General features: G+C 67.2%; 57 protein-coding genes and 1 pseudogene (1 of these 58 running past the window's edge). 25 read left to right on the top strand and 33 right to left on the bottom strand.

Going from position 1 to position 54,935, the window contains the following annotated elements; all coding sequences use genetic code 11:
* The 3 genes in view from RTW82_RS25140 to pdeM are tightly spaced (each overlapping or abutting the next) and all read left to right on the top strand, a layout consistent with a single transcriptional unit that may run on beyond the window.
* Positions 1-8: the end of an ATP-dependent DNA ligase gene (locus tag RTW82_RS25140; protein WP_316926808.1), read on the top strand. It extends 1,657 nt beyond the left edge of the window; only the last 8 of its 1,665 coding nucleotides appear in the window; the start codon falls outside the window, past its left edge; its stop codon occupies positions 6-8.
* Entirely contained in the window at positions 5-2,500 is a 2,496-nt protein-coding gene (locus RTW82_RS25135) for a ligase-associated DNA damage response DEXH box helicase (protein WP_316926807.1), read from the top strand. The genes RTW82_RS25140 and RTW82_RS25135 overlap by 4 nt, the downstream gene beginning before the upstream one ends.
* Positions 2,497-3,159 carry a ligase-associated DNA damage response endonuclease PdeM gene (gene pdeM, locus RTW82_RS25130; RefSeq protein WP_316926806.1) on the top strand — a complete coding sequence of 221 codons (663 nt, stop codon included), beginning with the start codon at positions 2,497-2,499 and terminating at the stop codon, positions 3,157-3,159. The genes RTW82_RS25135 and pdeM overlap by 4 nt, the downstream gene beginning before the upstream one ends.
* A gap of 184 nt (positions 3,160-3,343) precedes the next feature.
* Here the strand turns inward: pdeM and RTW82_RS25125 are convergent, their stop codons facing one another.
* The 18 genes from RTW82_RS25125 to RTW82_RS25040 all read right to left on the bottom strand — a co-directional run bounded on the left by RTW82_RS25125 (position 3,344) and on the right by RTW82_RS25040 (position 20,312).
* Positions 3,344-4,552 (bottom strand): hypothetical protein, encoded by a 1,209-nt coding sequence (locus RTW82_RS25125; protein WP_316926805.1) that lies wholly within the window; start codon positions 4,550-4,552, stop codon positions 3,344-3,346.
* A 147-nt stretch (positions 4,553-4,699) separates the two neighbouring features.
* Positions 4,700-5,659 carry a PDR/VanB family oxidoreductase gene (locus tag RTW82_RS25120; protein ID WP_316926804.1) on the bottom strand — a complete coding sequence of 320 codons (960 nt, stop codon included), beginning with the start codon at positions 5,657-5,659 and terminating at the stop codon, positions 4,700-4,702.
* A gap of 50 nt (positions 5,660-5,709) precedes the next feature.
* Positions 5,710-6,729 carry an aromatic ring-hydroxylating dioxygenase subunit alpha gene (locus RTW82_RS25115; RefSeq protein ID WP_316926803.1) on the bottom strand — a complete coding sequence of 340 codons (1,020 nt, stop codon included), beginning with the start codon at positions 6,727-6,729 and terminating at the stop codon, positions 5,710-5,712.
* 23 nt (positions 6,730-6,752) lie between these two features.
* On the bottom strand, positions 6,753-6,971 hold the full coding sequence (locus RTW82_RS25110; RefSeq protein WP_184491500.1) for a recombinase-like helix-turn-helix domain-containing protein: 219 nt from the start codon (positions 6,969-6,971) through the stop codon (positions 6,753-6,755).
* A 75-nt stretch (positions 6,972-7,046) separates the two neighbouring features.
* Positions 7,047-8,018: a VOC family protein gene (locus RTW82_RS25105; protein WP_316926802.1), complete on the bottom strand. Its 972-nt coding sequence runs from the start codon at positions 8,016-8,018 to the stop codon at positions 7,047-7,049.
* 13 nt (positions 8,019-8,031) lie between these two features.
* A complete protein-coding gene (locus RTW82_RS25100) occupies positions 8,032-9,516 on the bottom strand; it encodes an aldehyde dehydrogenase (RefSeq protein WP_316926801.1) in 1,485 nt (494 codons plus the stop codon).
* A gap of 10 nt (positions 9,517-9,526) precedes the next feature.
* Positions 9,527-10,330 (bottom strand): aspartate dehydrogenase, encoded by an 804-nt coding sequence (locus RTW82_RS25095; RefSeq protein WP_316926800.1) that lies wholly within the window; start codon positions 10,328-10,330, stop codon positions 9,527-9,529.
* 10 nt (positions 10,331-10,340) lie between these two features.
* Positions 10,341-12,023, bottom strand: coding sequence for a thiamine pyrophosphate-binding protein (locus tag RTW82_RS25090; protein WP_316926799.1), 1,683 nt, complete (start codon positions 12,021-12,023; stop codon positions 10,341-10,343).
* On the bottom strand, positions 12,016-12,813 hold the full coding sequence (locus tag RTW82_RS25085; RefSeq protein ID WP_316926798.1) for an SDR family oxidoreductase: 798 nt from the start codon (positions 12,811-12,813) through the stop codon (positions 12,016-12,018). The genes RTW82_RS25090 and RTW82_RS25085 overlap by 8 nt, the downstream gene beginning before the upstream one ends.
* On the bottom strand, positions 12,800-13,633 hold the full coding sequence (locus RTW82_RS25080; protein WP_316926797.1) for an IclR family transcriptional regulator: 834 nt from the start codon (positions 13,631-13,633) through the stop codon (positions 12,800-12,802). Before RTW82_RS25080 ends, RTW82_RS25085 begins: the two co-directional genes overlap by 14 nt.
* A complete protein-coding gene (locus tag RTW82_RS25075) occupies positions 13,620-14,495 on the bottom strand; it encodes an alpha/beta hydrolase (protein ID WP_316926796.1) in 876 nt (291 codons plus the stop codon). The genes RTW82_RS25080 and RTW82_RS25075 overlap by 14 nt, the downstream gene beginning before the upstream one ends.
* A gap of 7 nt (positions 14,496-14,502) precedes the next feature.
* Positions 14,503-15,033 carry a cupin domain-containing protein gene (locus RTW82_RS25070; RefSeq protein ID WP_069565700.1) on the bottom strand — a complete coding sequence of 177 codons (531 nt, stop codon included), beginning with the start codon at positions 15,031-15,033 and terminating at the stop codon, positions 14,503-14,505.
* A 13-nt stretch (positions 15,034-15,046) separates the two neighbouring features.
* Positions 15,047-15,808 (bottom strand): SDR family oxidoreductase, encoded by a 762-nt coding sequence (locus RTW82_RS25065; RefSeq protein WP_316926795.1) that lies wholly within the window; start codon positions 15,806-15,808, stop codon positions 15,047-15,049.
* A 5-nt stretch (positions 15,809-15,813) separates the two neighbouring features.
* A complete protein-coding gene (locus RTW82_RS25060; RefSeq protein WP_316926794.1) occupies positions 15,814-16,590 on the bottom strand; it encodes an ABC transporter permease in 777 nt (258 codons plus the stop codon).
* Between the two features lie 9 nt (positions 16,591-16,599).
* Positions 16,600-17,595: an ABC transporter substrate-binding protein gene (locus RTW82_RS25055; protein WP_316926793.1), complete on the bottom strand. Its 996-nt coding sequence runs from the start codon at positions 17,593-17,595 to the stop codon at positions 16,600-16,602.
* Between the two features lie 31 nt (positions 17,596-17,626).
* The gene (locus RTW82_RS25050) at positions 17,627-18,478 is read right to left on the bottom strand and encodes an ABC transporter ATP-binding protein (RefSeq protein WP_316926792.1); all 852 of its coding nucleotides are present in this window, start codon (positions 18,476-18,478) and stop codon (positions 17,627-17,629) included.
* 551 nt (positions 18,479-19,029) lie between these two features.
* Positions 19,030-19,710 carry an NUDIX hydrolase gene (locus RTW82_RS25045; RefSeq protein WP_316926791.1) on the bottom strand — a complete coding sequence of 227 codons (681 nt, stop codon included), beginning with the start codon at positions 19,708-19,710 and terminating at the stop codon, positions 19,030-19,032.
* The gene (locus tag RTW82_RS25040; protein WP_316926790.1) at positions 19,707-20,312 is read right to left on the bottom strand and encodes an adenylyltransferase/cytidyltransferase family protein; all 606 of its coding nucleotides are present in this window, start codon (positions 20,310-20,312) and stop codon (positions 19,707-19,709) included. The genes RTW82_RS25045 and RTW82_RS25040 overlap by 4 nt, the downstream gene beginning before the upstream one ends.
* A gap of 47 nt (positions 20,313-20,359) precedes the next feature.
* Between RTW82_RS25040 and RTW82_RS25035 the strand changes: the two genes are divergently transcribed.
* From RTW82_RS25035 to nadE, 3 genes are read left to right on the top strand one after another with little or no spacing between them, the layout of a single operon-like run.
* Entirely contained in the window at positions 20,360-21,049 is a 690-nt protein-coding gene (locus RTW82_RS25035; protein WP_410478847.1) for a nicotinamidase, read from the top strand.
* A gap of 2 nt (positions 21,050-21,051) precedes the next feature.
* Positions 21,052-22,257, top strand: coding sequence for a nicotinate phosphoribosyltransferase (pncB, locus tag RTW82_RS25030; protein ID WP_043242809.1), 1,206 nt, complete (start codon positions 21,052-21,054; stop codon positions 22,255-22,257).
* Positions 22,258-22,272: 15 nt separating this feature from the next.
* On the top strand, positions 22,273-23,100 hold the full coding sequence (gene nadE / locus RTW82_RS25025) for an ammonia-dependent NAD(+) synthetase (RefSeq protein WP_316926788.1): 828 nt from the start codon (positions 22,273-22,275) through the stop codon (positions 23,098-23,100).
* Between the two features lie 4 nt (positions 23,101-23,104).
* Here the strand turns inward: nadE and RTW82_RS25020 are convergent, their stop codons facing one another.
* The 3 genes from RTW82_RS25020 to dcd form a co-directional block, all read right to left on the bottom strand.
* Complete coding sequence (locus RTW82_RS25020) at positions 23,105-23,308, bottom strand: hypothetical protein (protein ID WP_213630748.1); 204 nt, start codon at positions 23,306-23,308, stop codon at positions 23,105-23,107.
* A gap of 124 nt (positions 23,309-23,432) precedes the next feature.
* Entirely contained in the window at positions 23,433-23,981 is a 549-nt protein-coding gene (locus RTW82_RS25015; RefSeq protein WP_316926787.1) for a hypothetical protein, read from the bottom strand.
* Between the two features lie 76 nt (positions 23,982-24,057).
* Positions 24,058-24,624, bottom strand: a complete 567-nt coding sequence (dcd, locus tag RTW82_RS25010; RefSeq protein WP_016491514.1) for a dCTP deaminase — start codon at positions 24,622-24,624, stop codon at positions 24,058-24,060.
* 174 nt (positions 24,625-24,798) lie between these two features.
* Here dcd and RTW82_RS25005 point away from each other — a divergent pair, with 174 nt between their 5' ends.
* Positions 24,799-25,548 (top strand): hypothetical protein, encoded by a 750-nt coding sequence (locus RTW82_RS25005; protein WP_316926786.1) that lies wholly within the window; start codon positions 24,799-24,801, stop codon positions 25,546-25,548.
* 20 nt (positions 25,549-25,568) lie between these two features.
* Here the strand turns inward: RTW82_RS25005 and apbC are convergent, their stop codons facing one another.
* Positions 25,569-26,660 carry an iron-sulfur cluster carrier protein ApbC gene (gene apbC / locus RTW82_RS25000; RefSeq protein WP_316926785.1) on the bottom strand — a complete coding sequence of 364 codons (1,092 nt, stop codon included), beginning with the start codon at positions 26,658-26,660 and terminating at the stop codon, positions 25,569-25,571.
* A gap of 132 nt (positions 26,661-26,792) precedes the next feature.
* On the opposite strand from apbC, the gene metG reads away from it, so the two are divergent.
* The 9 genes from metG (at position 26,793) to RTW82_RS24955 (ending at position 34,850) form a co-directional block, all read left to right on the top strand.
* Positions 26,793-28,829, top strand: coding sequence for a methionine--tRNA ligase (gene metG / locus RTW82_RS24995; RefSeq protein ID WP_316926784.1), 2,037 nt, complete (start codon positions 26,793-26,795; stop codon positions 28,827-28,829).
* Between the two features lie 101 nt (positions 28,830-28,930).
* Positions 28,931-29,734, top strand: a complete 804-nt coding sequence (locus tag RTW82_RS24990; protein WP_410478850.1) for a DUF4349 domain-containing protein — start codon at positions 28,931-28,933, stop codon at positions 29,732-29,734.
* A gap of 101 nt (positions 29,735-29,835) precedes the next feature.
* On the top strand, positions 29,836-30,387 hold the full coding sequence (locus tag RTW82_RS24985) for an Rnf-Nqr domain containing protein (RefSeq protein WP_043242816.1): 552 nt from the start codon (positions 29,836-29,838) through the stop codon (positions 30,385-30,387).
* Positions 30,384-31,769 carry an electron transport complex subunit RsxB gene (gene rsxB, locus RTW82_RS24980; protein WP_316926782.1) on the top strand — a complete coding sequence of 462 codons (1,386 nt, stop codon included), beginning with the start codon at positions 30,384-30,386 and terminating at the stop codon, positions 31,767-31,769. Before RTW82_RS24985 ends, rsxB begins: the two co-directional genes overlap by 4 nt.
* The gene (locus tag RTW82_RS24975; protein WP_316926781.1) at positions 31,766-32,767 is read left to right on the top strand and encodes an RnfABCDGE type electron transport complex subunit D; all 1,002 of its coding nucleotides are present in this window, start codon (positions 31,766-31,768) and stop codon (positions 32,765-32,767) included. Before rsxB ends, RTW82_RS24975 begins: the two co-directional genes overlap by 4 nt.
* Positions 32,764-33,366, top strand: a complete 603-nt coding sequence (locus RTW82_RS24970; RefSeq protein WP_316926780.1) for an RnfABCDGE type electron transport complex subunit G — start codon at positions 32,764-32,766, stop codon at positions 33,364-33,366. Before RTW82_RS24975 ends, RTW82_RS24970 begins: the two co-directional genes overlap by 4 nt.
* Entirely contained in the window at positions 33,363-33,908 is a 546-nt protein-coding gene (locus tag RTW82_RS24965) for an Rnf-Nqr domain containing protein (protein ID WP_316926779.1), read from the top strand. The genes RTW82_RS24970 and RTW82_RS24965 overlap by 4 nt, the downstream gene beginning before the upstream one ends.
* A gap of 16 nt (positions 33,909-33,924) precedes the next feature.
* The gene (gene nth, locus RTW82_RS24960) at positions 33,925-34,563 is read left to right on the top strand and encodes an endonuclease III (protein WP_043242820.1); all 639 of its coding nucleotides are present in this window, start codon (positions 33,925-33,927) and stop codon (positions 34,561-34,563) included.
* A gap of 107 nt (positions 34,564-34,670) precedes the next feature.
* Entirely contained in the window at positions 34,671-34,850 is a 180-nt protein-coding gene (locus RTW82_RS24955) for a PA3496 family putative envelope integrity protein (protein ID WP_021219177.1), read from the top strand.
* 188 nt (positions 34,851-35,038) lie between these two features.
* Here the strand turns inward: RTW82_RS24955 and gloA are convergent, their stop codons facing one another.
* From gloA to RTW82_RS24940, 3 genes are all read right to left on the bottom strand, one after another.
* Positions 35,039-35,431 (bottom strand): lactoylglutathione lyase, encoded by a 393-nt coding sequence (gloA, locus tag RTW82_RS24950; RefSeq protein WP_316926778.1) that lies wholly within the window; start codon positions 35,429-35,431, stop codon positions 35,039-35,041.
* 122 nt (positions 35,432-35,553) lie between these two features.
* Positions 35,554-36,771: an argininosuccinate synthase gene (locus RTW82_RS24945; RefSeq protein WP_263401131.1), complete on the bottom strand. Its 1,218-nt coding sequence runs from the start codon at positions 36,769-36,771 to the stop codon at positions 35,554-35,556.
* 127 nt (positions 36,772-36,898) lie between these two features.
* On the bottom strand, positions 36,899-37,840 hold the full coding sequence (locus RTW82_RS24940; RefSeq protein WP_410478846.1) for a flagellar protein MotY: 942 nt from the start codon (positions 37,838-37,840) through the stop codon (positions 36,899-36,901).
* A gap of 227 nt (positions 37,841-38,067) precedes the next feature.
* Between RTW82_RS24940 and pyrC the strand changes: the two genes are divergently transcribed.
* The 4 genes from pyrC to bfr all read left to right on the top strand — a co-directional run bounded on the left by pyrC (position 38,068) and on the right by bfr (position 40,945).
* On the top strand, positions 38,068-39,114 hold the full coding sequence (gene pyrC / locus RTW82_RS24935) for a dihydroorotase (protein ID WP_316926777.1): 1,047 nt from the start codon (positions 38,068-38,070) through the stop codon (positions 39,112-39,114).
* A complete protein-coding gene (gene rnt, locus RTW82_RS24930; protein ID WP_021222780.1) occupies positions 39,111-39,785 on the top strand; it encodes a ribonuclease T in 675 nt (224 codons plus the stop codon). The genes pyrC and rnt overlap by 4 nt, the downstream gene beginning before the upstream one ends.
* A gap of 272 nt (positions 39,786-40,057) precedes the next feature.
* On the top strand, positions 40,058-40,276 hold the full coding sequence (locus tag RTW82_RS24925; RefSeq protein ID WP_021222781.1) for a bacterioferritin-associated ferredoxin: 219 nt from the start codon (positions 40,058-40,060) through the stop codon (positions 40,274-40,276).
* 198 nt (positions 40,277-40,474) lie between these two features.
* A complete protein-coding gene (bfr, locus tag RTW82_RS24920) occupies positions 40,475-40,945 on the top strand; it encodes a bacterioferritin (protein WP_021222782.1) in 471 nt (156 codons plus the stop codon).
* Positions 40,946-41,006: 61 nt separating this feature from the next.
* Here the strand turns inward: bfr and grxD are convergent, their stop codons facing one another.
* The 3 genes from grxD to RTW82_RS24905 form a co-directional block, all read right to left on the bottom strand.
* Positions 41,007-41,339 (bottom strand): Grx4 family monothiol glutaredoxin, encoded by a 333-nt coding sequence (gene grxD / locus RTW82_RS24915; RefSeq protein ID WP_031289067.1) that lies wholly within the window; start codon positions 41,337-41,339, stop codon positions 41,007-41,009.
* A gap of 96 nt (positions 41,340-41,435) precedes the next feature.
* Positions 41,436-43,544: a molybdopterin oxidoreductase family protein gene (locus RTW82_RS24910; protein WP_316926776.1), complete on the bottom strand. Its 2,109-nt coding sequence runs from the start codon at positions 43,542-43,544 to the stop codon at positions 41,436-41,438.
* 137 nt (positions 43,545-43,681) lie between these two features.
* Positions 43,682-44,119, bottom strand: a complete 438-nt coding sequence (locus RTW82_RS24905) for a hypothetical protein (protein WP_043242824.1) — start codon at positions 44,117-44,119, stop codon at positions 43,682-43,684.
* A 473-nt stretch (positions 44,120-44,592) separates the two neighbouring features.
* On the opposite strand from RTW82_RS24905, the gene argF reads away from it, so the two are divergent.
* Both argF and RTW82_RS24895 read left to right on the top strand, forming a co-directional pair.
* A complete protein-coding gene (argF, locus tag RTW82_RS24900) occupies positions 44,593-45,510 on the top strand; it encodes an ornithine carbamoyltransferase (RefSeq protein WP_316926775.1) in 918 nt (305 codons plus the stop codon).
* Entirely contained in the window at positions 45,507-46,616 is a 1,110-nt protein-coding gene (locus tag RTW82_RS24895; protein WP_316926774.1) for an ABC transporter ATP-binding protein, read from the top strand. The genes argF and RTW82_RS24895 overlap by 4 nt, the downstream gene beginning before the upstream one ends.
* Here the strand turns inward: RTW82_RS24895 and RTW82_RS24890 are convergent.
* The 4 genes from RTW82_RS24890 to ybaK form a co-directional block, all read right to left on the bottom strand.
* Positions 46,598-47,668, bottom strand: a complete 1,071-nt coding sequence (locus RTW82_RS24890) for a sensor domain-containing diguanylate cyclase (RefSeq protein WP_265167854.1) — start codon at positions 47,666-47,668, stop codon at positions 46,598-46,600. The two genes, RTW82_RS24895 and RTW82_RS24890, sit on opposite strands and share 19 nt — an antisense overlap.
* Before the next feature lie 64 nt (positions 47,669-47,732).
* On the bottom strand, positions 47,733-48,524 hold the full coding sequence (locus RTW82_RS24885; RefSeq protein WP_316926773.1) for a substrate-binding periplasmic protein: 792 nt from the start codon (positions 48,522-48,524) through the stop codon (positions 47,733-47,735).
* A gap of 39 nt (positions 48,525-48,563) precedes the next feature.
* The gene (gene glpK / locus RTW82_RS24880) at positions 48,564-50,060 is read right to left on the bottom strand and encodes a glycerol kinase GlpK (protein ID WP_021222790.1); all 1,497 of its coding nucleotides are present in this window, start codon (positions 50,058-50,060) and stop codon (positions 48,564-48,566) included.
* Between the two features lie 29 nt (positions 50,061-50,089).
* Entirely contained in the window at positions 50,090-50,560 is a 471-nt protein-coding gene (ybaK, locus tag RTW82_RS24875; RefSeq protein WP_021222791.1) for a Cys-tRNA(Pro) deacylase, read from the bottom strand.
* A gap of 106 nt (positions 50,561-50,666) precedes the next feature.
* Between ybaK and RTW82_RS24870 the strand changes: the two genes are divergently transcribed.
* Both RTW82_RS24870 and glpD read left to right on the top strand, forming a co-directional pair.
* Entirely contained in the window at positions 50,667-51,425 is a 759-nt protein-coding gene (locus tag RTW82_RS24870; RefSeq protein WP_021222792.1) for a DeoR/GlpR family DNA-binding transcription regulator, read from the top strand.
* A gap of 138 nt (positions 51,426-51,563) precedes the next feature.
* On the top strand, positions 51,564-53,090 hold the full coding sequence (gene glpD / locus RTW82_RS24865; protein WP_316926772.1) for a glycerol-3-phosphate dehydrogenase: 1,527 nt from the start codon (positions 51,564-51,566) through the stop codon (positions 53,088-53,090).
* A gap of 183 nt (positions 53,091-53,273) precedes the next feature.
* Here the strand turns inward: glpD and RTW82_RS24860 are convergent, their stop codons facing one another.
* Positions 53,274-54,266: an alpha/beta hydrolase gene (locus tag RTW82_RS24860; RefSeq protein ID WP_316926771.1), complete on the bottom strand. Its 993-nt coding sequence runs from the start codon at positions 54,264-54,266 to the stop codon at positions 53,274-53,276.
* A 374-nt stretch (positions 54,267-54,640) separates the two neighbouring features.
* On the opposite strand from RTW82_RS24860, the pseudogene RTW82_RS24855 reads away from it, so the two are divergent.
* Positions 54,641-54,935 (top strand): annotated as a pseudogene (locus RTW82_RS24855) (hypothetical protein); the annotation flags it as partial.

Genomic DNA, 54,935 nt, shown 5'->3' with positions numbered 1-54,935 from the left:
AGGCTTGAGCCGCGCCCCCCGCCCCTCCTCGCGCTGGTTCGGCGACCGTGGCTGGCGCCCCTTCGCCTTCCAGAAAAGCCTCTGGCGCGCCGTCGCCCAGGGCCGCTCCGGCCTGCTCCACGCCACCACCGGCGCCGGCAAGACCTACGCCGCCTGGTTCGCCGCCCTCGATTTGCTGACCGGCGCCACGCCCACCCGCAAGGAGCGTGGCAAGGGCCAGGTGCTGCCGCTTTCGGTGCTGTGGATAACCCCCATGCGCGCCCTGGCCGCCGACACCGCCCGCGCCCTGCAGGCGCCCATCGACGCGCTCGGCCTGCCCTGGAGCCTGGGCCTGCGCACGGGCGATACCGGCAGCGCCGAGCGCGCCCGGCAATCGCGCAACCTGCCCAGCGTGCTGGTCACCACGCCGGAAAGCCTGACCCTGCTGCTGACCCGCGCCGACGCCGCCCAGGCCTTTGCCGGGCTGCGCATGGTGGTGGTCGACGAATGGCACGAGCTGCTCGGCAACAAGCGCGGTGTGCAGCTGCAACTGGCCCTGGCACGGCTGCGCCTGTGGAACCCCTCGCTCGCCACCTGGGGCCTGTCCGCCACCCTGGGCAACCTGGAGCACGCGCTGCAGGTGCTGGTGCCCAGTGGCGACGGCCTGCTGCTGCAGGGCGAGCAGCGCAAGCGCCTGGAGGTGGACACCCTGCTGCCGGCCAGCGTCGAGCGTTTCCCCTGGGCCGGGCACATGGGCTTGCGCATGCTGCCGCAGGTGGTGGCGGAGCTGGAAGGCAGCGCCAGCAGCCTGGTGTTCACCAACACCCGCGCGCAGTCGGAAACCTGGTACCAGGCCCTGCTCGCCGCACGGCCGGACTGGGCCGGGCTGATCGCCCTGCACCATGGCTCGCTGTCCCGCGAGGTGCGCGAATGGGTGGAGAACGGCCTCAAGCAGGGCCGCCTCAAGGCCGTGGTGTGCACCTCCAGCCTCGACCTGGGGGTGGACTTCCTCCCCGTGGAGCGGGTGCTGCAGGTGGGCACCGCCAAGGGCGTGGCGCGGCTGATGCAACGGGCCGGCCGCTCCGGCCACGCGCCGGGCCGCGCCTCGCGGGTGACCCTGGTGCCCACCCACAGCCTGGAACTGGTGGAGGCGGTGGCCGCGCGCCAGGCCATCGCCGAGCGCCGCATCGAAGCGCGCCTGAGCCCGGAGAAGCCGCTGGACGTGCTGGTCCAGCACCTGGTGAGCATGGCCCTGGGCGGCGGCTTCCAGGCCGAGGCGATGCTCGCCGAGGTGCGCAGCTGCTGGGCCTACCGCGCCCTGGGGGATGACGAATGGGCCTGGGCCCTGGCCTTCATCCGCCACGGCGGCCATTCCCTCACCGCCTACCCCGAGTACCGCCGCGCCGAGCCCGACGACAGCGGCCGCTGGCAGGTGCCCAGCGCGCAGCTGGCACGGCGGCACCGGCAGGGCATCGGCACCATCGTCAGCGACGCCAGCCTGCAGGTGCGCTTCTGGGGCAAGGGCGGCGCCGCCGGCTCCCTGGGCAGCATCGAGGAAGGCTTCATCTCGCGCCTGCGCCCGGGCGATGCCTTCCTCTTCGCCGGCCGCCCACTGGAGCTGGTGCGGGTCGAAGACATGACCGCCTACGTGCGCCGCAGCGCCGCGCGCAAGGCCGCCATCCCGCGCTGGAGCGGCGGGCGCATGCCCCTCTCCAGCGAACTGGCCGATGCCCTGGTGCACCAGTTGGGCGAGGCCGCGCGGGGCCGCTACGACAGCCCCGAGCTGAAACTGGTGCGCCCGCTGCTGGAACTGCAGCAGGCCTGGTCGGCGCTGCCCGACGAGCACAACCTGCTGGCCGAGCGCCTGAAGAGCCGCGAGGGCTGGCACCTGTTCCTCTACCCCTTCGCCGGCCGCCAGGTGCACCTGGGCCTCGCCAGCCTGTTGGCCTGGCGCCTGGCCCGGCAAAGCCCCGTGAGCTTCTCCATCGCCGTCAACGACTACGGCCTGGAGCTGCTGGCAGCCACCGAGGTGGATTGGGCCGCATGCCTGGGCCCCGGGCTGTTCAGCGAACACGAACTGCTCGACGACCTGCTGCACAGCCTCAATGCCAGCGAGCTGTCGCGCCGGCGCTTCCGCGAGATCGCCCGCATCGCCGGGCTGGTGTTCGTCGGCCGCCCCGGCGCCAGCAAGAGCACCCGCCAGTTGCAGGCCTCCAGCGGGCTGTTCTTCGACGTGTTTCGCCAGTACGACCCGGACAACCTGCTGCTGCACCAGGCCCGCGAAGAGGTGCTGCGCCAGGAGCTGGACCTGCCGCGCCTGGAAGATTGCCTGCGACGCATCCGCGAGCGCGAGCTGCGCCTGGTGGAAGTGCCGCGCCCCACGCCCCTGGCCTTCCCGCTGCTGGTGGAGCGCTTCCGCGAAGGGCTGAGCAGCGAGAAGCTGGCCGACCGTATCGCCCGCATGGTGGAGCAACTGGAGCGCGCCGCCGACAAGCCGCCGCGCCGGAGCCGGGCGCGATGAACGCCGCGCTGGAGGTGGAACTGGCCGGCACCTGTGTTCTGCTGCTGGCCGATCGCGCGCTGTACTGGCCCGAGGAAGGCTGCCTGCTGGTGGCCGATATCCACTTCGGCAAGGCCGCCAGCTTCCGCCGCCTCGGCCAGCCGGTGCCCAGCGGCACCACGGCGGCCAACCTGCAGCGCTTGGACCGGTTACTGCATGAGCACGGCTGCCGCCGCCTGGTCTTCCTCGGCGACTTCCTGCATGCCCGCCAGGGCGCCGAGGCGCCGCTCTGGCCGGTGCTCACCGCCTGGCGCACCGGGCATCCGCACCTGGCCATCGACCTGGTGCGCGGCAACCACGACCGCCACGCCGGCGACCCGCCTGCGGCCCTTGGCTTCAGCCTGCACCACGAGCCGCTGGCCCTGGGGCCCTTCGCCTTGCAGCACGAGCCCGAGCCGCACCCGACGCTGCACGTGCTGGCCGGCCACCTGCACCCGACCGTCCGCCTGCGCGGCCCCGGCCGCCAGAGCCTGCGCCTGCCCTGCTTCCGCCTCGGCGAACGGCTGAGCCTGCTGCCGGCCTTCGGCGAGTTCACCGGTGGCATGGACCAGGCCATGGATAACGCGACGCGGGTCTTCGTCTGCGGCGACGGCGGCGTCTGGCCCGCCTTCCCCGGCTGACGCCGCCTGGCTTGATGGCCTATGGATGGCCGCAGGATGTCGTCTTTTTTGCTGTTTTTCTGAACTTACGCGCCAGGGAGCACTCAGAACCTATGCATTGTTCATTGCTCCCTGGCGCCCACGTTGGCGCCTATTTTTTTGCCCAAAATTCGCCCACCGGCTGTCGTAGCCCTGGTGGCAACCGTCAGAAGTAGTAACCCAGGTTCAGGTTGGTACGGAAAATCCACTGGTTGCTACGGGAGGACGTGGCGCTGGTGAATCCGCTGCCGCTTTCCGCCCCGCCGAAGGGGTTGGCGTTGCGACCCCAGGTGCAGTCCAGCCACGCCACGATCGGCGCGGCGATGAACTGCACCCCGGCGGTGACCATCTGCGAGTCATCCCACTCGTGCCTGTCCTTGAGCATCCGGCTGTAGTCGTTGTAGAACCGCAGCTTCTTCAGCATCCCCATACCTGGTGTCGGCACCTCATAAGCGACGTTGAGGGCCAGCACCGACGCCCGCGCGGCGATGAGGTAGGCCGGCGTCAGGCCGTTGCCCCCCATCAGGATGACGTCGTCGCTGACCCCGGCCGGGTTCTGTGCATCGAATGCGTAGCGAATCCCTTGGGTGGTGATGGTCCAGGGCCCGGTGTTGAACACCGCATGCAGGCCGGCGGCCCAGTAGTCGCCGTCGTCGCCAGTGGTGCCGTTGTGCAGGCGCGCCGTGGCGAGCGAGCCTCCCAGCTCGGCCTTCCAACCCTCGCCTGCGGCGTGGTGAGCCACACGCAGGTTCACCTGGTCGCGCTTTTCGTTGTCCTGGCGCGAGTGGATGGCCGGAATGGCGTTGTCGTTCAGGTCGGCGTAGCGCCCCACTTCCGACGAGTAACGGAGGTCGCTGGGCAGCATGCGCGGGAAGTAGCCCGCCTGGATGTGCCAGCCGTCATCCTGGTAGACGTACTTGGCCCCCGCCCCGGCGCTCACGCCATAACCGAGGAAGAAGGGGATGTGGAAGCTCCAGCCAAACTGCGGGTAGGGCGCCAGGCCGAAGGGCTTGAGCGGCGCGCCCAGTTCCAGGCTGGAGGTATCGCTGAACCTGTAGCCGACGAAGCCGCGATCGATGGATCGCTTGCCATCATCCTGGAACCAGTAGCCCAGGTCGGAAAAGAAATCCCCGTGGGTGGCCTGTACATCGACGCGGAAGGTGTCGAACAGGAAGCGACCCTTGTTCTCGGAGGTCTTCCAGTGTTCATCGCGGTAGTTCACCCGCAGCGCCCCGCCGATATCCAGCGTGCTCAACCCATCGTCGCTGCGCAGGCTGACATGGGGGAAAGGCTTGGACGGTTCGGCCAGTGGCATGGCAGCGGCCGGGACCGCCAGGACGATATTCAGGGACAGGGGGAGCAGATACTTGTTCATTCCGACCTCATCTACGAATGCGCCAAGACGCGCTTCAAGCAAGCCGAAACCACCACCTGGGCGACCCGGCGACATGACCGTCGCCGAGCCGGAAACCCAGGTGCTTCGCTTATTGCCGTTTTTTGTTGTTGTGCGGCCTTTCCAGGCCTACAGGTCCAGCACCAGGCGCGCGCTGCGGGCGCCGGATACACACACCATCATGGTCCGGTTGGCGGCCTTCTCCGCCTGGGTCAACACCGCATCGCGATGGTCCGGCTCGCCTTCCAGCACCGCCGTCTCGCAGGTACCGCAAACACCCTCGCGGCAGCTGCAGTCCACCTCGACCCCCGACTCCAGCAGCGCCTCCAGCAGGGACTTGCCGCTCGGCACCTCGATGACCCTGGCCGAGCGCGCCAGTTGCACCTCATAGCCGCCTCGCGGAGCCTCAAGCGCCTGGGGCACGGCGGCAAAACGTTCGACATGGACGGCGTCGTGACCCAGGCTTTCGCAGAGGCTCTCGAACGCCTCGATCATCGGCGCCGGGCCACAGCAGTAGAAGTGCGCGCTGGATGGACGTTCGCCAAGGAAGGCCCGCAGGTCGACGGGGCCGCCCTGCTCGTCGTCGAAGTGCAGCGTCACCGGCACCTCGGTGACCGCTGCCAGCTCGGCGACGAAGGCCGCCTCCTTGCGCGAGCGGGCGCAGTAGAGCAGCTCCACCGAGCGCCCGAGGGCGCGCAGGCGGTTGAACATGCAGTAGATGGGGGTGACGCCGATGCCGCCCGCAACCAGCACCGAGTGCCCGGCACCTTCGTACAGCTGGAAGTGATTGCGGGGCGGCGAAATGGTCAGCGGCATGCCCACCCGCAGCTGCTGGTGCACATAGGCCGAGCCGCCCCGGCTGTTGCGGTCGTGAAGGACACCGACCACATAGCGGCTGCAGTCCTCCGGCGAGTTGAGGAGCGAGTAGCTGCGCACCAGGCCGTTGCCCAGGTGCAGGTCGATGTGCGCCCCCGGGGTGAAGGGGCTGAACACCTGGCCGCCCTGGGGCCGCAGCTCCATGCTGACGATGCCGTCCGCCTCGTAGCGAAGCGTATGGACGAAGGCCATCACCTTGCTGTGCTGTGTCATGGGCTACCTCCTCGAGGCGGGGTCGCAGCGGTACGGATCGAGGTCCGGGGTCATAGTTGTCGGGCCTCGATCAGCTCCACCTGGGTCCTGGCCAGGCTCTTTAGGTGGCGGCGCAGGCGTGCCAGGCCCAGGTCATGCTGGTAGAGGTTCTCCCGCTGGTTGGCGTCGGCCTCCATGAATTCGAGCATTTCCCGGTCCTGCTCCAGCACTGCCCAGTGGCGAGCCTCCAGGCGGTTCTTGTAGAGGAAGCGCCAGGTGTCGCGCTGCCAGCCGGTGAGCGCCCGGCAGCGCCAATGGAACACGGCGGCGAGGTCGTGCGCGATGGGCGTGTAGCTGCCGACGATATGGAAGTTGCCGCCCGGGCCGCCGGTCTTGGGATAGGGAATTTCCAGCCGCATCCAGTGCACACCGGAGTCGGCCCACTCGGTCCAGTCGAAGTTCACCCCGCGCTGGCCCTCCTTCTCGAAGATGAAGCCGGTGTCGGTATCGCGGGTGACGAACTTCGCCTGGCCTGCGCCTTCGGACATCGAGTGGGACTGCTTGTGCAGGTAGGTGCCGTGCATGGGGTCCATGACGTTGTCCAGCACGTAGCGGTAGTCGCCGCGCCATTCGGTGTAGCAAAGGAAGTGAGAGAAGCCCGGGTCGGTCAGTTGTTCCGGCAACACCAGCGGCGGTGCCTGCTCGACGTTCTGCGCCGAGTTGTAGAGCCAGACCGCACCCGCCGCCTCGGTGACATGGAACCAGCGGGTCGCCTGGCTGCCCTCCAGCTTGCAGCCGGGGCTGCCAGGCACGCGGGTGGCGACGCCATCACAGCGCACCTCCACGCCGTGGTAAGGGCACTGCAGGCGGTCGCCCAGGTTGACCCCGCGCGACAGTGGCGCCCCGCGGTGCGGGCAGTGGTCTTCCAGGGCGTGCAGGGTGCCGTCGGTGTCGCGCCAGAGCGCCAGCTTGTGGCCCAGGCGACGCAGGGAGACAGGCCTGTCAGCGATGAAGCCGACCGGGCAAATGGGAAACCAGAGGTTCTTCAGGCCATTGGCCAGGAGGTTTTCAACAGGGTCCACGGTACTCATATCGTTTTCCTCTTGGAGGGAACTCACTCACCCAGACGGGCCATCAGGGCGGCATAGGTCGCTTCGGTCCAGGGGACGCCGCCCGGGCAGGTGGGGCCGGCCTGGTTGAGGTAGCCCAGCAGGCCAGGCAGGTCGTGCAGGCCGGCGGCGTAGGCACGCTCGATGGAATCACCGAGCAGGTCTTCGAAGGTGTTCGGCTCGCGGGTACGGGCCTGGTGCGGTTCGAGGTAGCGGTCTTGCATGTCATGGGCCTCCATGGATGACCCGTTCACGAACGGCTGGGTGAACGGGGAAGTCGTGGGTTGGATGGCACTCACTCAGGTTCCGGTGCCCGGTTTCTCGGTAAGGAAGCGGCCTTGCGGCGCCTCGGCGCTCTTCTGCCGCCGCGTGTGGCCGTCGAGGCCACCGGCGATGGCCCACTCGGCGAATACGCTGGGGCCGGGCTCGAAGGTCCGCGCCTGCCACTCGCCGGTGAGCTGGTCCTCGTCGGCGTAGTACTCCACCAGGGCGCCCGCCGGGTTGCGGAAGTACCAGAAGTAGGCGGAGGACACGGGATGTCGCCCCGGGCCGATCTCGGTGTCCCACCCACAGCGGGCGATGTGCATGCCGCCACCGAAGACCTCGTGGATGTCGCGCACGATGAAGGCCACATGGTTCAGGCCGGCGCGAGCCTGGGGCAGTTGCAGAAGGAAGAGGTCGTGGTGGCCGCCCTCTTCTGCGCAGCGCATGAAAGCGCCACGGTCGGGATAGCGGTCGGAGCAGACGAAGCCGAAGCGCTCGCTGTAGAAACGCTCGCAGGCATTCACGTCCCTGACGAAGAACACCACGTGGCCGACCTCGATGGGCTGGGCCCGCTCGTAGATCGGGCTGGCCTGGTTGATCCGGCCCTTGAACTGCCAGGTGTTGGACTGGCCGCACTGGACCTGGATAGCGCGCTTGCGGGTGACCTGGAAGCGAATCGCCAGGCCGTTGGGGTCGGTGCAGCCGATGCGCCCCTCGCCTTCGGTGAAGCCGGGATCACCCGCGATGCGCTCGGCGTAGCGCTTGAGGTCGGCTGCACTCGCCACGCCCCAGACCACCTCGCGCAAAGTGGAGCCAACCTCGATGGCAGGTGGCAGGCCGGGCTTGTCCAGATGGACCAGGATCACCCGGCAGCCGTTGAGGGTCTCGAAGACGACCTGGTCCTGGCTCGCCAACACCTCCTCGAGCCCCCAGTCGGCGAAGAAGCGCCGGCTGCTGGCCAGGTCTTCCACGCCGTAGGTGATTTCGTCGATGCCCAATACGCTCATGGCGCTCTCCTCGTCAGTGGCTGCCGGCCCAGGCCAGCGGCTGTTCGTTCAGGCCCCAGTAGAGGCTCTTCTGCTCCATGTACTGGAGGATTCCCAGGCGGCCCTTCTCACGGCCCAGGCCACTGTCGCGCCAGCCGCCGAAAGGCGTGGAGATGGAGAACTGCTTGTAGGTGTTGATCCACACGGTGCCGGCCTGCACCGCCCGCCCGAGCCTCCAGGCACGCTGGAAATCGCGTGTCCAGATGCCGGCGGCCAGGGCGTAGCAGCTGTCGTTGGCGTCCTCGATCAACGCGTCCTCGCTGTCGAAGGGCATGGCCACCAGCACCGGGCCGAAGACCTCCTCCTGGCAAAGGCGCGCGGCGTTGCCCAGGCCCTCGATCAGGGTCGGGGGGTAGAAATAGCCGCGCTCGAAGGCCGCGCCCTGGAGGCGCGCGCCACCGGTGCGCAGGCGACCGCCCTCCTCCAGCCCCAGTTGCACGTATCGCTCGACCGACTCGCGATGCTGCGCGGTGATCAGCGGGCCCATCTGGGTTCGCTCGTCCGCCGGGTCGCCCACCCGCAGGGCCGCGGCACCGGCCACCAGGCGCTCCATGAAGGGCGCGTACAGCTCACGGGCGACGAACAGCCGCGAGCCGGCGATGCAGGACTCGCCGCTGGAGCTGAAGATGCCGTAGAGCACCCCGGCCACGGCGTGGTCCAGATCGGCATCGGCCAGGACCAGGGTGGGCGACTTGCCGCCCAGCTCCATGGACACCGGCATCATCTTGTCGGCAGCGATGCGGGCGATGTGCTTGCCGGTGCGGGTGCCGCCGGTGAAGGACACGCGCTTGACCAGCGGATGCCGGGTCAGCGCGTCGCCGATCACCGAGCCCTTGCCCGGCAGTACGCTGACCAGGCCGGGCGGCAGGCCGGCATCGATGCAGATGCGATTCAGCGCCAGGGCCGCCAGCGGTGTGACCTCCGCCGGCTTGAGTACCACCGCATTGCCGGCGGCCAGCGCCGGCGCCAGCTTCTGCGCCTCGGAGGCGATGGGCGAGTTCCAGGGGGTGATGGCGGCCACCACGCCCATGGGTTCGTAGACGCTCAGGGTGACGAAGTCGCCCCGGGAGGGGGTGATGGTTTCCTCCAGGGTTTCGCAAGCAGCGGCGAAGAACTGGAAGGTAGCCGCCGCGCTGGCCACCAGGTTGCGCGTCTCCCGAATCGGCTTGCCGTTGTCCAGGCGCTGGAGCTGGGCCAGGGCCTCGCTGCGCTCGCGGATCAGCGCCGCGATGCGGTAGAGCACCGCCGCGCGCTCATGGGGCTTGCGCTGGGCCCAGCCGCTTTCGCGAAAGGCCCGGTCGGCGCCGACGATGGCCGCCTCCACATCCTCCAGGCTGGCGGCATGGAGCTGGGCGATGGCTTCGCCGGTGGCCGGGTAGAGGCTGTGGTAGAGGTCGCCACCGCCCTGACGCCACTGGCCGGCAATGCAGATGGGTTGGATCGGGTCGAGGTCAATCACGGTCGTCGTCCTAGATCGAAATCACATGGGCGTGGTTGCCCAGCGCGCGTACCACGCTGAACACGGTGAGCGCCGAAGTCTTGGGGTTGGCCGCCAGGGGCTTGCCGCGCAGGGTCAGCTCGAAGCCGCCGAACGCACCGCTGGCCTCTACGTGGTGCACGTTCTCGCTGCCGGCGGGATCGGCGATCAGGCGAACCTGGGTACGGTCCAGGCCAAGACCGGCCAGAGACAGGGTGGCGGCGACGTTGGCGTTCTTCGGGTACAGCCGCGCCGCCTCGCGGGCGCTGCCCTCGAAGATCACCCGTGCTGCCTCCAGGCGCTCCAGGTCGCAGACCGCCTCGCCCGCCGTACCGAGCCAGGCGCGAGCCGGCTTGCGCCCGGTGTAGCGCACCGACTCCAGGCCGCCGAGCTTGGCGGCCGACAAGGCGTCGATGCCGCCGATGGCGCCCGGTAGCAGTTCGATTCGGGTGCGCCCGGCTTCGGCGGCAGCTTCCAGGCGCTCCACCAAACCCGGCTCGGACAGCGCCCCCACCGACACCACCAGGCAGGGAATGCCCCGGGCCAGTGCCGGCAGCACGTGCTCTTCGATGGCCCGGTGCCCCGCGCACTCCACCAGCAGGTCGGGGCGAGCGCCGGCATTCAGTTCGGTGAGCACCCGGGGCGGTTTGCGCAGGCCCGCCAGGCGCTGGCGAACCAGCCCCTGGGACGCCTGCGGGACTATCACCGCATCGACGCACAGCTGCGGGTCGCTCTCCAGCAGTTCCAGGACACCGACGCCGATGGCGCCGCAACCGATCATGGCGATATGCAACATGGCTCCTGCCTCAGACGACGGCCTTGATGGCCTTGGTTTGGTTGACCGGCGGGCCGGCGAAGAGGGTCTTGAAGCGCCCCACCGCGAGCATGTCCACCTCGAGCAGGAAGGGGCCGGGCTCGGCCAGGGCGCCACCCAGCACGCGGCTGAAGTCCTTCAGGTCGCTGACCCTGGCGTGGCGCAGGCCGAGGGCAGCCGACAGCTGGGCGTAGTCCGGCGTGTGCAGGTCGACGTAGCAGCGACGGCCACCGTAGGCGGCATCCTGGATATTGCGGATCACCCCGTAGCCCTGGTCGTTCATCAGCACGACGACCATGTCGGCACGCTCCTGCACGGCGGTGGCCAGCTCACCCAGGTTGAGGATGAAACCGCCGTCGCCGGCCAGCACGAAGGTCTTGCGCCCCGGTGCCGTCGCCGCCGCGCCCACGGCGGCGCCGATGCCCATGGCCAGGCCCTGGCCGATGCCACCGCCGAGGGCATGGACGCCAGCGCGCGGGCTGAAGATCTTCAGGTGGCGGTTGCCCCAGGTGCTGTTGGACACGGTGACGTCGCGAACCCAGTTGAAATCGCGCCCCACCAGCGCTTGCAGTTGCTCCACCAGGGCGGCATAGGGGCCGAGGCCGTCCACCAGTTGGGCGCGGGCCTGGTTGCGCGCGGCCGCCAGGTCGGCGGCGAAGCTCGGGTCCACCGTCAGGCGCCCGTCCAGTCGGTCGGCCAGGCCCTTGAGGACCGGCTCGGCGTCGCCACAGACGAAGAAGTCGCTGGGGTAGCCGCGGCCTTCCGCCGTGGCATCGGCGTCGGCGCGGTAGAGCGGGCGGGGCAGCCCGAGTTCGTACTTGAGGGTTTCGTTGCCACGCAGGCGCGAACCGACCACCAACATGGCATCGCAGCCTTGGTAGAACTGCTCAACGGGTGGGTTCAGGTTGAAGGCACCGAGGGATCGCTCGTCATCCTCTGCGACGATGCCGCGCCCCTGGGTGCTGGTGACCACGCCCACGCCCAGGTCCAGCAGGCGCCTGACCTGCGCACCGGCATGGCGGGCGCCGCCCCCGAGCCAGAGCATCGGGCGCCTGGCCCTGGCAAAGCGCTTGGCCAGCTCGTCCAGCGCCTGCTCGGTTGGCTCGACCACCGGCACCGACAGCGGCGAGAGGCCCGCCGGCATGTCGATCAATGCCGACTGAATGTCGATGGGGATTTCTACGCTCACCGGGCCAGCGGGCGCGGCCAGGGCGGTTTGCACGGCCTGCTTGAGGGTGCTGAGGGCGGTGTCGACGCTGCGCACGCGGAAGGCTGCCTTGGAGATGGCCTTGAGCATGGTCAGTTGATCCGGCGCCTCGTGGATGTAGGCCAGGCCATGGTCCAGGTAGGGGGTTTCGATCTGCCCGGTGAGGTGCAGCAGCGGCGTGCCCGCGGTCAGCGCCTCCACCAGGGCACCGGCGGCGTTGCCGGCGGCCGTGCCGGTGCTGGTCAGGCACACGCCCAGCCCGCCGGTGGTGCGGGCATAGGCGTCGGCCATGTTGGCGGCACCCGCCTCGCCCCGGGCCATAACGAAGCGGATGTTCCCGCGCTGGGCGAAGGCATCGAGGATCGGCATGTTGTGGATGGAGATCACCCCGAAGGCGGCCTTGACCTCGCACTGTTCAAGGAACGCGGCGATGGCCGCACCGACGGTGACTTGGGTTTCGTTACGCATGACGGGACAAACCTCCGGAAACATCGATGTGACTGCCCGTCGTGTAGGCCGACAGGGGCGATGCGAGGAAAACGATGGCGCGGGCCGCCTCGACCGGCTGGCCCAGGCGCCCGAGGGGAATCTGCTTGCGTTGCGCCAGCTCGCCGCTCCAGCGGGCCCAGTCCTGGTCGCGGTCCTCACGGGCTTCGAAGCGGCGGCGCCACTGGCCGGACTCCACCAGGCCGATGAGGATGCCGTTGACCCGGATGCCCTGGGGGGCGAACTCGAAGGCCAGGGAACGCACCAGGTTCTTCACCCCGGCACGGGCGGCACTGGTGGCCACCATGTGCGGTTCCGGCTGGCTGGCCAGCAGCGAGTTGACGCAGACGATGGCGGCATCCGGCTGCCCCAGGAGCTGGGGCAGGAAGGCGCGCACCGGGTGGATGATGGAGAAGAACTTGAGGTGCAGTTCTTCGGTCCAGGCGGCGTCGGTGGTGTCGGCGAAGGTGGAGACGCGGCCCTGACCGGCGTTGTTCACAAGGATGCTGGCAGCGCCCAGCGCTCGCTGGCTGGCCTCGGCGAAGACAGCCACCTGGGTGGCGTCGAGCACATCGCAGGGCCACACGAACAACCGCGCCTCGGGGAAGCGCTGGCGCAGGTCGCTTTCGGCGTTCTGCAGGCGCTCACGGTTACGGCCACAAAAGGCCACGGCGGCGCCGGCTTCCAGCAGCAACTCGACGGTGGCCAGGCCGATACCGGACGAGCCGCCGGTGACGACCGCCACGGCGCTGGAAAGGTCAAACCGGCTCATGCTGCTTGCTCCAATGGTGGGAAGCCACCTTGTCGCGGCCGTCCGGGGTGTAGTCGAGCAGGCGGGAGAGTTCGTCTGCGTGATGGCGCACGCTGCTCACCAGGCCATCGAGAAGGTCAGGCTCGATGCGCCCCGAGGGGATGGTCGCGCCAACGGCGGCCACCACCCGGCCGCTGTGGTCACGCACCGGTGCAGCCACGGTAGAGATGGTCGCCTCGAAGAAACCCTCGCCTTGGACGAAGCCACGCAGGCGGTCGGCCTGCACCAGGTCGAACAGCTCCAGCACGGTTGCCGGGGTGTTCGGCGAGAAACGCTCCAGCCGCTCTTCCGGGTACAACTCGCGCAACTCGGTGAAGGGCAGGTCCTGCAGCAGGATGCGGCCGAGCACCGTGGCGTGGGCCGGCAGGCGGGTGCCGACACTGACCGTGCTGGAGAGCGGGGTGGAGGGCGAAACCTTGGCCACGTAGACAATGGAACGACCGTCGCGGACCACCAGGTTGCACGGGTAGCGGACCTCTTCGCAGAGCTGGTTGAGCAGCGGCTGGCCCAGCTCGGTGAGCTCCAGCGAGGCCAGGTACTCGAAACCCAGGCGCAGTACCGCCATGCCGAGGCGGTACTCGTGGCCGTTGCGTTTTACGAAGCCCATGGCTTCCAGCGTGGCCAGCAACCGGAAGAGGGTGGAACGCGGCAGCTTCAACCGGCGCGCCAGCTCGGGGGCGGTCAGGGTGCGGTACTTGCGGCTGAACTCGCACAACAGCAACAGGCCGCGCTCCAGGCCGGGCACGATGTATTTGTCGGGCTGGTCGTCAGGCTTTTGCATGGGCGGTTCCTTCAAGGACGAGGCGTTGCGCATGGGCGATGCGGCCGGCGACCACCTCGGGTTGTTCGATGGGGCTGGCGTGGCCGGCTCCGGGAATCAGCGAGAACGACGCCCCCAGGGCCCGGGCGATGGCACCGCAGTCCTCCGGCGCGGTGATGGCATCCTCCTCGCCGACGTGCACCTCGCAGGGCGCCGTCGGCAGACCGTTGCCCAGCAGGTCGTCGCCACAGAGCAGCGCCACCGCCTGGCGGTAACCGGCCGGGTTCAGCCGGGCCATGTTCCAGCGCACCCAGGCCAGGGCGTCCTCGCTGGGGTTGAGGCCCAGCAGCCGGGCGGCACGCTCGCGGGCCAGGCCATGGATGCCGAGCCGTTCGAGGCTGTCCAGACGCTGCCGGCGCACCCGTTGCCCGGGCTCCCGCAGGGCCTCGGCGCCGTAGCCGCGTGCCGGGCTGAGCAGCACCAGGCGGGCAACACGCCGGGCGCCGCTTCCGCTGGCATAGGCGGTGGCCATCAGCGCCCCCAGGGAATGCCCCACCAGTACGCAACGATCGACACCCAGGGCCTGCAGCAGCGCCTCCAGCCGGGCGGCGTAGTGCTGCGCCCTGGGCTGCCCCTCGGGCAGCGCCGTGGACCGGCCATAGCCGGGGGCATCCCAGGCGATCACGCGGTAGTCCCCGGCCAGGCGCTGGGCGCAATGCAGCCAGGACGCCGCACCGGAACCGATGCCATGCAGGAGCACCACCACCGGGCCCTGGCCGCACTCGCGGATGGCCACCCGGGCTCCTTCGGCGACGGTCACCAGCCGCTCCGGGAAGCACTGTTGCAAGCGAGTCGTGGGGATGGGGGGCTGCGCCATGTCCATCACGACCTCAGCGCTTGATGCTCGCCAGAGGGTGCTCCGGCGGGTAGGTCGGGGTGATGGGCTTCTTCGCGCCGAGCATCACGCACATCAGCGCGTCTTCATCGCCGATGTTGATCTCTTCGCGGTACACGCCCGGCGGCACGGAAATCACGTCGCGGTCGGTGAGGATGGTCTCGAAGCGCTCGCCGTCTTTCTCCAGCACGACCTTGAGCGTGCCGCGCAGGACGAAGAAGACTTCCTCGACGTCGATGTGCAGGTGCGGCGGGCCCTCGTGGCCAGCCGGGATCACCATGGTGGAGAAGGTGAAGTGCTCGGAGGGGATGGTGTTCGCATCGCTGGCCACACCGGTGCCCCCCGTACCGATGTAGCGCATCTGCGCCCGGCGGAACTTGGGGTCGTAGTCGGCCTGGAACTTCAGCGCATCCCAGTCGTAGCGGCGGGTGGCGTAGCGCGCGATGCGGGAGTTGCACCACTGCTCGAAGCTGGCGCCTTGGGGGCGGTCCCAGGATCGGGGCGCATTCTGGTTGAGATCGGTCATGGAGTCCTCCTGGTCAGGGCATGACGAACCCGCCGTTGACCGGCAGGGTTTGTCCAGTGATGAAGCGGGAAAGATCGGACAGGGCGAACAGCACCGCGCCGCAGACGTCCTCGGGCAGTTGGCCCCGCTGGATGGCGCGGCGCTCGCGGTACAACTGGTGCCGTGCGGCGGGCACGTACTGGGTGGCTTCCACCTCCACCAGCCCGGGAGCGATGGCGTTGACGGTGATGCCATCGCCACCCAGCTCGCGGGCCAGGCTGCGGGTCATGGCGATCACCGCGCCCTTGCTGGCGGTGTAGGCCAGCAGGTTGGGCGCGCCCCAGAGCGGCGTGTCGGAGGCCAGGTTGACCACCGCGCCGCAACCGCTCCGGCGCAGGGCCGGCAGGCAGGCGCGGGTCATCAGCCAGGTGCCGCGCACGTTCACCTGCAGCACGCGGTCGAAGGTCTCGATGGACAGTTCTTCGCAGCCCTTGCCGCCCGAGTCGGTGACGGACGCGTTGTTGACCAGCCCGTCGAGGCCGCCGAGGTGCTCGACGGCAGCAGCGACGCAGCGGTCGATGCACGCCGGGTCGGCCAGGTCCAGGGGCAGGCCGCTCACGGCCAGGCCCTGGCTGGCCAGCGCATGGGCGGCCTGCCGGACGCGGTCGTCGAGGATGTCGGCGATCACCACCCGGGCGCCGGCGCGGGCCGTCGCTTCGGCAAACGCCAGGCCGAGGCCGCGGGCACCGCCGGTGATCAGTACGCGACGTTCTTGCAGCAGGGTGTTCAGGCTCATGGCGCTCACACCGTGCTCAGGTTGGCTTTGGGCAGGTAGTGCAACACCCGCTTCTCGGCCCAGACCACCGCGCCATAGGCCAGCACGCCGATCAGGGTGAGCATGACGATGGCGACGAAGACCCCGGCGGTGTTGCCCTGGCCCTCGGAATCCACCAGCAGGAAACCGAGGCCCTTGTTGCCCCCCACCAGCTCCCCGACGGTGACGCCGATGACCGCCAGGGTGGAGGCGATGCGCAGGCCGGAGAACAGCGGAGCCATGGCCGAGGGGAATTCCACGAGACGGAAGATCTGCCAGCGGCTGGCGCTCATGGAGCGGACCAGGTTGATCATGTCCGGATCGACGGTGCGGATGGCCGAGAGCACGTTGATCATCACCGGGAAGAACACGATCAGCACGGCGATGAGGATCTTCGGGTACACGGTGTAGCCGAGCCACATCACGAACAGCGGGGCGAAGGCCACCTTCGGTGCGATCTGCAACGCCAGGATATAGGGCGAGAGCATCGCCTCGGTGGTGGGCGACAGGCCCAGGGAGACACCGATCGCCACCCCCAGCAAGGCACCCAGGCCGAAGCCGACGATGATCTCCAGGGTGGTGACGGCGGTGTGTTCGAGGAGGCCGGCGTAGCGCCACATGGCCACGCCCTCCTCCATCACCCGGCTCAACGGGGGCAGGACGAACTCGGGCATGCCGAGCAGGCCGGGGCCCCATTGCCAGGCGGCGAGGAACAGGGCCAGCAGCACGACGCTGCCGAGCATGGGTTTGTTCAGGCTGTTCATCGGGGCACCTCAGGGCTGGGTGGCCGGGTCGTCGGGCTCGACGAAGCGGTTGGTGTAGAGCGCGTCCAACGGGGTTGCACGGCCGACGATGCCTTCGCCGACGTAGAAGGTGCGCACGCTGTCCATACGCTGGGGGTCGATGCGCCCGAGGGGCTTCTGGTTGGCGTAGACATGCTCGATATAGAGGCGCAGGACCTTCTCCAGGCTGGCCTCTCTGCCCCTGTAGCTGGGCACCGCCTCGACGAAGGTGGCGGCGGCCCGCCTGGGGTCCTCGATGATGTCGCGCATGCCCATGAGGGTGGCCTTGACCACTCCGGCGACCACGTCCGGCTCCTTCTCGATGGCATCGTCGGAGGCGAGGATGGCCTGGGCCATGCTCTCGAAGACTTCGCCGGCCGGCATCAGCTTGACCGCGAGGCCGGCCTCCTCGGCATTCACCACCCAATCCGGTACGCCGGCCATGGCCTGGGACCGGCCGGAGGAGAACAGCTGCCAGACACCGGACGGGCCGGCCGCCTGGATCTCGACATCGGACTTGGCCAGGCCCGCTTTGCGCATGGAAGCCAGCAACGCGTAGTAGGTGGTGTCGGAGTAGGACATCACGGTCAGGGTCCGGCCCTTCAGGTCCTTGACGCTATCGATGCCCGCCTGGGCGTTGGTGGCGATGAGGGTCACCCCACGGGCCCCCAGCATCGCGACCGCCTTTACCGGCACGCCATTGGCGCGGACGATGATCGGGGTATCACCAATGGCGCCGCCGATCAGGGCATTACCGGCACCGATCTGCTTGGCCACATCCACACCGCCCTTGCCGGCGACGAAGGTGACCTTGAGGCCCTGCTGGAGGTAGTAGCCCTTGTGCTGGGCGATGATCCATGGCGCGAAGGCCGGTAAGTTCGGCGGCGCCGGCAGCAGGTAGGTGATCTCCCTGGGCGCGGCCTGCACGAGGAGGCTGGCGCCGAGGGCGGCGTAGAAGAACATGGCACGGGTCAGTTTCCTGAACATCTGCAACTCCACTCGAAGAGATGGAACGGGCTCAGTGCAACTCGGCGCTCTCGCCGACCTTCAACAGCGTCATCAGGCGCCCGACCAGGGGGCCGATCTCCGGGAGCTTGCGGCGTTCGAGGGGGTTTTCCCGCAGGGGCAGGCTCACCTCGATCTCCTCGATGATGGCGCCCGGGCGGGCGCTCATGACCAGGATGCGGTCGGACAGCGCAATGGCTTCAACGAGGTCATGGGTGATGAGCAGGGCCGTCTTGCGCTGCTCGTGGAGCATCTGCGCCAGGTCCTGCTGGAGGATCATCTTGGTCTGGGCGTCCAGGGCGGAAAAAGGCTCGTCGAGGAACAGCACCTGGGGGTCGGTGACCAGGGTGCGGGCCAGGGCGGCCCGCTGGCGCATGCCCCCTGACAGCTGGAACGGGTAGTGGTCACCGAACCCGCCCAGATGGCACTTCTGCAGCATCTGTTCGGCAGCAGCGCGGCGCTCACGGGCCGGGCGCCCCTCGATCTCCAGCCCCAGCTCGATGTTGCGACGGATGCTGCGCCAGGGCATCAGCAGGTCCTTCTGCAACATGAAGGAGACACGCCGTACCGGGCCCGTCACCCGCTCGCCACCGACGAACACTTCGCCCTCGGTGGGCATGTACAGGCCGGAGCCCATGTTCAGCAGGGTGCTCTTGCCGCAGCCGGACGGCCCGATGATGGATACGACCTCGCCACGCTTGAGACTGAGATCCAGGCCACTCACGGCGACAGTGGGGTCCGCTTTGCCCTTGCCCGGAAAGTGCTTGGTAACACCTCGGAATTCGATCTCGGCACGGACCTCTGCGGTTTTGGGCGTTGCTTGCAAATATTCAACGCCGCGGACATTCAACGCGGTGGCTCTCATGTAATTCTGGCCTCACATCCGTTTCATATAAGAAACATCGTTTCTCCTATGAGACTCTGCAGAAGCCGTGCCACTAAATAATCGCAATAAAATCCGTGAACGTTTCGCTTATTAACCCTTAAAAATCAATTAATTATAAAAAATCAAATAAAACCATCAGAAACATTTCTGATTAACAAGTAGGAACCAATTTAAATTGCAAAATGAAAATTCCTACAAATATAAAAACCCAATAGAGCACGTTCGACTGCTACTGCTTCGTTCGGTAACAAGCGTTGCCACTCTACCCATTGAGTAAGTTTCATATATAAAACTGGGGCGCATATCACTGATAATTCAACTGCGGATAGTTGCTCGTGCCGTTACGACAGTTCCTAACTTTCCCCTTATATAAAGAGGTCGCAGATCGAATCGGCACAGGGGTCTTGAATGCCGGGATGGCGATGAGGCCTCGAGGAAGAGGGAAAGGGAAAGGGAAAGGGAAAGGGAAAAGACGCCGCAGCCCCCGGAGAGACAGCCGAGCGTCCTCCGGGAGCCGGGCGAGGCCGGCCTCAGGACAACACGCTGCGGTCGAAGGTGAACACGCCGCCTTCCGCCGGGCAGTGCTCCAGCACCTTCTGCGGGCGGCCCATCTTCGGGTGGTTCTGCTCCCCGGTATCCAGCACCCAGCCCTGCCCCTTCATCTTCTCCAGGCGCCCGCGCAGGGTGGTGTGCTGCACCGCCTGGCCGAGGCACGCCTGGAAGGCGCCCAGGGCTTCGGTGACGGTGAAGCGCCGGGGCAGCAGGTGCAGCGGCAGCGAGGTGTAGACCGACTTGCCGGCCAGGCGCTCGCGGGCCTGCTGCACCAACTGGTCGTGGTCGAAGGGCAGCCCGCTGGCTGCCTCCAGTGGCAGGAAGCGCAGGTCGGTGTCACTCAGCTGCGTTTCCGGCTCCAGCAGGGCGAGGTAGAAGGTCGACAGCGACCAGCCGCGGGGGTCACGCCGGGCGTTGCCCACGGTGGCCACCTGCTCCAGGTGCTGCGGGCGCACCCGCGCCTTCTCGGCCAGGGCACGGGTGGCGGCGGCGTCCAGGTCGGGGTCGTCGCAGCGGCCGTTGACCAGCACGCCCGGCAACGCCCACTCCCCCTCGAAGGGCCCCTGGGCCCGGCGGATCAGCAGCAGCTCCAGCCCCTGGGCCTCGTTCAGGCGCAGCGCGACGATGTCGACGCTGGCCAGTACCTGTGCAGAACTCATTGCAGCTCCCTATAGATATCCAGTTCCCCCTGCACTTCCGGCAGGCACCAGGCCGGCGGCAGCGCCAGGCCCTCGCGCAGGTGCAGGCGAATGGCCGAACTGTGCAGCAGCAGCGTCTCGTCCGCCACCAGCAGGCCGAAGCGCTCGCGCAGTTCCGCGCCACGATGGAAGCCCGCCACCTGGGGCAGGTTGTCCTCGCCTATGACCAGGGCGATGTCCTCCGGCGCTACACCGTACTCACCCGCCAATGCCTGCAACAGGTCGTAGCTGTACACCGCCGTCGCGCCCGGGGCCAGCCGCGCCTCGATGGCGTCGCAACGCACCCGCGCCGGGTCGATGCGCGCCGCCAGGCGCTCCAGCCAGGCGCAGCGCAGGGCGAAATCCACCATGCGCTTGCCATGGGCGTGGCGGTGGCTGGGCACCAGCAGCACCTGCTCGGCGCACTCCAGCACGCGATGCACCACGCTTTCATGGCCCGGATGGGGCGGGTCGAAGGCGCCGCCATACACCGCCAGGCGGAAGCGCACCGGGGCCGGGGACGCGCTGCCCGCCGGGTAGGCCCGCAGGCTGGGATCGGGAAAATCCTGCCGACTGTTTCTCATCGCTGTCCTCCTGCGATCAAAGAGTGCTTGACGACATATTACACGAGATGGAATATGTAGCCAGCCGCAACCGAACGAGGAACGCAGCCATGAAAATCGCCAGCTTCGATGTCGACGCCCAAAAAGGCTTCACCCCCCTCTGCCCCGCCGAACTCCCGGTACCGGGTGGCGACGAGATCGCGGCGCACCTCAACCTGCTGGCCCGCCGCGCCGAACTGCGCATCGGCAGCAAGGATGCCCACAGCCCGCAAGCCGCCTGGGTCGTGCCCAGCCACGCGGAGATGCTCGCACCGCTGCCCCTGGCCAACGCCGACATCACCTGGGTCAGCCACTGCGTACCGGGCACCCCCGGCTTCGAGCTGCTGGACGAGCTGCCCCAGCCGCTGGACTACGACTACTTCGTGTGGAAAGGCGTGGAGCCCGACCTGCACCCCTACGGCGCCTGCTACCACGACCTGGCGGAACGCCGCAGCACCGGGGTGATCGAATTCCTCCGGCAGAACGCCGTCAGCCATGTACTGATGGGCGGCCTGGCCCTGGACTACTGCGTGAAGACCACCGCGCTGCAACTGCGCCGCGCCGGCTTTGCGGTTATCGTCTACCTCCCGGCGTGCCGGGCAATCGCCGAAGCCACGGCCGAAGCCGCGCGGCTGCAGATGAACGAACTGGGCATCGCGCTGTGCGCAAGCGAGGCCGAACTGGACGCCTTGCTGAACAGCATCGAGAAGGAGATCTGATCATGGCCGAGAGCGTGTTTTCCGACCGCATCGTGCAGAACCTGCTGGACACCGATTTCTACAAGCTGACCATGATGCAGGCGGTGCTGCACAACTACCCCAACGCCGAGGTGGAGTGGGAATTCCGCTGCCGCAACGCCGAGGACCTGCGCCCCTACCTGGCGGAGATCCGCTACCAGATCGAGCGTCTGTCGGAGATCTCCATCACCGCCGACCAGTTGGCCTTCCTGGAGCGCATCCCCTTCATCAAGCCGGACTTCACCCGCTTCCTCAGCCTGTTCCGCTTCAACATGCGCTACGTCCAGGCCGGCATCGAGGACGACCAGCTGTGCATCCGCCTGCGCGGCCCCTGGTTGCACGTGATCCTCTTCGAGATCCCGCTGCTGGCCATCGTCAGCGAGGTGCGCAACCGCTACCGCTACCGCGAGGTGATTCTCGAACAGGCCAGCGAGCGCCTCTACCAGAAGCTCGACTGGCTCAAGGGCGAAGCCAGCGCCAGCGAGCTGGAAGGCTTCCAGATCGCCGACTTCGGCACCCGCCGGCGCTTCTCCTACCGGGTGCAGGAAGAGATGGTGCACATCCTCAAGCGCGACTTCCCCGGGCGCTTCGTCGGCACCAGCAACGTGCACCTGGCCCGCGAGTTCGACATCAAGCCCATCGGCACCATGGCCCACGAGTGGCTGATGTCCCACCAGCAACTGGGCCCGCGCCTGATCGACAGCCAGATCGCCGCGCTGGACTGCTGGGTCCGCGAGTACCGCGGCCTGCTGGGGATCGCCCTGACCGACTGCATCACCACCGATGCCTTCCTCAAGGACTTCGACCTGTACTTCGCCAAGCTCTTCGACGGCCTGCGCCACGACTCCGGCGACCCGCTGGAATGGGCCGAGAAGTGCATCCGCCACTATGAAAAGCTCGGTATAGACCCGCAGACCAAGACCCTCGTATTCTCCGACGGCCTCGACCTGGCCAAGGCGCTGAAGCTGTATCGCGCCCTGCACGGTCGTATCCATGTCAGCTTCGGTATCGGTACCAACCTGACCTGCGACATCCCCGGCGTCGAGCCCATGAACATCGTCATCAAGATGACCGCCTGCAACGGCCAGCCGGTGGCGAAGATCTCCGACACCCCGGGCAAGACCCAGTGCCGCGACGAGAACTTCGTCACCTACCTGAAACACGTATTCCGCGTATCAGACGCGCGCTAGCGCCAAGGAACCGCCATGAGCAATCGCCAGAAAGAGATAGCCGCCGCCCTGGATGTGGTACCCCCCTTCGCCGATGAAGCCGCCCTGCAGGCGGAGATCGAGCGGCGCAAGGCCTTCATCAAGACCTGCCTGCGCAACGCGCGGCTCAAGGTGCTGGTGCTGGGCATCAGCGGTGGCGTGGATTCGCTGACCGCCGGCCGCCTGGCCCAGGTGACGGTGGAAGAGCTGCGCGCCGAGACAGGCGACCCGGACTACCGCTTCATCGCCGTGCGCCTGCCGCACAACACCCAGCACGACGAGCACGATGCCCAGGAGTCGCTGAAATTCATCCGCGCCGATGTCGAGGACACGGTGAACATCGCCAACAGCGTGATCGGCCTCGGTGAGCAGGTCACCCACCTGCAGGCGCTGAGCGACGCCCGCCGTGATTTCGTGGTCGGCAACATCAAGGCGCGTATCCGCATGGTCGCGCAGTTCGCCATCGCCAACGCCAACGACGGCCTGGTGATCGGCACCGACCACGCCGCCGAGGCGGTGATGGGCTTCTTCACCAAGTTCGGCGACGGCGCCTGCGACCTGGCACCGCTCTCAGGCCTGGTGAAGAACCAGGTGCGCGCCATCGCCCGCTACCTGGGTGCGCCGGACAACCTGGTGCAGAAAGTGCCGACCGCCGACCTCGAAGAGCTGCGCCCCGGCAAGCCGGACGAAGAGGCCCATGGCGTCAGCTACGCCGAGATCGACGCCTTCCTGCACGGCGAGACCGTGCGCCAGGAGGCCTACGACATCATCGTGCGCACCTACGACGCCACCCAGCACAAGCGCGACCTGCCGCTGGTGCCCTGAGGCGCTACACCACCGGAGCGGGCGGCGGCTGGTCCGGAAGGGTCGGTTCGCCCGGTTCGTGGGGCTGGGTGGGTTCGCCCGGCTCCTCGGGGCTGTCCGGCCCCGGCACCTGTTGCAGCACCAGCGACGGGTCGCTGCGGGCGAGAATGGCGTCCACCAGTGCGCTGGCACTGGGCGTCAGGGCTTCGATGATGATCTGGGAGCGCATGGCAATCCTCCGGCGTTCACAGTGGCTTCAAGCAGTAGAGCCCCGCGATTGCCGAAGAATTCCGCCTATTTCCGTCCCTGCCCCGTAGCCCGGGCTTCAGCCCGGGGCTCTTCCCGAAGCGCTCTCAACGCGGGTCGTTGAAATGCACGGTGATGGAGACCAGCACCGGCTGCTCCTCGTCGCCCTGGCGGTACTCCGGTTCAAAGCCATAGCCCAGCCAGACCTCGCTGCCGTTCTTGACCACCAGGTCCGAGCGCTCGTCGCCGGTGCCTTCCAGCCCTTGCAGCCACGGGGCGGTCTGCTCGCGACGCTGGCCCAGGCGCACCTGGCCATCCAGGCTGAAACGCCAATTCGCGCCGCGTTCGCCCACGCCCTGCATCCAGCCGAGGAACAGGCTGTCGTTGTAGCCGCCCAGCTCCCAGCAGCGCACTTCGCGCAGGCGGTCACCGAGGAACACCAGCATCATCGAATTGCCATACAGCAGCCCGCGCCGCTTGCCGTACATGGGCAGCTCGGCCGTGGGCTTGCCCAGGCGCTCGACGAACTGCGCGCGGGTGGCGCTGGCCGGCAGGCCGAATGCCCCGGTACCGCTGAGCACGGAGAGCTCCGCAGCCTGCAACAACGAGCAAACGCCCAGGCCGAAGGTGAACAGGAGGGATTTGAGCAGGTTCATTCGTCAGGTTCCTTTGACTGGACAGAGCCATGAAAAAGCCGGGCATGGGCCCGGCTTTGGTCGCAACGCAGGTGGATCAGGCCTTGGGCAGGGTCACGCCGGTCTGGCCCTGGTACTTGCCACCGCGGTCGCGGTAGGAGACTTCGCAGGCTTCGTCCGATTGCAGGAAGAGCATCTGCGCCACGCCTTCGTGGGCGTAGATCTTCGCCGGCAGGTTGGTGGTGTTGGAGAACTCCAGGGTCACGTGGCCTTCCCACTCGGGTTCCAGCGGGGTGACGTTGACGATGATGCCGCAGCGCGCATAGGTGCTCTTGCCCAGGCAGATGGTCAGCACGTCACGGGGAATGCGGAAGTACTCGACCGTGCGGGCCAGGGCGAAGGAGTTCGGCGGAATGATGCAAACGTCGCTGTTGATGTCGACGAAGCTCTTCTCGTCGAAGTTCTTCGGGTCGACCACGGCGGAGTGGATATTGGTGAAGACCTTGAATTCGGCGGCGCAACGCACGTCGTAGCCGTAGCTGGACACCCCGTAGGAAATCACCCGGCTGTCGTCCGCGCCGCGCACCTGGCGCTCGACGAAGGGCTCGATCATGCCGTGTTCCTGGGCCATGCGGCGAATCCACTTGTCCGATTTGATGCTCATGGCGGGGGTCCTGTGAAGGTGAAAAATGATCGCGAATCTTACCGGGCGCGGGCCTTTCGGGCAAAGGGCAGCGACCGGTAGCGTGGCCTGGCGCCCAGCGCCGCCCAGCGGGGCTTGTGGCGGCGACGCCGACTGCGCCACTGTTGGCCCGCCCTTGTGGAGAAAGGACCCACCATGACCCCCTGGCTGATCATTCCCGGCCTGTTCTTCGCCGTCTTTTCCTTCTCGTTCTTCAAACGCCGCCGCGCAATCGGCCGGGAACGCTTCATCCGCGAGTTCCGCCCGGCCCCCTGGCTGTTCGATGAACTGCGCAAGCGCCACCCGCAACTGAGCCTGGAAGACTGCATGCTGGTGAGCGCCGGCCTGCGCCAGTACTTCCTCTGCTACCTGAAGAGCGGCTACGGCTACGTCTCCATGCCCTCCCAGGTGGTGGACGACCTGTGGCACGCCTTCATCCTCGACACCCGCGAATACAAGCGCTTCTGCCAGAAGGCCTTTGGCCGCTTCCTGCACCACCGCCCGGCACGCACCCTTTCGGGCAATGCCCGCCAGGCCGACGCCGGCCTGCGCCGCTGCTGGTGGTACGCCTGCGAGCAGGAACGCATCGACCCGCGCAAGCCCGGCCGCGTACCGCTGCTGTTCGACCTGGACAGCCGCCTGGGCATCCTCGGCGGCTTCCTCTATGTGGCCGACTGCCAGGGCGTACGCCGCAACGACAGCGGCGACGCGGGCAGTGGCGTCATCTACTGCGGCGGTGATTTCGTCGGCGCCGACTCGGGCTACGGCTCCAGCGACTTCGGCGATGGCAGCGGCACGAGCGGCAGCCATCACGGCGGCGACTCATCGAGCGATGGTGGTGGTTCGGACGGCGGCGGGGACAGCGGAGGCGGATGCGGCGGAGGCTGTGGCGGCGGGGGCGACTGAGCCCCCACCGCTGTGCGACATCAGTCGTCGCTGATGGTGATGGTCGGCATGGCGCCGGCGCCCATGCCGGACAGGGCGATGCGCGCGCCGACGCTGCGGGCCATCTCCTGGTAGATCATGGCGATCTGGCTTTCCGGGTCGGCGACGGTGGTCGGCTTGCCGCCATCGGACTGCATGCGGATGGCCATGGACAGCGGCAGGGAGGCCAGCAGCTCGACGCCGTACTGGGTCGCCAGCTTCTCGCCGCCGCCTTCGCCGAACAGGTGCTCGGCATGGCCGCAGTTGGAGCAGATGTGCACCGCCATGTTCTCCACCACGCCCAGCACCGGGATGTTGACCTTGCGGAACATCTCCACGCCCTTTTTGGCATCCAGCAGGGCCAGGTCCTGGGGGGTGGTGACGATCACGCTGCCGGCCACCGGCACCTTCTGCGCCAGGGTCAGCTGGATGTCGCCGGTGCCCGGGGGCATGTCCACCACCAGGTAGTCGAGGTCGTCCCAGGCGGTCTGGGTGATCAGTTGGATCAACGCACCGGAGACCATCGGGCCGCGCCACACCACCGGGGTGTTGTCATCGGTGAGGAAGGCCATGGACATGACTTCCACGCCGTGGGACTTGATCGGCACGAAGAACTTCTGGTCACGCACCTCGGGGCGGGTGCCCTCGGCGATGCCGAACATGATGCCCTGGCTGGGGCCGTAGATATCGGCGTCGAGGATGCCCACGCGGGCACCTTCGCGGGCCAGCGCCAGGGCCAGGTTGGCGGCGGTGGTGGACTTGCCCACACCGCCCTTGCCGGAGGCGACGGCGATCACGTTCTTGACGTTGGCCAGGGCCGGCACCTGGGCCTGGGCCTTGTGCGGTTCGATCACGCAATCGACCTCGACCTTGGCCGAGTCGATGCCGTCCTGGTTCTCCAGGGCCATCTGCAGCATCTGCGCCCAGCCGCTCTTGAACAGCCCGGCGGCATAGCCCAGCTCCAGGCGTACGTGGACCTTGCCACCCTGGATGTCGACCTCGCGCAGGCAGCCGGCGCTGACCGGGTCCTGGCCAAGGTGGGGATCGGTGAACTGACGAAGCGTGGCTTCCACCACGGCGCGGCTGACAGGCATGGAAGACTCCGGGAAAAAGACCGAGCGAAACAGGCGGGCATCTTAACCCAAAGCCCATGCAACAGATGAAAATGCCCCGCCACGCCTATATAGTTACCGACTTTCCCCGTGTTCCCAGTGCAGCCGATCACCATGACCGAAGCCCGCAAGATCCTCGTTACCAGCGCCCTCCCCTATGCCAACGGTTCCATCCACCTCGGGCATATGGTCGAGTACATCCAGACCGATATCTGGGTGCGCTTCCAGAAGATGCGCGGCAACCAGGCCATCTACGTTTGCGCCGACGACGCCCACGGCTCGGCCATCATGCTGCGCGCCGAGAAGGAGGGCATCACCTCCGAGCAGTTGATCGACAACGTGCGCGCCGAGCACACCACCGATTTCGCCGACTTCCTGGTGGAGTTCGACAACTACCACTCGACCCACTCGGACGAGAACCGCGCGCTGTCCAGCAGCATCTACACCCGGCTGCGCGACGCCGGCCATATCGCCACGCGCCCGGTGACCCAGTATTTCGACCCGGACAAGCAAATGTTCCTGGCCGATCGCTTCATCAAGGGCACCTGCCCGAAATGCGCGGCCGACGACCAGTACGGCGACAACTGCGAAGTCTGCGGCGCCACCTACGCGCCCACCGAACTGAAGAACCCCAAGTCGGCCATTTCCGGCGCCACTCCGGTGCTCAAGGAATCGCTGCACTACTTCTTCAAGCTGCCGAACTTCGACGCCATGCTGAAGCAGTGGACCCGCAGCGGTGCCCTGCAGGAGTCGGTGGCCAACAAGATCGCCGAATGGCTGGACGCCGGCCTGCAGGAGTGGGACATCAGCCGTGATGCGCCCTACTTCGGCTTCGAGATCCCCGATGCTCCGGGCAAGTACTTCTACGTCTGGCTGGACGCGCCCATCGGCTACATGGCCAGTTTCCAGAACCTCTGCGCGCGCCGCCCGGAGCTGGACTTCGACGCCTTCTGGGCCAAGGACTCCAGCGCCGAGCTGTACCACTTCATCGGCAAGGACATCGTCAACTTCCACGCCCTGTTCTGGCCCGCCATGCTCGAAGGCGCCGGCTACCGCAAGCCGACCGCGCTCAACGTGCACGGCTACCTGACGGTGAACGGGCAGAAGATGTCCAAGTCCCGCGGCACCTTCATCAAGGCGCGCACCTACCTCGACCACCTGAGCCCGGAATACCTGCGCTACTACTACGCGGCCAAGCTGGGCCGCGGCGTGGACGACCTCGACCTGAACCTCGAGGACTTCGTGCAGAAGGTGAACTCCGACCTGGTGGGCAAGGTGGTCAACATCGCCAGCCGTTGCGCCGGTTTCATCCACAAGGGCAACGCCGGCCGCCTGGTGGCCGCCAACGCCGCGCCGGAGCTGTTCGCCGAGTTCAAGGCCGCTGCGCCGAGCATCGCCGACGCCTTCGAGAACCGTGACTTCGCCCGCGCCATGCGCGAAATCATGGCCCTGGCCGACCGCGCCAACGCCTGGATCGCCGACAAGGCGCCCTGGGCCCTGGCCAAGCAGGAAGGCAAGCAGGACGAGGTGCAGGCCGTGTGTGCTGCGGGCGTCAACCTGTTCCGCCAGCTGGTGATCTTCCTCAAGCCGGTGCTGCCGAACCTCTCCGCCGCTGCCGAGCAGTTCCTCAACGTCGCCCCGCTGACCTGGGCCGACCACGAGACGCTGCTGGCCGACCACCAGCTGAACGCCTTCACCCCGCTGATGACCCGCATCGAGCCGGCGAAGATCGACGCCATGGTCGCTGCCTCCAAGGAAGACCTGGCCGCCGCTGCACCGGCCCCTGCCGGCAACGGCGAGCTGACCAAGGACCCGCTGGCCGCCGAGATCGGCTTCGATGCCTTCGCCGCCGTCGACCTGCGCATCGCGCTGATCGAGAAGGCCGAGTTCGTCGAAGGCGCCGACAAGCTGCTGCGCCTGTCCCTGGATATCGGCGACGAGAAACGCAACGTGTTCTCCGGCATCAAGAGCGCCTACCCGGACCCGAGCAAGCTGGAAGGCCGCCTCACCCTGTACGTGGCCAACCTGGCCGCGCGCAAGATGAAGTTCGGCGTCTCCGAAGGCATGGTCCTGGCCGCCGGCCCCGGTGGCGAGGAGATCTACCTGCTCAGCCCCGACAGCGGCGCCAAGCCCGGCCAGCGCGTGAAGTAATACGCGCCGGCCATCACGAAGCGCCTGCCCGCTCACCGGCCAGGCGCTTCGTCGTTTCAGGAACCGATAAACCACGCGACACCACGCAAGGAACGCACATGATCAAGCACTGGACCCTGCCCCTGCTGCTGGCCCTCACCGCCCTGGCCGGCTGCTCCCAATCAGAAGGTGAAGGGAGCGGCGGTGCAGCCGCCTTCCGGGGCGAAGCCTCCAAGCCTGGCGCCTTCCTCGCCTACGAGCACCAGGTCACCATCCACCTCGCCGCCGAAAACGTTGCCCCGCGCCTGGCCGCCGCCCGCGAAGCCTGTGGTGACGGCCGCTTCGGCACCTGCGACCTGCTGGCCATCGAGCAGAGCCAGGGCGACTACCGTGCCGGCCAGCTGGTGCTGCGCATCGTGCCCGAAGGCGTGGAGAAAATGGTTGCCCTGGCCGCCGAAGGGGGTGAACTGGCAAGCCGCAACACCCGCGCCGAAGACCTGGCCCAGGCCGTGGGCGACAACGCCCGCACCCGCGAGCGCCTGGAGCGCCAGTACAAAACTCTCGAGGAGTTCCAGGGGCGCAAGGACCTGGCCGTCGCCGACCTGCTGGCCCTGGCCCGCGAAATGGCCGAGCTGGAAGTGCAGCTGGCCGCCACCAGCCAGGAAGCCGCCCAGCAGCAGCGCCGCATCGCCACCAACCTGCTGACCCTGGACTTCACCACCGACCAGCAACGCCCGAGCCGCCTGTCGCGCATCGGCGACACCGCCTCCGGCCTGCTGGACAACGCCACCGAAGGCACCGCCCAGGCCCTGGAGATGCTCGGCTACGGCATTCCCTTCGTGATCATCATGTTCCCCCTGGCGCTGCTGGTGCGCTGGCTGTGGCGCAAGGCCACGCGCCGCAACAAGGCCGTCGCCCAAGGCTGAGCTAGCCTTGCTGACAAGGGCCGCGACCGTGCGGCCCTGTACCGCTCCGGCAGCATCCCGGATAATGCGCGGCCTTTTCGATAGACCCGACGCCCCTGACCATGACCGACTTCATCCTCGCCCTGCTCGGCGCAGCGCTGGTCAACAACCTGATTCTCGTCCTGCCCCTGGGCACCGACGCCCTGCGCCAGTCCCGCAGCCGCAGCCTGGCGCTGGCCGGCGGCCTGCTGCTGGTGCTCGCCACGCCGCTGGCCTGGGCCCTGGACCGGCTGCTGGCGCCCCTCGGCCTGGGCTACCTCGGCATCGCCCTGCTGCTCCCCGCCCTGCTGCCGCTGGCCTGGGCGAGCCTGGCCCTGCTCGCCCGCCTCGCGCCGCACCTGCCCCGTGACGGCCTGCTGCCCCTGCTGCTGGGCAACGGCGCGGCACTCGGCGCCATGCTGCTGGCCGCTGCCGGTGATTTCGCCAGCGCCCTCGGCCTGGGCATCGGCGGTGGCATCGGCTTCTGGATCGCCCTGCGCCTGTTCGACGACCTGCTGCAACGGGTGGAGGCGGCCGACGTGCCCGCGCCCTTCCGCGGCCTGCCGGTGATGCTGATCTGCGCCGGGCTGATGGGCGTCGCCCTGCTCGGCTTCAACGGCATGGTGGCCTCATGAGCCAGGCGGCGCTGATCCAGCGCATCGACGCCCTGCTGCCCCAAACCCAATGCGGCAAGTGCGGCCACCCCGGCTGCCGGCCCTACGCCGAGGGCATGGCCCGGGGCGAGGCGATCAACAAGTGCCCGCCCGGCGGCAACGCCACCATCATCGCCCTGGCCGACCTGCTGCAGGTGCCGACACTGCCCCTGGAGGCCCCCGGCGGCCAGGTGCCGCCACAGCTGGCGTTCATCCGCGAGGCCGAGTGCATCGGCTGCACCAAGTGCATCCAGGCCTGCCCGGTGGACGCCATCGTCGGCGCCGCCAAGCAGATGCACACGGTGATCGCCGACGAATGCACCGGCTGCGAGCTGTGCGTGGCGCCCTGCCCGGTGGACTGCATCGACATCCTGCCCCTGGCGGAACCGGCGGCCGCCGAGCAACGCCAGCGCGCCGACCAATTCCGTCATCGCTACGAACAACGCAACCGCCGCCTCGCCCGCGACGAAGCCCGACGCCTGGCCGAGCGCGAAGCCCGCGCTGCCAGGGCGGCACAGGCGCAGGCGCGGCAACCGGTGGCGACGCCCACGCCCAGTGACCCGGTGCAGGCCGCCATCGAACGGGTCAAGGCGCAGAAGGCCGCGGCCGGCATCCAGACCGAACGGCAGAAACGCCTGAAGATCGAGGCCGCGCTGGCCAGGGTCGCCCTGGCCAAGGCCGAGAAGCAGCTGGAGGTCTACGGCACCTCCGATATCGCGGCCGAAGTGGAAGCGCTGCGCGTCGCCAACGCCAAGGCCCAGGCCGCACTGGAAGCGGCCAACGAAAGCACGCCGACCGCCCTGGACCAAGCCGCCTACAAGAAGGCCAAGATCGCCGCCGCCATGGGCCGCACCCAGCTGGCCAAGGCGGAGAAGGCCTTTGGCGATGAGCCGGACGCCGAGCAGCGCAGCCAGCTGGACGCACTGCGCGCCAGCGTGGCCCAGGCCGAAGCCGAGCTGGATCGCCTGCAAGGCGCCCAGCCGGCCGCCGCCCCCACACCGGGCATGGCCGCACTGAAGCAGGCGAAGATCGCCCTGCTCAGCCGCCGTACCGAACTGCGCAGCGCCGAGGCCCGTGGCGCCGCCGAAGCGGAACTGGCACCCCTGCGACAGGCCCTCGCCGACGCCGAGCAGGCGCTGCACGCCGCCGAGGACGCCAGTGGCAAGACCCCGCCGGACCTGCAACGCATCGACAAGAACCCCATCGACCCGGCCCTGCGCGCGCTGAAGACCGAGCTGGCCATGGCCCGCGCCGAGGTGAGCAAGCTGGAGCGGCGCCAACCCGTCGACGACCAGGCCCTGGCCCGCGCCCGGGAACGCCTGGCGCGGGCCCAGGCGCAGCTCGACGGGCACCCGGGAGCATGACAACGCAGCCCGGCTTCGACCCGCGCCCAGGCATGCGCCTGGTGCTGCTGGCCTGCCTGCCGGGCCTGCTTGCACTGCTCTGGCAGTACGGCTGCGGCACCCTGGTGCAACTGGCCATCGCCATTCCCACCGCACTGGCCGGCGAGGCCCTGGTGCGGCGCCTGCGCAGCCAGCGCATCGCCCCTACCGAGGCCCTGTTCGGCCTGGCGCCCCTGGCCGAGGGCGGCGCCTTGGTAACCGCCGTGTTGCTGGCTCTGGCGCTGCCACCCTATGCGCCCTGGTGGCTGGCCCTGTGTGCGAGTGCCTGCACCATCCTGCTGGGAAAATCGCTGTTCGGTGGCTTCGGCCACAACCCCTTCAACCCGGCGATGCTCGGCTTCGCCCTGGCCCTGCTGGCCTTCCCCGCCCACTTCACCCACTGGCCCGCCGCCGGCCAGGTCCACGGCCCCTGGGGCGCCTTGCAACAGGTGTTCGGCTTCGGCAGCGGCCTGGTGGATGGCTGGAGCCAGGCCACGGTGCTGGACACCCTGCGCCACAACGACCGCCTGACCATCGACGAGCTGTTCGCCGGCCACGGCGCCTTCGGTGGCGTCGGCGGGCACGGTGCCGAGTGGGTCAACCTGGCCTTCCTCGCCGGCGGCTTGATCCTGCTGCAACAGAAGGTGATCCGCTGGCACGCACCGGTGGGCATGCTCGCCGCGCTCTTCGTCGCCGCGCTGCTGTGCTGGAACGGCAGCGGCTCGGACTCCAACGGCTCGCCCCTGCTCCACCTGTTCTCCGGCGCCACCATGCTGGGCGCCTTCTTCATCGTCACCGAGCCGGTTTCCGGCCCTGCCAGCGACCGCGCGCGCCTGCTGTTCGGCGTGGGCGTCGGCCTGCTGGTCTATGGGATCCGCACCTGGGGCGGCTACCCGGACGGCCTGGCCTTCGCGGTGCTGGCGATGAACCTGCTGGTGCCCACGCTGGAACGGGTCGCCGCACGCGGGGTACGCCCATGAACGGCCGCTCGCTGGCGGTGTTGCTGGCGCTGGGCCTTGGCGGCCTGGCGCTGCTGGTCGCCTCGTACCAGGGGCTCGGCCCGCAGATCACCGCGGCCGCCGTGGATGCCGACGAACGCGCGCTGCTCGACCTGTTGCCGCCCGGCAGCTACGACAACCACCCCCTGCGCGAACCGATCGCCCTGCCGGACGCCGAGACCCTGGGCCGCCCCGCGCCCACCGCCGCCTGGCTGGCGCGCCATGAAGGCAAGGTGGTGGCGTTGCTGCTGCCGGTCACGGCCGCCGGCTACGAAGGCCCGATCCGCCTGCTGCTGGCCATCGCCCCGGACGGCCGCCTGTTGCGCAGCAAGGTGCTGGAACACCGCGAGACCGCCGGCATCGGTGACCGTATCGAGCCCGCCCGCAGCCCCTGGCTGGCAAGCCTGGAAGGCGTCTCACTGGATAGCCGCCCGGGGGAGTGGCGAGTGAAGGCCGATGGCGGCGCGTTCGACCAGATCGCCGGCGCCACCATCACGTCCCGCGCCGTGGTCGCCGCGACCCAGCAGGGTTTGCGCTACTTCGATGCCCACCACGAGCAGCTGCTGGGGGCTGCGCCATGAAGCCCGCCATCGCCCTGCCCCTGCTTGGCCTGGCGCCCCTGTTGGGCGCCAGCGATCTACTGGTCAAGGCGCTGGGCATCGCCCTGGCTGCCCTGCCGCTGCTGACCCTGTTCGGCCTGCTGCTGCCTGCGCTGCGCCGTGCACTCTCGGGCCATGCCCTGTGGTTCGGCGCTCTGCTGCTGGCCGGCGTGCTGGTGGGCCTTGCCCAGTTGCTGATGCAGGCCTTCGCCTTCGAGCTGCATCGAGCCCTGGGCCCCTTCCTCGCCCTGCTGGCGCTGCCCTGCCTGCTGCTGGTGGCGAGCGAGCCCGCCGGCCCCAGCGCCGGCCTGCGCCAGGGGCTGCTGTTCGCCGCGTGCGCCCTGTTGCTGGGTGCGCTGCGGGAACTGCTCGGCCACGCCAGCCTGCTGGCCCACGGCGAATGGCTGGGCCTTGGCGCCCTGCACTGGCAGGCGGCTGCCGACGGCCTGCCGCTCTTCGCCTCGGCGCCGGGAGGCCTTATCCTCCTGGGCCTGCTCCTGGCGCTCGCGCGCCTCAAACCCTAATCAGAAGCCGTCGACCATGAATGCCGCCAAACGCCTGGAAATCTTCCGCCGCCTGCATGAGGACAACCCCGAGCCCAAGACCGAACTGGCCTATTCCTCGCCCTTCGAGTTGCTGATCGCGGTGATCCTCTCCGCCCAGGCCACCGACGTCGGGGTGAACAAGGCCACGGCCAAGCTGTTCCCGGTGGCCAACACGCCGGAGGCCATTTATGCCCTGGGCGTGGAGGGGCTGTCGGAGTACATCAAGACCATCGGCCTGTACAACAGCAAGGCGAAGAACGTCATCGAGACCTGCCGCATTCTCGTGGAGAAGCACGGCAGCCAGGTGCCGGACGAGCGCGAGGCGCTGGAGGCCCTGCCCGGCGTCGGCCGCAAGACCGCCAACGTGGTACTCAACACCGCCTTCCGCCAGCTGGCCATGGCGGTGGACACGCACATCTTCCGCGTCAGTAACCGCACCGGCATCGCCCCCGGCAAGAACGTGCTGGAGGTGGAGAAGAAGCTGCTCAAATTCGTACCAAGGGATTACCTGCTCGACGCGCACCATTGGCTGATCCTGCATGGACGTTATGTCTGCGTGGCCCGCAAGCCGCGCTGTGGCGCCTGCCGGATCGAGGACCTGTGCGAATACAAGGCGAAAACCTCGGACGATTGAGGCTTCATTGAACAGCTCGATGCTTCGATTGAAAAAATCTTTTTTACCGGCCCCTGCTTTGTCGCTATAAGGTGCGCCAATAGCGCCCCGCATCGTGGAGTGACCGTATGAGCACAGCCAAAGAAGAGATCGAGACCGAGGAAGACTTCGTCGTCGAGGACGCTGATGATGGCGAGGCTCCGGTCGAGGTTGCCAAGACCAACCTGACCAAGCGCCGCATCATCGACAACTACCTGGAAGAGCGCCGCCTGCAGAAGCAGTTGTCCGATTACGATTTCGACCTCTGATGTGAAGCCACCCGAAAGCCCCGCCGATGCGGGGCTTTTTGTTGGCCGGGTTTCACCTAGGTTGGCGTCGAGCCTGCGAGGCCCAACGGTGCCGGGCTGAACATCGCTGCGTTGGGCTTCGTGCCTCAGCCCAACCTACAGACGAAAAAAAGCCCCACATTGGCGGGGCTTCTTCAGGCGCCTGGCGCTCAGTCGTTGCGCGAGGGCGAGAGCAGTTCGATCTTGTAGCCGTCCGGGTCTTCGACGAAGGCGAGGATGCTGGTGCCGTGCTTCATCGGGCCCGGCTCGCGGGTGATCTTGCCGCCACGGGCGCGGATGTCTTCGCAGGCCTTATAGACATCGGCCACTTCCAGGGCGATGTGGCCGTAGCCGGTGCCCAACTCGTACGTGTCCACACCCCAGTTGTAGGTCAGCTCGATGACGCTGTTCTCGGCTTCGTTGCCGTAGCCGACGAACGCCAGGGTGAACTGGCCGTCCGGGTAGTCCTTGCGACGCAGCAGGGTCATGCCCAGGACTTCGGTGTAGAAGGCGATGGATGTGTCCATGTCGCCGACGCGCAGCATGGTATGCAGCAGTCGCATCTCGGTTTCTCCTCATTGGCTTGAAACGACAAGCCCCGGCTCGTGACCGGGGCTTGGAAGGCAGCTTAAAGCCGCAAGCCCGAAGCGGGAAGTCTTCCCGCTTCAGGCTCTCGGCTTCCAGCTCAGAACAGCTTGCGGCCCTTGCCGGCGGCGATGCGCATGCGCAGGGCGTTGAGCTTGATGAAGCCCGCCGCGTCCGCCTGGTTGTAGGCGCCGCCGTCTTCCTCGAAGGTCGCGATGTTGGCATCGAACAGCGAGTCGTCGGACTTGCGGCCGACCACCACGACGTTGCCCTTGTACAGCTTCAGGCGCACGACACCGTTCACGTTGGTCTGCGAGGCGTCGATCATCTGTTGCAGCATCAGGCGCTCGGGGCTCCACCAGTAGCCGGTGTAGATCAGGCTGGCGTACTTGGGCATCAACTCGTCTTTCAGGTGGGCCACTTCGCGGTCCAGGGTGATCGACTCGATGGCGCGGTGGGCGCGCAGCATGATGGTGCCGCCGGGGGTCTCGTAGCAGCCACGGGACTTCATGCCGACATAGCGGTTCTCGACGATGTCGAGGCGGCCGATGCCGTTCTCGCCACCGATGCGGTTCAGCTCGGTCAGCACCTGGGCCGGGGACATGTCCTTGCCGTCGATGGCGACGATGTCGCCGGCGCGGTAGGTCAGCTCGATGTAGGTGGGGGTGTCCGGCGCCGCTTCCGGCGACTTGGTCCACTTCCACATGTCTTCTTCGTGCTCGGTCCAGGTGTCTTCCAGCACGCCGCCTTCATAGGAGATGTGCAGCAGGTTGGCGTCCATGGAGTACGGCGACTTCTTCTTGCCGTGGCGCTCGATCGGGATGGCGTGCTTCTCGGCATAGTCCATCAACTTCTCGCGGGACAGCAGGTCCCACTCGCGCCAGGGGGCGATCACTTTCACGCCCGGCTTCAGCGCATAGGCGCCCAGCTCGAAGCGGACCTGGTCGTTGCCCTTGCCGGTGGCGCCGTGGGAGATGGCGTCGGCGCCGGTCTCGTTGGCGATCTCGATCAGGCGCTTGGCGATCAGCGGACGGGCGATGGAGGTACCCAGCAGGTACTCGCCTTCATAGATGGTGTTGGCGCGGAACATCGGGAACACGAAGTCGCGGACGAACTCTTCGCGCAGGTCGTCGATGTAGATTTCCTTGACGCCCATGGCCTGGGCCTTGGCACGGGCCGGCTCGACCTCTTCGCCCTGACCGAGGTCGGCGGTGAAGGTCACCACTTCGCAGTTATAGGTATCTTGCAGCCACTTGAGGATTACCGAGGTGTCCAGGCCACCGGAATACGCCAGGACAACCTTCTTTACGTCCGCCATGCCATCAACTCCACGGGGTTGTGCGAAAAACCCGTGATTCTACTGACCCTGGCGGCCAAATTACAGTGGCGCGACAGGCAATGACGACCAAGCGACAGATTCTTTCGTCGAATCGACCCGGGCGGGCTCAGGACGCCGCGCCCTGGGTGGCCTTGTCGGCCTCGGGGATGATCGGTGCAGGGGCCGCTGCCGGCGTTTCGGCGGGAGGCGGTGCTTCGGCTTCGCGAGACAGGGCGAGGGTGACGCGACGGTTCTTCGCCCGGTTGGCTTCGTTGCTGTTGGGCACCAGCGGGTAGCGCTCGCCATGGAAGCGCATGACCATGTGCGACTCGGGAATGCCGTTGGCCTTGAAGTAGTCGAACACCGCCAGGGCGCGACGGCGCGAGAGGTCGCGGTTGGTCAGGCGATTGCCGGCGTTGTCGGAGTGACCGTCGATCTCGACGTGGTTCACGCTGGGATCGGCCTTGAGGTAGTCGAGGATGATCTCCAGCCGCGCACGGCCCATTTCGTCCAGCGCCGTGCCGCCGCCCGGGAACGAGACCTGGGCGCTCTTGATCTGGTCGAAGTTCACCGGCAGCAGCTTGGTGGTGCAGGCGAGGTAGTCGTTGTAGGCCTTGTTGAAATTCACCGGCAGCAGGCGCACTTCCATGGCTTCGCCGCCCTGCAGGGTACGATGGCGTACCAGCGGGCTGCGGCCTTCCAGCAGGCCGGTGAGCAGGCGCCCACCCTGGAGCTGGCTGCTGTTGAACGGGACTTCGCCATTGCCGACGCTGACGGCGCCCAGGTTGATGTCGCCACGCCCGGGCTGCCAGGGGGCGGCGGCGGCCAGCAGGGTGGCCGAACCGGCGCCCATCCAGCGTTCGCGGGCCTTGAGACGGAAGGTCACCTGCTCGCCGGCGCGGCGCACGAACTCACCGCTGCCGAAGTCGGTGATCGGTTGCGACAGGCGGCACTCGAACTTGTCGCCCTCGACCGCCCACTCGGCCTTCTCCAGGCGCGTCTGGAAGGTGATGGCCATGGCCGGAAGGCTGGCGAACAGGCTGAGCAGGGCGACATAGCACTGGCGCACGACGGCGGGCTCCACGGGAAATTTCTGCACTCCCTAGGGCTATCGGTGGCGGCCTGCAAAACTTGAGTGGATTCGCCGTATCCGTTCGTTGCCCGCAGCGCCGCCGCAGGGTCTTCGCTGTCACACCGTGAAAAAACCGCCGACGCCTTGAAACACAAGCCCCGCGTGCCCCGAAAAAGCTTTTCCGGTAGCATGCACGACGAGTTTTGCCCGCCTGGAAGCCCCCCATGTCCGACCGTTTGACCTTGCTGCGCCCCGACGACTGGCACATCCATCTGCGCGATGGTGCCGTGCTGTCCCACACAGTCGCCGATGCCGCGCGCACCTTTGGCCGCGCCATCATCATGCCCAACCTGGTGCCCCCGGTGCGCAACGCCGAAGAGGCCGATGCCTATCGCCAGCGCATCCTCGCCGCACGCCCGGCCGGCAGCCGCTTCGAGCCGCTGATGGTGCTCTACCTCACCGACCGCACCCGCCCCGAGGACATCCGCGCGGCCAAGGCTTCCGGCTTCGTCCATGCCGCCAAGCTGTACCCGGCCGGCGCGACCACCAACTCGGATTCGGGCGTCACCAGCATCGACACCATCTTCCCGGCCCTGGAAGCCATGGCCGAAGTCGGCATGCTGCTGCTGGTCCACGGTGAAGTGACCCGTGGCGATGTCGACGTGTTCGACCGCGAGAAGATCTTCATCGACGAGCACCTGCGCCGCGTGGTCGAGCGTTTCCCGACCCTGAAGGTGGTCTTCGAGCACATCACCACCCGCAACGCCGTGCAGTTCGTGGAGGCCGCCTCGGCCAACGTCGGCGCGACCATCACCGCCCACCACCTGCTGTACAACCGCAACCACATGCTGGTCGGCGGCATCCGCCCGCACTTCTATTGCCTGCCGATCCTCAAGCGCAACACCCACCAGGAAGCCCTGCTGGATGCGGCCACCAGCGACAGCACGCGCTTCTTCCTCGGCACCGACTCGGCGCCCCACGCCAAGCACGCCAAGGAAGCCGCCTGCGGCTGCGCCGGCTGCTACACCGCCTACGCAGCCATCGAGCTGTATGCCGAGGCCTTCGAGCAGCGCAACGCCCTGCACAAGCTGGAAGCCTTCGCCAGCAAGAACGGCCCGGACTTCTACGGCCTGCCGCGCAACACCGACAGCATCACCCTGGTCCGTGAAGAATGGACCGCCCCCGCAAGCCTGCCGCTGGGCGAGCAGACCGTAATCCCGCTGCGCGCTGGCGAGAAGCTGCGCTGGCGCCTGCTGGAGAAAAACGCGTGAGCGAAGACCTGTACGACGACGAGCTCGACGGCAGCCTGCCCCAAGGCCCTCGCCACCCCATGGCCGCCCGCTTCCGCGGCTACCTGCCCGTGGTGGTGGACGTGGAGACCGGCGGTTTCAATGCCGCCACCGACGCCCTGCTGGAGATCGCGGCGACCACCATCGCCATGGACGAACAGGGCTTCCTCTACCCGGACCACACCCACTTCTTCCGCATCGAGCCGTTCGAAGGCGCCAACATCGAACAGGCGGCGCTGGAGTTCACCGGCATCAAGCTCGACCACCCGCTGCGCATGGCGGTGAGCGAAGAGCACGCGCTGAATGAAATCTTCCGGGGCCTGCGCAAGTCGATCAAGGCCAGCGGCTGCAAGCGCGCCATCCTCGTGGGGCACAACAGCAGCTTCGACCTGGGCTTCCTCAATGCCGCCGTGAACCGCACCGGGCTCAAGCGCAACCCCTTCCACCCCTTCTCCAGCTTCGACACTGCCACCCTCGCCGGCCTCGCCTACGGGCAGACCGTCCTGGCCAAGGCCTGCCAGGTGGCCGGCATCGAGTTCGACGGCCGCGAAGCCCACTCCGCGCGCTACGACACCGAGAAGACCGCCGAGCTGTTCTGCGGCATCGTCAACCGCTGGAAGGAAATGGGCGGCTGGATGGAAGACGACGACTGAGGTCGCCGTTATCCACAGCCCCTATATAAGAAAGCCCGGCCAATGCCGGGCTTTCTTTTACCTGGGCTTTACGTTGCCCCGTAGTTTGGCGCCGAGCGCAGCGAGGCCCAACGTCGCGGAGCCCGGAATCGCACCACCGGACCTGGCACCTCGCCCTGGTTTAACGCCCGGACCGCTCTGGAATGCAGCCTGACGGACGGACTTTGACAATCATTCTCATTCTGATTAGTATCGCTTTCCATCAAGCCCACTACCGAGCGTTGAGCCCACCCATGTACGTCTGTCTCTGCCAAGGTGTCACTGACGGCCACATTCGTGATGCGATCTATGAAGGCTGCTGCAGCTACCGCGAGGTCCGCGAGACCCTCGGCGTTGGCACCCAATGCGGCAAATGCGCCTGCCTCGCCAAGCAGGTGGTGCGTGAAACCCTCACCGAAGTACAGAGCAGCCAGGCCGCCCTCGCCTATCCCGCGACCTTCGTGCCTGCCTGATACAAATCAGTTTTGAAGAACCGGACCTGGCGTCCGGTTTTTTTATGCCAACAATTCAAGCAGTTAGCGCCAAGACGCGGAATCTAAACATTCTTATTCACATTCAAATTATCTTACTAATCAATAACTTACGTTGACTTTGCCGGGCGACTGGATAAAATTCGATCACTTCCACCCCTTTGCACGGCAGGACTCCACATGAAAGGCGACAAGAAAGTCATCCAGCATCTCAACAAGATCCTCGGCAACGAACTTGTGGCCATCAACCAGTACTTCCTGCATGCCCGCATGTACGAGGACTGGGGCCTGGAGAAGCTCGGCAAGCACGAGTACCACGAGTCCATCGACGAGATGAAACACGCCGACAAGCTCATCAAGCGCATCCTCTTCCTGGAAGGCATCCCCAACCTCCAGGACCTGGGCAAGCTGATGATCGGCGAGAACACCAAGGAAATGCTCGCCAGCGACCTGAAGCTGGAACTGACCGCCGTACCGGACCTGAAAGCCGCCATCGCCTACTGCGAAAGCGTCGGTGACTACGGCACCCGCGAACTGCTCGAAGACATCCTCGAATCCGAGGAAGAGCACATCGACTGGCTGGAAACCCAGCTGGGCCTGATCGACAAGGTCGGCCTGGAGAACTACCTGCAGTCGCAGATGGACGAATAAAACGTCCGGACATGAAAAAGCCCCGCATCTGCGGGGCTTTTCTTTTGGAGCGGGAGCGGTATCAGGCGCTGGCGCCGGACTTGCTCACTGCATCCTTGATCAGTTGCTGCAGCTCGCCCTTGTCGAACATCTCGGCAAGGATGTCGCTACCACCGACCAGCTCACCGCCCACCCAGAGTTGGGGGAAGGTCGGCCAGTTGGCGTAGGTGGGCAGGTTGGCGCGGATTTCCGGGTTCTGCAGGATGTCGACATAGGCGAACTTCTCGCCACAGCCCATGACCACCTGCGCGGCACGCGCGGAGAAGCCGCACTGCGGGGCATTCGGCGAGCCCTTCATGTACAGCAGTACGGTGTTGTTGGCGATCTGCTCTTTGATGGTTTCGATGATATCCATGGCTACCTCGGCTGAACGTTCCGACTCGTCGGTCGGCAGGATGGCGGCATTGTAACGGAAGTCCGAGCACAACGCTCGGGCTTGCCCCTACGACTTTCAGGCGGCCACCACCTCCACCGGCACCCCATTCAGCGCGGCATTGCCGGAGACCGCATCCAGCTGCCGCTCGTCGGTCAGGTCGTTGGCGCTGGCCCCAGGCTGCTCGCTGGCGATGCCCATCATCACCCCGGGCCGTGCATGACCCCAGCCATGGGGCAGGCTGACGACGCCGGGCATCATCTCCTCGCTGGCCGCCACCTCCACCTCGATCATCCCCACCCGCGAACGCACCCGCACCCGCTGCCCGTCCACCAACCCGCGACGCTCCAGGTCGCCCGGATTCATCAGCAGCTGATGACGTGGCTTGCCCTTCACCAGGCGGTGGTAGTTGTGCATCCAGGAGTTGTTGCTGCGCACGTGGCGCCGGCCGATGAGCACCAGCTCGCCTTCCGCCGGCAGCTGCTGGGCGGCGAAACGGCCCAGGTCGCCGAGGAAGATCGACGGTGCGCCGACCACGCGCTTGTCAGCCGTTTTCAAGCGCCCCGCCAGGTTGGGTTTGAGCGGGCCCAGGTCCAGCCCATGGGGGAAATCACCCAGGCGCTGCACCGAGAGCTTGTGCTCGGAACGATCGCCATAAGGGCCGAAGCGCAGGCCCATGTCGATCATCTGCTTCGGCTCCAGGGTCGGCTTCAGTTCGACACCGGTGCGCGCGGCGAAGGCCTGGGCCAGGCCGACGAAGATCTCCCAGTCGTGCAGGGCGCCCTGGGGCTTGGCCAGCACCGGCTCGTTAAAGCGGGTGACGTTGCGCACCGCGAAGACGTTGAAGGTGGTGTCGTAGTGATCGTGCTCCAGCGGCGCGGTGGGCGGCAGGATCAGGTCGGCGTAGCGCGTCGTCTCGTTGATGTAGAGGTCGATGCTGAGCATGAAGTCCAGGCCGTCCAGGGCCTGCTCCAGGCGCCGCCCGTTGGGGGTGGACAGCACCGGGTTGCCGGCCACCGTCACCAGCGCGCGGATCTGCCCGTCACCCGGGGTCAGCATCTCTTCGGCCAGGGCTGAGACGGGCAGCTCGCCGCCGTATTCCGGCAAACCGGAAACGCGGCTCTGCCAGCGGTTGAAATGCCCGCCGCCAGTGGTCGCCACCAGGTCCACCGCCGGCTCGGTGCAGAGCACGCCGCCGACGCTGTCGACGTTGCCGGTGACCAGGTTGATCAACTGGATCAGCCACTGGCAGAGGCTGCCGAAGGCCTGGGTGGAAACCCCCATGCGCCCGTAGCAGACGGCGCTTTCTGCGGCGGCGAAGTCCCGCGCCAGCTGGCGGATGGCCGCGGCGTCGATGCCGCAACGGGGACCCATGGTCTCGGCGGTGAAGCCGCTGATGGCGCGGCGCACGTCATCCAGCCCGTCGACGGCCAGGTGGGTGCCGCGGCCCAGGTTCTCCTCGAACAGGGTGTTGAGCAGCGCCAGCAGCAACGCGGCATCCTGGCCGGGGCGCACGAACAGGTGCTGGTCGGCGATGGCCGCCGTCTCGCTGCGGCGCGGGTCCACCACCACCAGGCGGCCGCCCCGGGCCTTGAGGGCCTTCAGGCGCTTCTCCACATCGGGCACGGTCATGATGCTGCCGTTGGACGCCAGCGGGTTGCCACCGAGGATCAGCATGAAGCCGGTGTGGTCGATATCGGGGATGGGGATCAGCAGGCCATGGCCGTACATCTGCTGGCTCACCAGGTGATGGGGCAACTGGTCCACCGAGGTCGCGGAGAAGCGGCTGCGGGTCTTCAGCAGGCCGAGGAAGTAGTTGCTGTGGGTCATCAGCCCGTAGTTGTGCACGCTGGGGTTGCCCTGGTACACCGCCACCGCGTTGTTGCCGTGACGGGCCTGGATCTCGGCCAGGCGCTCGGCAACCATGGCGAAGGCTTCATCCCAGCCGATGGGCTGCCACTCGCTGCCGGCGCGGCGCATGGGCTGGCGCAGGCGGTCGGGGTCGTTCTGGATGTCCTGCAGGGCCACCGCCTTGGGGCAGATATGGCCACGGCTGAAGCTGTCCTGGGCATCGCCCTTGATGGAGAGGATGTGGCGGGAGCCGTCGTCCCGGTCCTCGGTTTCGATGGTCAGCCCGCAGATGGCTTCGCAGAGATGGCATGCACGGTGGTGAACGGACTTGGTCATGGCCTTGCCTCATGTTCTTGTGTCGAGACGACCGGTCGGGTCGCAAGAGCAGAACTATGGAAGCAGATCGATCGGTCGGCCAGTAGATTCAACGATATGAATCGGCAGGCATCAGGCCTGCCGATTCGCTTCGCGGGTCAGCGGATGGACTGGATGGTGCCCTTGTTGCCGGTCACCTTGGCGCTCACTTTCTTGAAGACGAAATAGTCCTGGATGGTGAGCTCGTAGCGCGGCGCCACGATCAGGTCGGCACCCGAGGACTTGACGGCCTTGAACGCGGCAGCGGATTTCACCGCCGAGATGGGATCGGGCCCGAAAGGCAGGCTGCCCCCGGCATCACCGCCATAGACCACGCCATCGGCGAACTGGGAATCGCCGCCGAACTGCAAGAAGTGGAACAGGATGTTCACTTCGGACTGCCCGCTGATCGGCTCACCTACCGCCACGTCGGCCTTCAGGCCGGTCTTGACGTTGCCGTTGAGCGGAGCGCTCGGCTGGCTGACGTTGTAGGTGCTGCAACCGGTCATACCGCCAATAGCGACGACCAGGGCGGCAGGTGCGAGGAACTTCTTCATTGATATCTCCATGATCAGAACATGCTGGCCGGGCCCAACATCCGTAAGCGGACCCTGCCCCCGAAACCGAGTGATTTCGAGGTGGCACACGCTAGCAACGCGCCCTGAGTCGCATAAGTTCATGCAGGCTGATTTGTCCCCTGGAAATTTCCCAAACCCCACCTTTTCGCCGAACTTCCTCGCACTCGGCCAGGCGTTCGTGCCATCCCCTTCGGCCGCGATCCCAGACCGCACGCCTTGCCTATCGGCCAGGGTGGTTCCCACCACCCCCTCGCCCAGCCGCCGACAAAGACGCCGGCACCTCTCTGGCACGGGCCCCTCGAGGCACTGGTTGGCAGAGTGCGACAATTCCTTATAAGATCGCGCCTCCCCCTATTCCGTCGCCCCGTGCGGCTTAGCCCGCCGGTCCCGCCTGCTTTTCCCTGAAAAAACCGACCAGGACCCGCGGCCAGAGGCAAAAAAGGTAGTCAGCAATGAGCGCAAGGCACTTTCTCTCCCTGATGGATTGCACCCCCCAGGAGCTGAGCAGCCTGATCCGTCGAGCCATCGAGCTGAAGGACCTGCGCCACCGAGGCGTCCCCTACGAGCCCCTGAAAAGCCGCGTGCTGGGCATGATCTTCGAGAAGGCCTCCACCCGCACCCGCCTCTCCTTCGAGGCCGGCATGATCCAGCTCGGTGGCCAGGCGATCTTCCTCTCGCCCCGCGACACCCAGCTGGGCCGGGGCGAGCCGATCAGCGACTGCGCCATCGTCATGTCGCGCATGCTCGATGCGGTGATGATCCGCACCTTCGCCCACAGCAAGCTGGTGGAGTTCGCCGCCAACTCCCGCGTACCGGTGATCAACGGCCTGTCCGACGACTTGCACCCGTGCCAGTTGCTGGCCGACATGCAGACCTTTCAGGAACACCGCGGCGCCATCCAGGGCAAGACCGTGGCCTGGATCGGCGACGGCAACAACATGTGCAACACCTATATAGAAGCGGCGATCCAGTTCGACTTCCGCCTCAACGTCGCCTGCCCGGAAGGCTTCGAGCCCAACCCGGCGTTCCTCGCCCAGGCCGGCGACCGCGTGCAGGTACTGCGTGACCCGCGCGAAGCGGTACGCGGCGCCCACCTGGTGAGCACCGACGTGTGGACCTCCATGGGCCAGGAAGAAGAGACCGCGCAGCGCCTGGCGCTTTTCAAGCCCTACCAGGTGAACCAGGCGCTGCTTGCGCTGGCCGATGAAGCGGTTATCTTCATGCACTGCCTGCCGGCGCACCGGGGCGAGGAAATCAGCATGGACCTGCTCGACGACCCGCGTTCCGTGGCCTGGGACCAGGCAGAAAACCGCCTGCATGCGCAAAAGGCGCTGCTGGAATTCCTCGTCGAACACGCGTCCCGAGCATGAGCCACGAACTGCTTCTAAACCTGCGCAACCTGAGCTGCGGCTACCAGGACCAGCGCGTCGTACAGAACCTCAACCTGCACCTCAACGCCGGCGACATCGGTTGCCTGCTGGGGCCATCGGGCTGCGGCAAGACCACCACCCTGCGCGCCATCGCCGGTTTCGAGCCGGTGTTCGAAGGCGAGATCGAGCTGGCCGGTGAGGTCATCTCCAGGGCCGGTTTCACCCTGGCCCCGGAAAAACGCCGCATCGGCATGGTGTTCCAGGACTACGCGCTGTTCCCCCACCTCACCGTGGAAGAGAACGTCGCCTTCGGCATCCGCAAGCACCCCGAGCGAGCGCGCATCACCGGTGAGCTGCTGGAGCTGGTCAAGCTCGGCCAGTTGGCCAAGCGCTACCCCAACGAACTCTCCGGCGGCCAGCAGCAACGCGTCTCCCTGGCCCGCGCCCTGGCCCCCGAGCCGGCGCTGCTGCTGCTCGACGAACCCTTCTCCAACCTCGATGGCGAGCTGCGCCGTCGCCTCAGCCTCGAGGTGCGCGACATCCTCAAGGCCCGTGGCACCAGCGCCGTGCTGGTCACCCATGACCAGGAAGAAGCCTTTGCAGTGAGCGACCAGGTCGGCGTGTTCAACAACGGCAACCTGGAGCAGTGGGACACCCCCTACAACCTCTACCACGAGCCGGCGACCCCCTTCGTCGCCAGCTTCGTCGGCCAGGGCTACTTCATCCGTGGCCAGCAGGTGTGCCCGGACACGGTGCAGACCGAACTCGGCCTGATCCGTGGCAACCGTGCCTACGCCTGGCCGGAAGGCAGCGCGGTGGACGTGCTGCTGCGCCCCGACGACATCGTCCCGGCGCCCGAGGGTGAGCTCAAGGCCCTGGTGACCGGCAAGACCTTCCTCGGTGCCGCCACCCTGTACCGCCTGCAACTGTCCACCGGCACCCAGCTGGAAGCCATTTTTCCCAGCCACGCCGACCACCAGCCCGGCCAGCACGTGGGCATCCGCGTGGCCGCCGATCACCTGGTGGTGTTCCCCGCCCATGGCAGCGTCGCCGCCCAGGCCGCGATGCAGGACGAGGGCGTGCGCCGCTACAGCACCGCGAGCTGATCGCGGCCGCTGTGCTTGGCCTCGTAAAGCGCCATATCGACCCGTAGCAGGCTTTCCTCCCAGGATTCGCCGGGTCGATAGGCGCTGACCCCCAGGGACAGCGTCAGCTTCAACCCCGGGCATTCGTCCCAGTGCGCCGCACGCACCTTGGCCTGCAAGCGTTCCAGCATCACCTCGGCCCCCGCCTCGTTGGTGCGCGAGAGCACCAGCAGGAACTCCTCGCCCCCCAGCCGCGCCACGAAGTCCACATCCCGCACCGACTCCTGCAGCATCTTCGACAGCTGGCGCAGCACCGCGTCGCCACAGCCGTGGCCATAGCGATCGTTGACGTTCTTGAAGTAGTCCAGGTCCACCAGGCAGAGCACGAAGCCGTAGTCGCCCCGATCGGCCAGGGCTTTCTGCTGGGCGAGGATTTCCTTGGTGAAGCGGCGGTTGTAGAGGCCCGTGAGTTCGTCGGTGATGGCCAGCTTCTGGATGCTCTCCAAGGCCAGGCGCAAGTCGTTGTTGCGCTGCACCAGGCTGCGCCGCAGGCCGTTCATCTCCAGGGAGAGCAGGCCGACGCCGGTCAGCAGCACGAAGAACTCCACCGCCTGGATCGCCTCGCTGTGCAGGTCCAGCTCCCGGCCCGAAGCGACCAGCGAGCTGATCAGCAACGCGTAGCACACGGCCGTCAGCAGGATCACCAGCAAAAAGCCGCGCAACAGCAGGCGGAAGGTGCCGAACATCAGCACCAGCAGCACCGTCATCAAAAACAGCAGGCGCAGCTCGCCGGCATGGTAGGCGGTGGCGAAGATCACGCAGATCGCCCAGCTCATCAGCGGCAGCGTCAGGCTGGGATCATGGAAGCGCAGGTTGAGGTTGCTGCGCACCAGGGCCAGGAACGCCAGGCAACTGAGCCCGACCAGGCCCGTGAGCAAGAGCATGCCGCCCAGGCTCAGGCCCAGGTAGCCGGCGGCATGCGCCGACCAGCACAACAGCAGGAACAACAACGATGCACCACTGGCCAGCGATACCCTTCGCAGGCGCAGCAGCTGATGTCGGGAGGGCTGCATGGGCTCCCCTTCTATAACGATGAATGGCCGGGAGTATAGACAGGCGTCGGAACTCCGCCGCCAATCAGGGCGTCGTCACACCATAGCTGCGCATCAGGGCATCCAGCCGGCCCGAGGCGCGGTAACGCTGCAGGCCCGCCTCGAACAGGGCGTTGTAGCGGGCGCTGGCCTCAATGGCGGGCGAGAAGGCCAGGTAGATGGGCACGTCCGGGGCGCGGCAGCCCGCCGACTGCAGGCGGTCCTGCTGGCGGGTACGGGCCAGCAGGTTCTCCATCACCCAGCTGTTCTCCACCGTGGCGTCGAGGCGGCCGAAGCGCACCTTCTCCACATTCATCTCCAGTGCCTGCTCGCCGGAAACCACCTGCACCCGGTCGCCCTTGGCGCGATGCATGCGGACGTAGGCGTCGATTTCCTGGCCATAGCTGTAGCTGTTGATGGTGCCCAGGCGCACCTGCGCCAGCGAACCCAGCCCCTGGTAGCGCCAGGGCGCACCCTGGGCGACGTAGAAGCACATGCGCGAAATGCCAGGCGCGGTGGGGGTATAGAGGAAGTCCGGGGCATCCTGGATGCCGGCGCCTATCACCGCGTTGAGCTTGCCGGTGCGCGCGTCGCTGATGGCCCGCGCCCAGTTGATCACCCGGTACTCAACCTGGATGCCGGCCTCGGCGAAGATATCCCGCGCCAGCTCGACGAAGATGCCGGGCTTGGCCGACTCGGGCGCGCAATTGATGGGGCACCAGATATCCCCGGCAATGACCAGGGTCTCGGCCCGCACGGGGCCGATGGCGAGAAGGGCGAACAGGCCGAGAACCAGCCTGCGCCATGGTCGATGAACACGTGCATCCCTGACAGCCACGTCAAACTCCCTGCGTTGCTTACCGCTCCAGTGTGCAGCTTACGCCTCGGAGGCCTCGCTGCGTACCCGCTGGACGGCATCCAGCCATCCGTCGTAAAGCTTGGTCCGATGCGCGGTCGCCATGTGCGGGGTGAAGCGCTGCTGGCGGTGCCAGTGCCGGGCGATCTCGTCGAGGTCGCGGTACAGCCCCGCCTTCAGGCCCGCCAGGTAGGCCGCGCCCAGGGCCGTGGTCTCGGTCACCTCGGGGCGTTCCACCGCCACGCCGAGGATATCGGCGAGGAACTGCATCACCCAGTTGTTCTCCACCATGCCGCCATCCACCCGCAGCGCGCTGGGTGCGGCCGCGCCGTCCTGGCTCATGGCCTCCAGCAGGTCGCGGGTCTGGTAGCAGACCGATTGCAGGCCGGCGGTGACGATCTCCTTGATCCCGGTGTCGCGAGTCAGGCCAAAGATCGCGCCACGGGCGCGCGGGTCCCAGTAGGGGGCACCCAGGCCGGTGAAGGCCGGCACCAGGTACACGCCGCAGGCATCGCCGGTCTGCTCGGCCAGGGCCTCGGTGTCGCGGGCATGGCTGATCAGCTTGATGCCGTCGCGCAACCACTGCACCGCCGCGCCGGCGACGAAGATGCTGCCCTCCACCGCGTAGGTGACCTTGCCGTCCAGGCGATAGCCAACGGTGGTGAGCAGGCGGTTGCGTGAGGTCACGGGCGTCTCGCCGGTGTTCTGGATCAGGAAGCAGCCGGTGCCGTAGGTGCTCTTGACCATGCCGGGCTGGAAGCAGGCCTGGCCGATCAGCGCGGCCTGCTGGTCACCGGCCATGCCCAGCACCGGGATGGCCGCGCCCAGCAGCGGCGCCTCGGTGGTGCCGAAGTCGGCGGCGCTGTCGAGCACCTCCGGCAGCAGGCTGGCGGGGATCTCGAACAGCTTGAGCAACTCCTCGTCCCACTGCTGGGTGTGGATGTTGAAGAGCATGGTCCGCGAGGCGTTGGTGGCATCGGTGCGGTGCGCCTTGCCGCCGGTCAGGCGCCAGAGCAGGAAGCAGTCCACGGTGCCGAAGCGCAGCTCGCCCTGTTCCGCGCGGGCACGGGCGCCCGGCACGTTCTCGAGGATCCAGCGCAGCTTGGTGGCGGAGAAGTAGGGGTCGATCAGCAGGCCGGTGCGACGGGCGACTTCGTCTTCGTGGCCGGCCTCCTTCATGGTCGAGCAGTAATCGGCGGTGCGGCGGTCCTGCCAGACAATGGCCGGGTGGATCGGCGTGCCGGTGGCGGCGTCCCACACCAGGGTGGTCTCGCGCTGGTTGGTGATGCCAATGGCGGCGATGTCCGCAGCCGGCATGCCGCTCTTCTGGATCGCCTCGCGGCAGACCTTGAGGGTGGTCAGCCAGATTTCCTCACCGTCGTGCTCGACCCAGCCGTCCTTGGGGAAGTACTGCTTGAACTCCTGCTGGGCGCGGGCCACGGGCAGGCCCTGGGCGCTGAAGACGATGGCGCGACTGCTGGTCGTGCCCTGATCGATGGCAAGTAGGTACTGGGCCATATGCAGGCTTCCTTGTTGTTATGGGGGCGTCACTCGCGGCCGATCGCCGCGAACTGCGCCTGGGTGTGCTGGGCCAGGGTGTCCGCACTCAGTTCCACTTCCAGGCCGCGCCGCCCGGCGCTGACGTGGATGCTCGGGTGCGCCCGGGCCGATTCGTCGATGAAGGTGCGCAGGCGCTTCTTCTGCCCCAGCGGGCTGATGCCGCCCACCAAGTAGCCGGTGGCGCGCTGGGCCGCATCCGCCGCTGCCATGTCCACCTTCTTGGCCCCGGCCGCATGGGCCAGCGCCTTGAGGTCGAGGGTGCCGGCCACCGGCACCACGGCCACCAGCAGCTCCCCCTTCTCGGTGGCCGCCAGCAGCGTCTTGAACACCCGCGCCGGGTCCAGGCCAAGCTTCTCCGCCGCTTCCAGGCCATAAGAAGGCGCCTTGGGATCGTGGGTGTAGCTGAGCACCTTGTGCTCGGCCTTGGCTTTCTTCAGCAGATCGATGGCAGGGGTCATGTTCGATTGTGAAAACAGGAGGGCGAATTGGGCGTACCTTAGCTGAAAAGTCGCCGTTCGGCAGCACGTCGCTATAATGCGCGACAAAAATCCGGAAGCCGTTCCCATGACCTTGGCTCCTCGCCAGCAGGAAATCCTCGACCTCGCCCGCGACCGTGGCTACGTCAGCATCGACGAGCTGGCCCAGGCCTTCGCCGTGACCCCGCAGACCATCCGCCGCGACATCAACCAGTTGGCCGAACAGGGCCTGCTGCGGCGCACCCACGGCGGTGCCGCCAGCGAGTCGTCGAGCATCCAGAACACCGCCTACGCCATGCGCGCCGGGCTGATGCGCGACGAGAAGCAGCGCATCGCCGAAACCGTGGCGGCGCTGATCCCCGACCATGCCTCGCTGTTCATCAACATCGGCACCACCACCGAAGCCATCGCCCGCGAACTCATGGGCCACAAGGGCCTCAAGGTCATCACCAACAACCTGCACGTGGCCGCGCAACTGGCCGACCGCGCGGATTTCGAGGTGCTGGTGGCCGGCGGCACGGTGCGCAGTGACGGCGGCATCGTCGGCCCCTCGGCGGTGGACTTCATCCAGCAGTTCAAGGTGGACTACGCCATCGTCGGCATCAGCGGCATCGACGATGACGGCAGCCTGCTGGACTTCGACTACCAGGAAGTCCGCGTCTCCCAGGCCATCATCGATAACGCCCGCCAGGTGCTGCTCGCCGCCGACTCCAGCAAGTTCGGCCGCAACGCCGTGGTACGCCTGGGCTCCATCGCTCTGGTGGACCGCGTGATCACCGACCACGCGCCCTCCCCCGCCCTGGCCCGCCTGATGGCCGAGCACAAGGTCCACCTCGACCTGGTCTGAGCCGCGCCAGCGCGCCCCTCCTTTCGTCGCCCACCCGCTCGCAGCCACGCATGCGGGCTGGCGGTTTCATGCGTATTCGACTAGCATTTTTCGGAAACGAACATTCAAAGTTCACTTTCGACTTACGGTGCCGCCTGCATGAACCCTCCGATGAGCCGCCAATCGCCCATTTCCGAAGTCTATGACCTGGCCGTCGTCGGGGGCGGCATCAATGGCGTGGGCATCGCCGCCGATGCGGCCGGGCGCGGGCTGTCGGTTTTCCTTTGCGAAAAGGACGACCTCGCCCAGCACACCTCCTCCGCCAGCAGCAAGCTGATCCACGGCGGCCTGCGCTACCTCGAGCACTACGAGTTCCGCCTGGTGCGCGAAGCCCTGGCCGAGCGCGAAGTGCTGCTGGCCAAGGCCCCGCACATCGTCCGCCCCATGCGCTTCGTCCTGCCCCACCGCCCGCACCTGCGCCCGGCCTGGATGATCCGCGCCGGCCTGTTCCTCTATGACCACCTCGGCAAGCGCGAGAAGCTGCCGGGCTCCCGCGGCCTGAAGTTCGGCGCCGGCAGCCCGCTGAAGGCGGATATCGCCCGCGGCTTCGAATACTCCGACTGCTGGGTCGACGACGCCCGCCTGGTGGTGCTCAACGCCATGGCCGCCCGCGAGAACGGCGCGCACATCCACACCCGCACCCGCTGCGTCAGCGCCCGCCGCAGCAAGGGCCTGTTGCACATCCACCTGGAGCGCGCCGACGGCACCCTGCTGTCGATCCGCGCCCGCGCCCTGGTCAACGCTGCCGGCCCCTGGGTGGCGAAGTTCATCAAGGACGACCTCAAGCAGAAGTCGCCCTACGGCATCCGCCTGATCCAGGGCAGCCACATCATCGTGCCCAGGCTGCATGACGGCGAGCACGCCTACATCCTGCAGAACGAGGACCGCCGCATCGTCTTCGCCATCCCCTACCTGGAACGCTTCACCCTGATCGGCACCACCGACCGCGAATACCAGGGCGACCCGGCCAAGGTGGCGATCAGTGCCGAGGAAACCGCCTACCTGCTGGATGTGGTCAACCGTCACTTCAAGCAGCAGATCAGCGAGAAGGACATCCTGCGCACCTATTCCGGCGTGCGCCCGCTGTGCGATGACGAGTCCGACGACCCTTCGGCCGTCACCCGCGACTACACCCTGTCGCTGGAAGCCCACCCGGGCGAAGCGCCGCTGCTCTCGGTGTTCGGCGGCAAGCTCACCACCTACCGCAAGCTCGCCGAATCGGCCCTGGCCCAGCTGGCGCCGTTCTTCCCCAACGCCAAGCCGAGCTGGACCGCTAGCCAGCCGCTGCCCGGTGGCGAGCAGATGAGCAGCCAGGCCGAACTGGCCGAGGCCCTCTGCGCCCGTTTCGGCTGGCTGCCCGACAGCCTGGCACGGCGCTGGGCCGGCACCTATGGCAGCCGTACCTGGAAGATGCTGGAAGGCGTGCAGAACCTCACCGACCTGGGCGATCACCTCGGCGGTGGCCTGTACAGCCGTGAAGTGGATTACCTGTGCCGCGAAGAATGGGCCACCGGCCTGGACGACGTCCTCTGGCGCCGCACCAAGCTCGGCCTGTTCATGACCCCCGGCCAGCAGGAACGCCTCGCCCAGTACCTGCTCAACCGCCCCAAGGCCGATGCCGCCTGATCTGCTCCTAGGTACGCCCTGCAACCCGGGCTGAAGCCCGGGCTACGGAATCACCTTACTACCCGTCACGGTAGGTAGCCTGGGCTTCAGCCCGGGGAGCCTGGCACGAAGTGGGGGGGTGACCGTGGGGCGTCTATTGGTGGGCTGAAGCCCACCCCCTCTCACAGCTCTCGAGCGAAGAACTCACAGCTGCGCCACGTGCCCATCCACCTGCCGATGGGCCAGCAAGTGCGGCAGCACTGCCGCCAGCAGGGGCTCCTTGAAGGCCTCCTGGAAGCGGTGGGCCAGCCCCGGGATCAGCTTCAGTTCCGAACCCTTGATATGCGCCGCCACGTGCACGCCATGCATCACCGGCAGCAGCGGGTCGGCGGTGCCGTGCACCACCAGGGTCGGCACGCTCAAGCGGTTGAGCATCTCCACGCGGCTCGGCTCGGCGAGTATCGCCAGCATCTGCCGCTGCACGCCCTCGGGGTTGAAGGCACGGTCATAGGCCCGCGCGGCCTGCTCCAGCAGCTGGGTGCGATCGTCCGCCACATCCGGGCTGCCCAGGGCGGCCAGCAGGTCGGCCTGCTGCTCCAGTGCCACCTCGCGGCTCGGCGCCTCACGGCGGGCCAGCAGGGCGATCAGCGCATGGCTCGGCGCCGGGAGCCCCTGGGCGCCGGAGCTGGTCATCACCAGGGTCAGGCTCAGCACCCGCTCCGGGGCGATATCGGCCACATGCTGGGCGATCATCCCGCCCATGCTCGCGCCCAGCACATGGGCCTGGCGGATATGCAGGGCGTCCATCAGGCTCAGCGTGTCACCGGCCATCTCACGCAGGCTGTAGGGCGCCTGCACGGGGAAGCCCAGGCGGTAGCGCACCGCTTCGTAGGTCAGGTTGGCGGCGGGTTCAGGGTGGGTCCAGGCGGAAAGGCCGACGTCGCGGTTGTCATAGCGGATCACCCGGAAACCCTGCTCGCAAAGGGCCGCCACCACCTCGTCCGGCCAGTGGATGAGCTGGCCGCCCAGCCCCATGATCAGCAGCAGCGCCGGGTCTTTTTCATCGCCGATGCTCTGGTAGGCCAGCCGCACTTCGCCCAGGTGCACGGTCTCCGTCGGCACCTGCGTATCGCAGCGCGTGGAGGCAAAAGCAGGCAGGCCGCACAGCAAGGCGGCGAGGAAAATGAAAAGACGCATGATGAAAATCCAGAACGCAAAACCCCAGTGAAACGCGATTCTGATGAATCTCTTTCGTGCGCACTGCCACAGAACCGTGACAGTTTCATGAAGGGCGCCCAACGGTCATTGCGGGTCTCTGCAATGGCATTTCCAAAAGCCCTGTAGCGCTTCCGTTACAGCGTAACGGCAACGCTACAGGCGCTGCAGGCCCGGGCTGACGGGAGTCAGACTGCAGCGGGCGCGGCCGGGTTCGCCCTGTTGTAGCGAAATCCCTACAGCCGCTTCGCCGCGCCTCACCCCAAACACTCCCAACCCATTGATAACCCTGTATTTACTGCCCCTGGCACCGCCCTTGCTATCCCTTGCTCCAGGACCATGACCGAGGATTTCCCATGTTCAGCAAGCACGACCAGATCCAGGGCTACGACGACGAACTCTTCAGTGCGATGCAGGAAGAAGAACAGCGCCAGGAAGACCACATCGAGCTGATCGCCTCCGAGAACTACACCAGCCAGCGGGTGATGGAAGCCCAGGGCAGCACTACACCAGCCAGCGGGTGATGGAAGCCCAGGGCAGCGGCCTGACCAACAAGTACGCCGAGGGCTACCCGGGCAAGCGCTACTACGGTGGCTGCGAATACGTCGACAAGGTCGAGCAACTGGCCATCGACCGCGCCAAGGAACTGTT

Source organism: Pseudomonas sp. zfem005 (genome assembly GCF_032621735.1).
Taxonomy (GTDB): Bacteria; Pseudomonadota; Gammaproteobacteria; order Pseudomonadales; family Pseudomonadaceae; genus Metapseudomonas; species Metapseudomonas solani.
Note: the sequence above shows the minus strand (reverse complement) of the source record. Positions and strands in the feature narration are given on the sequence as shown.

Bases quoted from the DNA above. Each gene is read 5' to 3' on its own strand.
- dcd (WP_016491514.1), bottom strand. From the start codon at position 24,624: ATGAGCATCAAATCGGACAAGTGGATTCGCCGCATGGCCCAGGAACAC.
- glpK (WP_021222790.1), bottom strand. From the start codon at position 50,060: ATGGCCCAGTACCTACTTGCCATCGATCAGGGCACGACCAGCAGTCGC.
- RTW82_RS25045 (WP_316926791.1), bottom strand. From the start codon at position 19,710: ATGAGTTCTGCACAGGTACTGGCCAGCGTCGACATCGTCGCGCTGCGC.
- RTW82_RS24975 (WP_316926781.1), top strand. From the start codon at position 31,766: ATGACAACGCAGCCCGGCTTCGACCCGCGCCCAGGCATGCGCCTGGTG.
- RTW82_RS24970 (WP_316926780.1), top strand. From the start codon at position 32,764: ATGAACGGCCGCTCGCTGGCGGTGTTGCTGGCGCTGGGCCTTGGCGGC.
- RTW82_RS25120 (WP_316926804.1), bottom strand. From the start codon at position 5,659: ATGACACAGCACAGCAAGGTGATGGCCTTCGTCCATACGCTTCGCTAC.
- pncB (WP_043242809.1), top strand. From the start codon at position 21,052: ATGGCCGAGAGCGTGTTTTCCGACCGCATCGTGCAGAACCTGCTGGAC.
- RTW82_RS25110 (WP_184491500.1), bottom strand. From the start codon at position 6,971: ATGCAAGACCGCTACCTCGAACCGCACCAGGCCCGTACCCGCGAGCCG.
- RTW82_RS25070 (WP_069565700.1), bottom strand. From the start codon at position 15,033: ATGACCGATCTCAACCAGAATGCGCCCCGATCCTGGGACCGCCCCCAA.
- RTW82_RS25075 (WP_316926796.1), bottom strand. From the start codon at position 14,495: ATGGACATGGCGCAGCCCCCCATCCCCACGACTCGCTTGCAACAGTGC.
- RTW82_RS25040 (WP_316926790.1), bottom strand. From the start codon at position 20,312: ATGAGAAACAGTCGGCAGGATTTTCCCGATCCCAGCCTGCGGGCCTAC.
- nth (WP_043242820.1), top strand. From the start codon at position 33,925: ATGAATGCCGCCAAACGCCTGGAAATCTTCCGCCGCCTGCATGAGGAC.
- RTW82_RS25085 (WP_316926798.1), bottom strand. From the start codon at position 12,813: ATGAGCCGGTTTGACCTTTCCAGCGCCGTGGCGGTCGTCACCGGCGGC.
- apbC (WP_316926785.1), bottom strand. From the start codon at position 26,660: ATGCCTGTCAGCCGCGCCGTGGTGGAAGCCACGCTTCGTCAGTTCACC.
- pyrC (WP_316926777.1), top strand. From the start codon at position 38,068: ATGTCCGACCGTTTGACCTTGCTGCGCCCCGACGACTGGCACATCCAT.
- RTW82_RS24890 (WP_265167854.1), bottom strand. From the start codon at position 47,668: ATGCAGCCCTCCCGACATCAGCTGCTGCGCCTGCGAAGGGTATCGCTG.
- RTW82_RS24985 (WP_043242816.1), top strand. From the start codon at position 29,836: ATGACCGACTTCATCCTCGCCCTGCTCGGCGCAGCGCTGGTCAACAAC.
- RTW82_RS25015 (WP_316926787.1), bottom strand. From the start codon at position 23,981: ATGAACCTGCTCAAATCCCTCCTGTTCACCTTCGGCCTGGGCGTTTGC.
- RTW82_RS24870 (WP_021222792.1), top strand. From the start codon at position 50,667: ATGACCTTGGCTCCTCGCCAGCAGGAAATCCTCGACCTCGCCCGCGAC.
- grxD (WP_031289067.1), bottom strand. From the start codon at position 41,339: ATGGATATCATCGAAACCATCAAAGAGCAGATCGCCAACAACACCGTA.
- RTW82_RS25005 (WP_316926786.1), top strand. From the start codon at position 24,799: ATGACCCCCTGGCTGATCATTCCCGGCCTGTTCTTCGCCGTCTTTTCC.
- nadE (WP_316926788.1), top strand. From the start codon at position 22,273: ATGAGCAATCGCCAGAAAGAGATAGCCGCCGCCCTGGATGTGGTACCC.
- gloA (WP_316926778.1), bottom strand. From the start codon at position 35,431: ATGCGACTGCTGCATACCATGCTGCGCGTCGGCGACATGGACACATCC.
- RTW82_RS24965 (WP_316926779.1), top strand. From the start codon at position 33,363: ATGAAGCCCGCCATCGCCCTGCCCCTGCTTGGCCTGGCGCCCCTGTTG.
- RTW82_RS25065 (WP_316926795.1), bottom strand. From the start codon at position 15,808: ATGAGCCTGAACACCCTGCTGCAAGAACGTCGCGTACTGATCACCGGC.
- RTW82_RS25060 (WP_316926794.1), bottom strand. From the start codon at position 16,590: ATGAACAGCCTGAACAAACCCATGCTCGGCAGCGTCGTGCTGCTGGCC.
- metG (WP_316926784.1), top strand. From the start codon at position 26,793: ATGACCGAAGCCCGCAAGATCCTCGTTACCAGCGCCCTCCCCTATGCC.
- argF (WP_316926775.1), top strand. From the start codon at position 44,593: ATGAGCGCAAGGCACTTTCTCTCCCTGATGGATTGCACCCCCCAGGAG.
- RTW82_RS25035 (WP_410478847.1), top strand. From the start codon at position 20,360: ATGGAATATGTAGCCAGCCGCAACCGAACGAGGAACGCAGCCATGAAA.
- RTW82_RS25050 (WP_316926792.1), bottom strand. From the start codon at position 18,478: ATGAGAGCCACCGCGTTGAATGTCCGCGGCGTTGAATATTTGCAAGCA.
- RTW82_RS24860 (WP_316926771.1), bottom strand. From the start codon at position 54,266: ATGCGTCTTTTCATTTTCCTCGCCGCCTTGCTGTGCGGCCTGCCTGCT.
- glpD (WP_316926772.1), top strand. From the start codon at position 51,564: ATGAACCCTCCGATGAGCCGCCAATCGCCCATTTCCGAAGTCTATGAC.
- RTW82_RS24895 (WP_316926774.1), top strand. From the start codon at position 45,507: ATGAGCCACGAACTGCTTCTAAACCTGCGCAACCTGAGCTGCGGCTAC.
- RTW82_RS25095 (WP_316926800.1), bottom strand. From the start codon at position 10,330: ATGTTGCATATCGCCATGATCGGTTGCGGCGCCATCGGCGTCGGTGTC.
- ybaK (WP_021222791.1), bottom strand. From the start codon at position 50,560: ATGACCCCTGCCATCGATCTGCTGAAGAAAGCCAAGGCCGAGCACAAG.
- RTW82_RS25055 (WP_316926793.1), bottom strand. From the start codon at position 17,595: ATGTTCAGGAAACTGACCCGTGCCATGTTCTTCTACGCCGCCCTCGGC.
- RTW82_RS25105 (WP_316926802.1), bottom strand. From the start codon at position 8,018: ATGAGCGTATTGGGCATCGACGAAATCACCTACGGCGTGGAAGACCTG.
- RTW82_RS24945 (WP_263401131.1), bottom strand. From the start codon at position 36,771: ATGGCGGACGTAAAGAAGGTTGTCCTGGCGTATTCCGGTGGCCTGGAC.
- RTW82_RS25020 (WP_213630748.1), bottom strand. From the start codon at position 23,308: ATGCGCTCCCAGATCATCATCGAAGCCCTGACGCCCAGTGCCAGCGCA.
- RTW82_RS24955 (WP_021219177.1), top strand. From the start codon at position 34,671: ATGAGCACAGCCAAAGAAGAGATCGAGACCGAGGAAGACTTCGTCGTC.
- RTW82_RS24910 (WP_316926776.1), bottom strand. From the start codon at position 43,544: ATGACCAAGTCCGTTCACCACCGTGCATGCCATCTCTGCGAAGCCATC.
- RTW82_RS25080 (WP_316926797.1), bottom strand. From the start codon at position 13,633: ATGCAAAAGCCTGACGACCAGCCCGACAAATACATCGTGCCCGGCCTG.
- RTW82_RS25090 (WP_316926799.1), bottom strand. From the start codon at position 12,023: ATGCGTAACGAAACCCAAGTCACCGTCGGTGCGGCCATCGCCGCGTTC.
- RTW82_RS25115 (WP_316926803.1), bottom strand. From the start codon at position 6,729: ATGAGTACCGTGGACCCTGTTGAAAACCTCCTGGCCAATGGCCTGAAG.
- RTW82_RS24905 (WP_043242824.1), bottom strand. From the start codon at position 44,119: ATGAAGAAGTTCCTCGCACCTGCCGCCCTGGTCGTCGCTATTGGCGGT.
- RTW82_RS24925 (WP_021222781.1), top strand. From the start codon at position 40,058: ATGTACGTCTGTCTCTGCCAAGGTGTCACTGACGGCCACATTCGTGAT.
- pdeM (WP_316926806.1), top strand. From the start codon at position 2,497: ATGAACGCCGCGCTGGAGGTGGAACTGGCCGGCACCTGTGTTCTGCTG.
- rsxB (WP_316926782.1), top strand. From the start codon at position 30,384: ATGAGCCAGGCGGCGCTGATCCAGCGCATCGACGCCCTGCTGCCCCAA.
- RTW82_RS25125 (WP_316926805.1), bottom strand. From the start codon at position 4,552: ATGAACAAGTATCTGCTCCCCCTGTCCCTGAATATCGTCCTGGCGGTC.
- bfr (WP_021222782.1), top strand. From the start codon at position 40,475: ATGAAAGGCGACAAGAAAGTCATCCAGCATCTCAACAAGATCCTCGGC.